General features: G+C 48.6%; 46 protein-coding genes and 1 tRNA gene (1 of these 47 running past the window's edge). 19 read left to right on the top strand and 28 right to left on the bottom strand.

Annotated features, from left to right (window positions below; all coding sequences use genetic code 11):
• Nucleotides 1–91: 91 nt before the first annotated feature.
• The 5 genes from plsX to ACFPK9_RS05115 form a co-directional block, all read right to left on the bottom strand.
• Complete coding sequence (plsX, locus tag ACFPK9_RS05135; RefSeq protein WP_377093713.1) at nt 92–1,117, bottom strand: phosphate acyltransferase PlsX; 1,026 nt, start codon at nt 1,115–1,117, stop codon at nt 92–94.
• A 115-nt stretch (nt 1,118–1,232) separates the two neighbouring features.
• Nucleotides 1,233–1,415, bottom strand: a complete 183-nt coding sequence (gene rpmF, locus ACFPK9_RS05130) for a 50S ribosomal protein L32 (RefSeq protein WP_377093710.1) — start codon at nt 1,413–1,415, stop codon at nt 1,233–1,235.
• Between the two features lie 29 nt (nt 1,416–1,444).
• Entirely contained in the window at nt 1,445–1,939 is a 495-nt protein-coding gene (locus ACFPK9_RS05125) for a YceD family protein (protein ID WP_377093708.1), read from the bottom strand.
• 60 nt (nt 1,940–1,999) lie between these two features.
• Nucleotides 2,000–3,874: a SulP family inorganic anion transporter gene (locus ACFPK9_RS05120; protein WP_377093707.1), complete on the bottom strand. Its 1,875-nt coding sequence runs from the start codon at nt 3,872–3,874 to the stop codon at nt 2,000–2,002.
• Between the two features lie 4 nt (nt 3,875–3,878).
• Nucleotides 3,879–4,979, bottom strand: coding sequence for an LptF/LptG family permease (locus ACFPK9_RS05115; protein ID WP_377093705.1), 1,101 nt, complete (start codon nt 4,977–4,979; stop codon nt 3,879–3,881).
• A 125-nt stretch (nt 4,980–5,104) separates the two neighbouring features.
• Here ACFPK9_RS05115 and aat point away from each other — a divergent pair, with 125 nt between their 5' ends.
• The gene (gene aat, locus ACFPK9_RS05110) at nt 5,105–5,680 is read left to right on the top strand and encodes a leucyl/phenylalanyl-tRNA--protein transferase (protein WP_377093703.1); all 576 of its coding nucleotides are present in this window, start codon (nt 5,105–5,107) and stop codon (nt 5,678–5,680) included.
• 105 nt (nt 5,681–5,785) lie between these two features.
• Nucleotides 5,786–5,950 (top strand): type B 50S ribosomal protein L36, encoded by a 165-nt coding sequence (gene ykgO, locus ACFPK9_RS05105; RefSeq protein WP_105041962.1) that lies wholly within the window; start codon nt 5,786–5,788, stop codon nt 5,948–5,950.
• A gap of 90 nt (nt 5,951–6,040) precedes the next feature.
• Here ykgO and ACFPK9_RS05100 read toward each other — a convergent pair whose 3' ends face one another.
• From ACFPK9_RS05100 to hprK, 4 genes are all read right to left on the bottom strand, one after another.
• On the bottom strand, nt 6,041–7,516 hold the full coding sequence (locus tag ACFPK9_RS05100; RefSeq protein ID WP_377093702.1) for a carboxypeptidase M32: 1,476 nt from the start codon (nt 7,514–7,516) through the stop codon (nt 6,041–6,043).
• 48 nt (nt 7,517–7,564) lie between these two features.
• Nucleotides 7,565–9,340, bottom strand: coding sequence for a phosphoenolpyruvate--protein phosphotransferase (ptsP, locus tag ACFPK9_RS05095; RefSeq protein ID WP_377093701.1), 1,776 nt, complete (start codon nt 9,338–9,340; stop codon nt 7,565–7,567).
• A gap of 82 nt (nt 9,341–9,422) precedes the next feature.
• Nucleotides 9,423–9,686, bottom strand: coding sequence for an HPr family phosphocarrier protein (locus tag ACFPK9_RS05090; protein ID WP_377093700.1), 264 nt, complete (start codon nt 9,684–9,686; stop codon nt 9,423–9,425).
• 98 nt (nt 9,687–9,784) lie between these two features.
• Nucleotides 9,785–10,765, bottom strand: a complete 981-nt coding sequence (gene hprK / locus ACFPK9_RS05085) for an HPr(Ser) kinase/phosphatase (protein WP_377093699.1) — start codon at nt 10,763–10,765, stop codon at nt 9,785–9,787.
• Between the two features lie 176 nt (nt 10,766–10,941).
• Between hprK and trkA the strand changes: the two genes are divergently transcribed.
• Nucleotides 10,942–12,288: a Trk system potassium transporter TrkA gene (gene trkA, locus ACFPK9_RS05080; RefSeq protein ID WP_377093698.1), complete on the top strand. Its 1,347-nt coding sequence runs from the start codon at nt 10,942–10,944 to the stop codon at nt 12,286–12,288.
• A gap of 11 nt (nt 12,289–12,299) precedes the next feature.
• The gene (locus ACFPK9_RS05075) at nt 12,300–13,784 is read left to right on the top strand and encodes a TrkH family potassium uptake protein (protein ID WP_377093697.1); all 1,485 of its coding nucleotides are present in this window, start codon (nt 12,300–12,302) and stop codon (nt 13,782–13,784) included.
• A 43-nt stretch (nt 13,785–13,827) separates the two neighbouring features.
• Here the strand turns inward: ACFPK9_RS05075 and ACFPK9_RS05070 are convergent, their stop codons facing one another.
• Both ACFPK9_RS05070 and ACFPK9_RS05065 read right to left on the bottom strand, forming a co-directional pair.
• Nucleotides 13,828–14,775, bottom strand: a complete 948-nt coding sequence (locus ACFPK9_RS05070) for a methionyl-tRNA formyltransferase (RefSeq protein WP_377093696.1) — start codon at nt 14,773–14,775, stop codon at nt 13,828–13,830.
• 23 nt (nt 14,776–14,798) lie between these two features.
• Entirely contained in the window at nt 14,799–15,101 is a 303-nt protein-coding gene (locus ACFPK9_RS05065; RefSeq protein ID WP_377096549.1) for a DUF6916 family protein, read from the bottom strand.
• A 234-nt stretch (nt 15,102–15,335) separates the two neighbouring features.
• Here ACFPK9_RS05065 and ACFPK9_RS05060 point away from each other — a divergent pair, with 234 nt between their 5' ends.
• Both ACFPK9_RS05060 and ACFPK9_RS05055 read left to right on the top strand, forming a co-directional pair.
• Entirely contained in the window at nt 15,336–15,968 is a 633-nt protein-coding gene (locus ACFPK9_RS05060; protein ID WP_377093695.1) for a phage tail protein, read from the top strand.
• A gap of 123 nt (nt 15,969–16,091) precedes the next feature.
• A complete protein-coding gene (locus tag ACFPK9_RS05055) occupies nt 16,092–16,943 on the top strand; it encodes a PEP-CTERM sorting domain-containing protein (RefSeq protein WP_377093694.1) in 852 nt (283 codons plus the stop codon).
• An 889-nt stretch (nt 16,944–17,832) separates the two neighbouring features.
• Here the strand turns inward: ACFPK9_RS05055 and aspS are convergent.
• Nucleotides 17,833–19,659, bottom strand: coding sequence for an aspartate--tRNA ligase (gene aspS / locus ACFPK9_RS05050; RefSeq protein WP_377093693.1), 1,827 nt, complete (start codon nt 19,657–19,659; stop codon nt 17,833–17,835).
• Between the two features lie 84 nt (nt 19,660–19,743).
• Complete coding sequence (gene hisS / locus ACFPK9_RS05045; RefSeq protein ID WP_377093692.1) at nt 19,744–20,994, bottom strand: histidine--tRNA ligase; 1,251 nt, start codon at nt 20,992–20,994, stop codon at nt 19,744–19,746.
• Nucleotides 20,995–21,113: 119 nt separating this feature from the next.
• Between hisS and ACFPK9_RS05040 the strand changes: the two genes are divergently transcribed.
• The 3 genes from ACFPK9_RS05040 to ACFPK9_RS05030 all read left to right on the top strand — a co-directional run bounded on the left by ACFPK9_RS05040 (nt 21,114) and on the right by ACFPK9_RS05030 (nt 24,311).
• Nucleotides 21,114–22,961, top strand: coding sequence for a DNA topoisomerase IV subunit B (locus ACFPK9_RS05040; protein ID WP_377093691.1), 1,848 nt, complete (start codon nt 21,114–21,116; stop codon nt 22,959–22,961).
• A 115-nt stretch (nt 22,962–23,076) separates the two neighbouring features.
• Nucleotides 23,077–23,661, top strand: a complete 585-nt coding sequence (locus ACFPK9_RS05035) for a hypothetical protein (RefSeq protein WP_377093689.1) — start codon at nt 23,077–23,079, stop codon at nt 23,659–23,661.
• 68 nt (nt 23,662–23,729) lie between these two features.
• Nucleotides 23,730–24,311, top strand: coding sequence for a thioredoxin family protein (locus ACFPK9_RS05030; RefSeq protein ID WP_377093688.1), 582 nt, complete (start codon nt 23,730–23,732; stop codon nt 24,309–24,311).
• A 95-nt stretch (nt 24,312–24,406) separates the two neighbouring features.
• Here the strand turns inward: ACFPK9_RS05030 and ACFPK9_RS05025 are convergent, their stop codons facing one another.
• From ACFPK9_RS05025 to ACFPK9_RS05005, 5 genes are all read right to left on the bottom strand, one after another.
• On the bottom strand, nt 24,407–25,966 hold the full coding sequence (locus ACFPK9_RS05025) for a PepSY-associated TM helix domain-containing protein (protein ID WP_377093686.1): 1,560 nt from the start codon (nt 25,964–25,966) through the stop codon (nt 24,407–24,409).
• 285 nt (nt 25,967–26,251) lie between these two features.
• Complete coding sequence (locus tag ACFPK9_RS05020) at nt 26,252–28,447, bottom strand: TonB-dependent siderophore receptor (RefSeq protein WP_377093684.1); 2,196 nt, start codon at nt 28,445–28,447, stop codon at nt 26,252–26,254.
• Between the two features lie 184 nt (nt 28,448–28,631).
• The gene (locus tag ACFPK9_RS05015; protein ID WP_377093682.1) at nt 28,632–31,973 is read right to left on the bottom strand and encodes an SbcC/MukB-like Walker B domain-containing protein; all 3,342 of its coding nucleotides are present in this window, start codon (nt 31,971–31,973) and stop codon (nt 28,632–28,634) included.
• A gap of 37 nt (nt 31,974–32,010) precedes the next feature.
• Complete coding sequence (locus tag ACFPK9_RS05010; RefSeq protein ID WP_377093680.1) at nt 32,011–32,811, bottom strand: DUF4194 domain-containing protein; 801 nt, start codon at nt 32,809–32,811, stop codon at nt 32,011–32,013.
• Nucleotides 32,812–32,844: 33 nt separating this feature from the next.
• Entirely contained in the window at nt 32,845–34,281 is a 1,437-nt protein-coding gene (locus tag ACFPK9_RS05005) for a Wadjet anti-phage system protein JetA family protein (protein WP_377093679.1), read from the bottom strand.
• Nucleotides 34,282–34,724: 443 nt separating this feature from the next.
• Between ACFPK9_RS05005 and ACFPK9_RS05000 the strand changes: the two genes are divergently transcribed.
• Nucleotides 34,725–35,747: a hypothetical protein gene (locus tag ACFPK9_RS05000; RefSeq protein WP_377093677.1), complete on the top strand. Its 1,023-nt coding sequence runs from the start codon at nt 34,725–34,727 to the stop codon at nt 35,745–35,747.
• A 90-nt stretch (nt 35,748–35,837) separates the two neighbouring features.
• On the opposite strand, the gene miaB is transcribed toward ACFPK9_RS05000, so the two are convergent.
• Nucleotides 35,838–37,214 carry a tRNA (N6-isopentenyl adenosine(37)-C2)-methylthiotransferase MiaB gene (gene miaB / locus ACFPK9_RS04995; protein WP_377093674.1) on the bottom strand — a complete coding sequence of 459 codons (1,377 nt, stop codon included), beginning with the start codon at nt 37,212–37,214 and terminating at the stop codon, nt 35,838–35,840.
• 164 nt (nt 37,215–37,378) lie between these two features.
• On the opposite strand from miaB, the gene ACFPK9_RS04990 reads away from it, so the two are divergent.
• The 3 genes from ACFPK9_RS04990 to ACFPK9_RS04980 all read left to right on the top strand — a co-directional run bounded on the left by ACFPK9_RS04990 (nt 37,379) and on the right by ACFPK9_RS04980 (nt 39,693).
• Nucleotides 37,379–37,450 (top strand) — tRNA-Arg (locus ACFPK9_RS04990).
• Between the two features lie 149 nt (nt 37,451–37,599).
• On the top strand, nt 37,600–38,805 hold the full coding sequence (locus tag ACFPK9_RS04985; protein WP_377093672.1) for a hypothetical protein: 1,206 nt from the start codon (nt 37,600–37,602) through the stop codon (nt 38,803–38,805).
• Nucleotides 38,806–38,823: 18 nt separating this feature from the next.
• Nucleotides 38,824–39,693, top strand: coding sequence for a hypothetical protein (locus tag ACFPK9_RS04980; protein ID WP_377093669.1), 870 nt, complete (start codon nt 38,824–38,826; stop codon nt 39,691–39,693).
• A gap of 62 nt (nt 39,694–39,755) precedes the next feature.
• Here ACFPK9_RS04980 and ACFPK9_RS04975 read toward each other — a convergent pair whose 3' ends face one another.
• The 4 genes from ACFPK9_RS04975 to ACFPK9_RS04960 form a co-directional block, all read right to left on the bottom strand.
• Complete coding sequence (locus ACFPK9_RS04975; protein WP_377093667.1) at nt 39,756–40,328, bottom strand: hypothetical protein; 573 nt, start codon at nt 40,326–40,328, stop codon at nt 39,756–39,758.
• Between the two features lie 235 nt (nt 40,329–40,563).
• Nucleotides 40,564–42,021 carry a GTPase/DUF3482 domain-containing protein gene (locus tag ACFPK9_RS04970; RefSeq protein WP_377093665.1) on the bottom strand — a complete coding sequence of 486 codons (1,458 nt, stop codon included), beginning with the start codon at nt 42,019–42,021 and terminating at the stop codon, nt 40,564–40,566.
• Nucleotides 42,018–43,613: a DUF2868 domain-containing protein gene (locus tag ACFPK9_RS04965; protein WP_377093662.1), complete on the bottom strand. Its 1,596-nt coding sequence runs from the start codon at nt 43,611–43,613 to the stop codon at nt 42,018–42,020. Before ACFPK9_RS04965 ends, ACFPK9_RS04970 begins: the two co-directional genes overlap by 4 nt.
• 65 nt (nt 43,614–43,678) lie before the next feature.
• Nucleotides 43,679–45,148: a hypothetical protein gene (locus tag ACFPK9_RS04960; RefSeq protein ID WP_377093660.1), complete on the bottom strand. Its 1,470-nt coding sequence runs from the start codon at nt 45,146–45,148 to the stop codon at nt 43,679–43,681.
• A gap of 322 nt (nt 45,149–45,470) precedes the next feature.
• Here ACFPK9_RS04960 and ACFPK9_RS04955 point away from each other — a divergent pair, with 322 nt between their 5' ends.
• From ACFPK9_RS04955 to ACFPK9_RS04945, 3 genes are all read left to right on the top strand, one after another.
• A complete protein-coding gene (locus ACFPK9_RS04955; protein WP_377093658.1) occupies nt 45,471–45,965 on the top strand; it encodes a hypothetical protein in 495 nt (164 codons plus the stop codon).
• A gap of 166 nt (nt 45,966–46,131) precedes the next feature.
• A complete protein-coding gene (dgt, locus tag ACFPK9_RS04950) occupies nt 46,132–47,412 on the top strand; it encodes a dGTP triphosphohydrolase (protein WP_377093656.1) in 1,281 nt (426 codons plus the stop codon).
• The gene (locus ACFPK9_RS04945) at nt 47,413–49,524 is read left to right on the top strand and encodes a RecQ family ATP-dependent DNA helicase (RefSeq protein WP_377093654.1); all 2,112 of its coding nucleotides are present in this window, start codon (nt 47,413–47,415) and stop codon (nt 49,522–49,524) included.
• Nucleotides 49,525–49,549: 25 nt separating this feature from the next.
• Here the strand turns inward: ACFPK9_RS04945 and ACFPK9_RS04940 are convergent, their stop codons facing one another.
• A complete protein-coding gene (locus ACFPK9_RS04940) occupies nt 49,550–51,181 on the bottom strand; it encodes a SpoIIE family protein phosphatase (protein ID WP_377093652.1) in 1,632 nt (543 codons plus the stop codon).
• A 125-nt stretch (nt 51,182–51,306) separates the two neighbouring features.
• Nucleotides 51,307–52,467 carry an acyltransferase family protein gene (locus ACFPK9_RS04935; protein WP_377093650.1) on the bottom strand — a complete coding sequence of 387 codons (1,161 nt, stop codon included), beginning with the start codon at nt 52,465–52,467 and terminating at the stop codon, nt 51,307–51,309.
• Nucleotides 52,468–52,578: 111 nt separating this feature from the next.
• Between ACFPK9_RS04935 and menD the strand changes: the two genes are divergently transcribed.
• The 3 genes from menD to ACFPK9_RS04920 all read left to right on the top strand — a co-directional run bounded on the left by menD (nt 52,579) and on the right by ACFPK9_RS04920 (nt 55,229).
• Nucleotides 52,579–54,141, top strand: a complete 1,563-nt coding sequence (gene menD / locus ACFPK9_RS04930) for a 2-succinyl-5-enolpyruvyl-6-hydroxy-3-cyclohexene-1-carboxylic-acid synthase (protein WP_377093649.1) — start codon at nt 52,579–52,581, stop codon at nt 54,139–54,141.
• Nucleotides 54,141–54,383, top strand: a complete 243-nt coding sequence (locus ACFPK9_RS04925; protein WP_377093647.1) for a hypothetical protein — start codon at nt 54,141–54,143, stop codon at nt 54,381–54,383. The genes menD and ACFPK9_RS04925 overlap by 1 nt, the downstream gene beginning before the upstream one ends.
• A gap of 216 nt (nt 54,384–54,599) precedes the next feature.
• Nucleotides 54,600–55,229, top strand: a complete 630-nt coding sequence (locus tag ACFPK9_RS04920; protein WP_377093646.1) for a YcbK family protein — start codon at nt 54,600–54,602, stop codon at nt 55,227–55,229.
• A 56-nt stretch (nt 55,230–55,285) separates the two neighbouring features.
• Here the strand turns inward: ACFPK9_RS04920 and ACFPK9_RS04915 are convergent, their stop codons facing one another.
• The 3 genes from ACFPK9_RS04915 to ACFPK9_RS04905 all read right to left on the bottom strand — a co-directional run.
• Nucleotides 55,286–57,055, bottom strand: coding sequence for a protein kinase domain-containing protein (locus ACFPK9_RS04915; protein WP_377093644.1), 1,770 nt, complete (start codon nt 57,053–57,055; stop codon nt 55,286–55,288).
• A 94-nt stretch (nt 57,056–57,149) separates the two neighbouring features.
• On the bottom strand, nt 57,150–57,578 hold the full coding sequence (locus ACFPK9_RS04910) for a hypothetical protein (RefSeq protein ID WP_377093643.1): 429 nt from the start codon (nt 57,576–57,578) through the stop codon (nt 57,150–57,152).
• Between the two features lie 2 nt (nt 57,579–57,580).
• On the bottom strand, nt 57,581–57,671 hold the final stretch of the coding sequence (locus ACFPK9_RS04905; RefSeq protein ID WP_377093641.1) for a hypothetical protein. It continues 593 nt past the right edge of the window; the window shows 91 of its 684 coding nt (coding positions 594–684); its start codon lies beyond the right edge, outside the window; it ends in the stop codon at nt 57,581–57,583.

The raw sequence follows: 57,671 nt of genomic DNA, 5'->3' as shown, positions 1-57,671 counted from the left end.
GTAGTTCTGGATGGCGAAGGAATCTATTCTTTTTTGCGTCACATTATTGTTAAAATGACGCCAAAAGTTTTGGGATGGTGAGACAAACTGTTTAGGCGAGTGCTTCGAGTGCTTCGAGTGCTTGTTCGATGTGTGGGTTGACACTTTGCTCAACGGTTTCCATGCCGACGCGGATAGCGTTTTGCATGGCGAGAGCTGAAGATCCACCGTGAGCGATGATGCAGACGCCGTTCACCCCGAGCAGCGGGCTGCCGCCGTAGGATTCGTAGGACGAGCGTTGCTTAACCGCTTTGAAGACTCCACGTGACATCGCGGCGCCGAGGACACGGAATGGATTACGTTTAAATTCGAGTTTTAGCCATTTAGACATGGCTTTTGCTGTTGCCTCGCAGGATTTTAAAATGATGTTGCCCGTGAAGCCATCGCAGAGAGCGACGTCAATTTTGGTTTCAAAGAGGTCGTGGCCTTCGATATTTCCTTTAAAGGTGAAGGGGCAATTGTTGTTTTTTTGAAGTTCTTTGAGGATGGCGAATGTTTCTTTGGTGAGCGTATTACCTTTTTCGTCTTCTTCGCCGTTGGACATGAGGCCGACCACTGGATTCTTTACGCCCATGACGTGGTTGGAATAAATAGCACCCATCACGGCGTAGGTGACGAGGTGTTTCGCGGTTGCTTCTGGATTGGCTCCGGCGTCGAGCAGGTTGCAAACTCCGTGTTCATTCGGGATCGGGCTGGCGATTCCGGCGCGTTCGACTCCCTTTAGTGTGCGCAGTTTGAGTGTGGCGGTGGCGACGGCAGCTCCTGTGTTGCCGGCGCTGACGACAGCATCTGCGGTGCCTGCTTTTACCAGCTCTGTGGCGACGGCGATGGAAGATTTTTTCTTAGAGCGCAATGTTTTGGCGCCAGACTCGTGCATTTCTACGACTTCTGGGGCGTGGACAATTTCTACGCGAGGGTCGGTGAGTTGGTGCTTTTTACATTCTTGCTTGAGCGTTTCTTCGTCTCCGACGAGGTAGATTTTCTCTATTTTGGAATAGAGGGCCAGAGCGTCTTTAGCGCCGACGATGTTAACGAGAGGGGCTTTATCACCGCCCATTGCGTCGAGTGCGATTTTCATGGGTGAAATCTATGGTCTGTCTAAGGTGTGTAAACACGAAAAAACGCGCGACAAACTTGTTGCCGCAGCGTTTTCAAAAGGCTTCGTAGCTCCGCGAGTGTTTCGCGGGAGCATTTTAGAGAGCGTCAACTTCGAGAACCTGACGGCCAGCGTAGCTGCCGCATGATGGGCAAGCGATGTGACCAGGAACGCGGCTGCCGCACTCGGAGCAGGTCTGGAGTTTAGGTGCACGCCAACGGTTAGCGCCGCGACGCATTTTCTGCTTCATTTTGGATGTTCTACGCTTTGGTACTGCCATAATCTTGGTGTCTTGAAGACGGTTAGTAGTTAGTCTTTAAATTGGTCAAGCTGATCGAGTGCATCCCATCGGTTGTCACTCTTGCTTTGGGGCGCTTCGTCTACACCATCTTCTGGGTCTTTGTCTACTGCTAAATAGCGATCGTCGATTTTACATTCGTGTGGTTCGTCGGCTTCGTCGCATCTCGGGTAGCTTGGGAAGGCCATCAAAACCTCTTCACGTAAGGCTTCGGTGAGGTTTACCGAGCTGTCATCGATTTCGTAGGACTGGCCAAATTCTTCTATAGAAATTGTTTGCACAAATTGCTGATTATCTCGAACGCAGGTGAATTTGAATGGTGAAGAGAGGAAGCCACGGACTAAAAGTTCGTCTTCAAAGCGCTGTACGGTGAGGTCGTAGTAGAGTGGTCCGACTGGTTGTGCGTCTCGCTCGGGGAGGTCATAAAGCAAGGGGTCGAGCTCACCTTGGAAGTTTTTACCTTCCTCTGGGAGGTTGACGAGTTCGATGACTAAAGATTTGTTCATGTCCCACTAGTGGCGCTGAATGGGGAGAATTTCAATGAAAAATCAACGGTTGTGGGTGCGCTATTTCTTAGAGTGCGCAGGATCGTAGAAAATCTTGATGTCGGCTTGTTTGGTGCCGAGTAGGTCTTGAGCGCGAAGCAATGCGTCTCTGGTGGAGAGGTTCGGGTTGCTTGGGGAGTAGATGAAGACGTTGGTTTCGCCTTGGGTGCGGTCACAGCCTTGCTGGATGCACTCGAGGGCTCCTGAGAGTTTGAGAACCTTGTATACCTCACGAGAGGCACCAGAGATGAGTACGTGTCTGCCTTCGCTGCGCATGTGGCGGACGAGACTTTCCATGGCCATCACGCTGGTGGCATCGAGGTGGCGGGCATTTTTAAGGCGCAGAATGATGACCTTGAGGTTGGGATCGGAGGCGGTGCGCTGGACTTGGGTGCGGAAGAGGTCAGCAGCGCCGAAGAATAGGTCGCCTTCGACGTGTACAATGGAGATTGCAGGGTTGGGGCGTTCTTTTTTTGTATCGAGTTCGCGCAGTGTCCCTTCGTCATTTATCTCGTATTCGACGAGGTGGGGTTTAGAGGCTTTACGAAGGAAAAGGGTGATGGAGAGGGCTACGCCGGCAAAGATGGCGTAGTCGAGACGGGTGAGGAGGGTGGCGGTGAAGGTGGTGAGAATGACCAGAGCGTCGTCGTGGGTGGTGCGTAGACAGATGCGGATGTTGTGACGATTGATGAGTGAGATGGCGATGCCGATGACAAGGCCTGCGAGAGCGGCCTTAGGGATGTTTTCGACGATGGGGAGTTTGATGAGAGCGTAGAAGCCGAGCAGACAGAGCAGTGAACAATAAATGGATGCGAAGCGGGATTTAGCGCCAGATTCGTAATTGAGAGCTGATCTGGTTAAGGAGGCTGATGCTGGCATTGGGGCGAGGAGGGAGGCTCCTAGATTTGCCATGCCGACGGAGAACATGTCTTGGTTGACGTCTGGTCTCTCGCCGACGCGTGAGCCGAGAGATTTGCCCATAACGGTGTTTTCCAGAGAGGCCAGAAAGGCGATGGCAAAGGCGACAGCGAAGAGGGAGGAGATGGCGTCAAAAAGTACTGAGAAGCTAGGAAAGCCGAGGATGGGGATGCTTGGGCTGAGGGAGAAGTTTGCAAAGGACTGGAAGGTGCTGATATCGGAGAAGGGAGGAGCCCAGGCCTTGAGTGCGGCAGAAATGAGGGTGGCGATGGTGAGGCAGATCGCGAAATTCGGCAGGGTTTTGAATTTCTTTTGAAGAATGAGGTAGAGGGTGAGTGTGCTGAGTCCGATGAGTAGGGGTTGCCATTGGTAGTGTTGCCAGAGGTTTATGGTGGCATCGAGGATAGAGAAGAAGGTTTTAGCTCCTCTTTCAGCCATCGGTTCGGCGATGCCGAGGAGGTGCTTCATCTGGTTGGTCATGATGAGCAGAGCTGCGCCAGTGATATAGCCGACGAGGACGCTACGGCTTACGTATTGGAGTAGATCGGCAACTTTGAAGAAGGCTCCAGCGACTGAGAGTGCTCCCACCATAAAGACGAGGAGGGGCATCATAGCCATTTTGCTGGCGAGGTCGATCTCTGGGTGGGAGACGAAGTAGGAGAACACCATGAATGCTGTGGCGTTGGTCGGACCGAGCATGGTGAAGCGTGAGCTGGAGAAGAGTGGGGCGAGAATGCCAGCAATGATGGAGCAGATGATGCCGTAGTAGATTGGCAATTCTGCGATGGCAGCGTAGGCCATGCCCTGCGGTAGCGTTAACAGGGCGACATTGAGGGCCGCTTTAGCATCTGACTGCATCGATTTGGGATGCAGGTCGCTGAGGCAATGGCGGATGGGGAGTAGATCTACGGAATTTTCTTTAAAAAACGTAGTAACATTGCGCCAGAGGTTGCGGACTGGATGCTTGTGTTTAGCCATGTGGTTATCTTCTGCGTGCGCGACGGAAGAGGTAGATGCCTATGATGAGGGCAAGAAAGTTAGGAAGCCAGTATAAAAGGGTCGAGATTTGGGTGGATTCCGAGTCGCTCTGGTTAGCGAAAATGTGGAAGAGAAAGTAGCCCATGCCGATAGCGAGTGAGAGGGCGAAGCCACTGGAGGATTCTTTTCTCCGAGTCGTCATCCCGAGCGGGACGCCAACGAGTGCGAAGGCGATACAGGCGAGTGAGTAGGAACGACGGTGGGTGATTTGATTTTTAAACTCAGCTCGTTTTTCAGGGTCAAGATCAGGAGTAGATTCGAGATAGTTGTGAATCTCTGTGTTGGTCATATAGGATGCGCGGATGCGCTTTTTTTTCTCTAGATTGAAATCAAAAATGACTGGATTGACGGCGGCGACAGAGATGGGGGTGTGGATGCCATTTTTATCGATAGTTTCGATGGTGGCGTCTTCGAGGCGCAGTTGGAGCTGGCCGAGTTCGATATCGATGGCGAGGTGTGCTTTTTCGGCATAAGTATAGAGGGTTTCTCTAAATTGGTTCTCTTGATTACCGATGTCGTGGATGTGGACGCCGTAGAGCATGTCGCCGTCGCGTTCGGTAACGTAGATGCGTTTGTCATCGAGCTGGGTTTGGACGACGCCAGGGTCGAGAAATTTGTTGGGGTCCTCTTGGACGGCTTGGATGAGGAGGTCTTTGACGTTTTGTTTGGCTTGGGGGGCGATTTGGACGTTAAGCCAGAAGCAGAAGGCAGAGAGGGTGATGGCGACGGTGAAGACCGGGATGGCAATTCTGGGTAAGCTGCGGCCGGCCATGCGCATGGCGACGAGTTCATTGTCAGCAGAGAGTCTGCCAAAGACGAGCATCACAGCAGCAAGAAAGCTGAAAGGAATGGTAAACATCAGGGAGAAGGGGAGGACACTGATGATAAATTCTAAAAAGAGATAGGGGGAGGGGTGTTGGCCAACGAAGAGGGGGCGAGCTTCTTTAAATACATTTCCTAGGAGGAATACTCCACTGAGGATCATCACCGCAAAGAGTGTGGTGGCGATGATTTGTTTTCCGATGTAACGATCAGCTGTTAGCATAGAAGTGATGAATGTTCGCAGAAGCGTGGGTTCTGTCGAGTGTAGGTTTAGGCTTTTTAACTGTGTAATTATTGTGACGTTTCGAGAACTTGCATTTTTTTCTGAAGTTCATAGAGTTCTGCCTCATGCAGCTAATTCCGCCGCAAATTTTATTAGGAGCGTACAGCGAGGGGGTTTTTCCTATGGCTGAGGGTGGGGAATTGCAGTGGTATTCACCGGTGATGCGTGGGGTGATACCAGTAGATGAAAAATTTCATATTCCGCGGGGTTTAAAGAAGGCGCTAAAGAAGCGGCCATATGTGATTCGCCGTGATACGGCATTTCGAGAGGTAATGGAAGGTTGTGCGGATCGCGATGAGACGTGGATCGATGAGAGTATCATTGAAAGCTACGTTGAGTTACACAAGTTGGGGTTTGCTCATTCAATTGAATGCTGGGACGAGGATGGTTTGCAAGGCGGCTTGTACGGGGTCCGCTATAGGGGAGCGTTTTTTGGTGAGAGTATGTTTAGTCGGAAGACTGATGCGAGTAAGATCGCATTAGTGTATTTGGTAACTTGGTTAAGGGAGTTGGGGGTGGGATTATTGGACACACAGTGGATGACTGAGCACTTGAGCCAGTTTGGTGGAGTCGAAGTGCCGCGTGATGAGTATCTGCAAATGCTAACCGCTGCAATGACTGAGCCTGCAAGAAAGGTGTAACAGGCGTAGTGCTGAAAAAGGATTTCTCAGAAAAAAGGTAGAAATTGCTTTACAAGGAAGGGTGGATCAGTACTTTGCGCCTCCCAAACAGCTAGTTTTAAAGACATGAAAGTTTTATCATCACTCGCCTCAATGAAGCGCCGCCACGAAGATTGCCAAGTGGTAAAGCGTAAGGGCACACTCTACGTAATCTGCAAGACTAACCCTAAATTTAAAGCTCGTCAGGGCACCACACGTGCGACAAAGCTTTCTAAGAAGGGCGTTAAGTAAAAAAGTTTGCTAGTTTTTCAACTAGCTACTAACAAATTTTAGAGCTTTCTCTCTTCGTTGAGAGAAAGCTTTTTTTGTTGTTTGTGATTTCTAGAGGTAGCGTTGTTTCAGATGGGCGAGGTGGTAGGCGGAGGTTGTTGCTTCGCCAGTTGCTTGCAGCATGAGATCTTGCGGGAGGTATACGCTGCCGAGGCTATGGATGTGGGTTTTCATCCAATCGAGCAGTGGGCTAAAATTGGCTTCATTGAACGCCTTCTGTATTTCAGGTTTCTGAGTTGCAGCGTGGAAGAGTTGAGAGGCGTTAAGATTACCTAAGGTGTAGGTTGGAAAATAGCCTAGACCGCCCATCGCCCAGTGAATGTCTTGGAGGCAGCCTTGTGCGTCTGATTCTGGTTGCATGCCAAAGAGTTTTTCAAAGCGTTCATTCCACGCAGCGGGGACATCATCGACTTTGAGTTCATTGTTGAGTAGGCGGCGTTCGATGTCGAAACGCAGCATGATGTGGAGATCGTAGGTGGCTTCGTCAGCGTCGACGCGGATATAGGAGTAACGAGCTTGATTGATGGTGTTTAGAAACTCTTCTAAGCTCCAGTCTTGGAGTTGGGGGAAGAGTTCTTGAGCGCATGGGAGCCAGTGCTTCCAAAAGCTAGGAGAGCGGCCGACGTGAGCTTCCCAGAGCAGCGACTGAGATTCGTGAATCCCGAGTGAGACTGCAGTTCCACTGGGGAGGCCGAAGTCGGATGAGCGCAGTCCTTGTTCGTAGAGACCGTGGCCCATTTCGTGCATCACTCCGAAAAGGGAGGAGGTGAAGTCGGTTTCGTCGTAGCGGGTGGTAAGGCGAATGTCTTGTGGCCCTAATGTGGTGCAAAATGGGTGGGTTGTCGTGTCGATTCTACCGGCGTCAAAATCGAAACCTATGGATTCAGCGATCTGCTGATTGAGTTTTATCTGGGAAGCTATAGGGAAAGAGCCTTTGAGGGAACGCGCGGCAGAGTGTTGTGATTTTGCTACAGCAGCACTCGCGAGTTGCTCGAGTTCGGGTTCGTATTGACTGAAGATTCTAACAATATCTTTGGTCTTAGCGCCTCGTTCGTAGTTATCTAACAGTGCGTCGTAGGCTTCGTCTTGATAGCCCCAGCGTTGTGCCTTTTCTTTTGATAGTTCGAGGAGTTTGCTTAAATGAGGAGCGAAGAGGGAAAAGTCAGCTTGTTTACGGGCTTCGATCCAAGCTGATTTTGCGAGTGTACAGGTCTTGGAGTCTCGTTCGACGAGGTTTTGGCTGAGTTTTTGGGAGCGATCAAATTGGTGGCGCCACTCGCGGAGATTGGCTTTTTGCAGGGTGTCTGCCGCGCCGGCGTTTTCTGCTGTTTCGAGTGACTTTTGGTAGTCGGCGCTGGTGCTGAGTTGGTGGATTTTCCCTGAGAGGTAGGAAAGTTGTTCTGCGCGATAATTGAGAGCTTTTCGCGGGAGGTTTGTTTCTTGATCCCAGTCGAGGATGGAAGAAGTGCTTTGGATGAGCGCGATTTCGCGGTGTTTTTCTGCGAGTGAGTGATAAGCTGCTGACATGCTGCTCAAGCTCTAGCAGGAATCAGTGATACTACAAGCTGAGAGCGCTTAGCTCAGCAGTTGAGGATAGTGTGCCATGGCGAAGTCGCGGGAGAGCTTCAGAATGTCTGCTGAATAGCGCATTTTTAATGCTTCGTCAGCAAGTGCAGCACATTGGGCATGAGAGATAGATCGGATTGCCTTTTTAATGCGCGGAAGTTGATGGGTGCCGACAGACATTTCATCGACCCCTAGACCGATGAGTAGAGGTGTCAGTGAGAGGTCGCTAGCCATCTCCCCACATACACCAGTCCAGATATTGTTGTCGTTCGCTGCATCAATTGTGCGTTTGATGAGGCGAATGACGGCGGGGCTGGTTGGCTTATACAGATCAGAAACGTGTTTGTTTACTCGGTCTACGGCGAGTGTGTATTGAATGAGATCGTTGGTGCCGATAGAGAAAAAGTCGACTTCTTTGGCGAGTTCATCGGCCATGATGGCGGCGGATGGCACCTCGATCATGACGCCGACTTCAATGCCGGGGTCGTAAGCTACGCCTTCTCTATCGAGTTCTTCCATACACTCTTGAAGAATGCTCTTAGCTACAATGAGTTCCCCAATGGCAGATACGAGAGGAAACATTACGCCAAGTCGCCCGTGAGCACTCGCGCGCAGGATGGCGCGGAGTTGTTCTTTGAACATCCCTATGCGAGAGAGTGATACTCTAATGCCACGCCAGCCGAGGAAAGGGTTTGGCTCGGTTTCTGGAAGCGGTTCGGCGGGAAGCTTGTCACCACCTGCATCGAGTGTGCGGATGATGGCTTGATGAGGGTAGGTGCACTTCGCCGCTTCAGAATATACTTGGTATTGAATTTCCTCAGAAGGGATTTCACCTTGGCCGAGGAGGTAGAATTCGGTGCGGAAGAGTCCGATGCCTGCAGCGCCGCTAGATTCAACTAATGGGAACTCGTGATTGAATTCAACATTAGCGGAGAGAGTGATGTCACGGCCATCAACTGTCGAGGTGTTGCGCGTGCGAATTTTTTCTAATTCACGCTCTTCAGCTTTCTTCTGGCGCTGAATCTCCTTGTAATGAGCGACTGTAGAAGGCTTCGGGTTGATAATGAGTTTACCGGCGTAGCCATCGAGAATGGTGTAGCTCAGTGCTCGGATTTCAATAATGAGTCCCTGTAGACCGACGACGGCTGGAATGCCAAGTGAGCGCGCGAGAATGGCGGTATGAGAGTTGACGCTGCCTTGTTCTGTAGCAAAACCTAAAGACCGTTTGCGGTCCATCGATACTGTGTCCGATGGAGAAAGGTCGTGGGCAATGATGATGTGGCTGTGCTCTGGGCTTTCTTCTGTAGGTGAAGAGTTTTTGTCTGAAGCGCTAAAATTTCTCAGGACACGTTGAGCGATATCGTCGATGTCGGCAGCGCGTTCGGCGAGGTAGGGGTCGTTGACTCGTCGGATCGCTTCTGCGTAGTTCTGGATGATCGCGTAGAAGCTGAATTCCGCGTTTTGTAATCTTTCACGGATCGCATGTTCTACTTTTTTTATGAGGCTGCTATCGGAGAGCAGCATGATGTGAGCTTCGAAGATCTGAGCGTCTGTTTCATCAGAAATTTCTTCGATATGCTTTTGGAGATTCGCAATTTGCTCTTTTGTTTTTTTGAGAGCGTCGCGAACACGTTGAATCTCAGTTTCGATGCGTTGTTCGCTAATTTCATATATTTCAGGTGCTTGGAGGCCTCTTGCTATGATGTGTGCCGGTGCGAAAGCTAACCCAGGAGATACGGCTGTACCTTCGAGGACTATTTCTTCATTTGTCGGAAATGCTGGCATGAAATGGAATTAGCAAAACACATTGAGCCTCATTACTTGGCTCGTGCTAGGAGGAGAAAAAATGATGTGTCTATTAGTCGTTTTACTCCTCAAAATTACGTGCGATGAGATCGCCGATAGCCTTGAGTGAAGCTTCTGCATCAGGACCTTCAGTGGTGATAGAGAGTGTTGATCCGTGGCCTGCAGCGAGCATCATCAGTCCCATAATGCTTTTACCATCAATTTCTTCTCCATCTTTCTCGACAGTGATATCTGCGTCAAACTGGTTCGCAGTCTTGACGAATTGCGCTGCAGGGCGAGCGTGAATTCCGAGCTTGTTAGTGATGGTGAATTCCTGAGTAGGCATTGGCTTTGATAGGTATGTAATGGGCGGGATTTACGGAAGAGTAGAGACTGATAAAGCGAAGTGGAAGTGATTTTTTTTAATAATTTGGAAGTTTTTGATTAGTAGTTAGTTGTGTTTCCGAAGTGTGTGCTGTTGCCGGCGAGTTTTTCAGTGAGCCGGTTGTTGAACTCTGCGGCCATATCGTAGCCCATTCTACGGAGTTGGAGTTCTAGAGCTGTGACTGCGACGAGTCGTGCGGTATCGCGGCCGGGGGCGACAGGGATATCTACACAAGGGACTTCTTTGCCTAGAACATCTTCGGTTTCTCGGGTGATTCCGAGTCTATCCACTTGGTTAAGATCGGTGTAGGGACGGAGGTTTACGATGAGGTCGAGTGAGGCATCTGGACGGATGGAGCCGAGTCCGTAGATGTTCGTGACATTAATAATGCCGATTCCGCGCATTTCGATGAAGCCCCGTGAGAAGTCATCAGTATAGGCTGTTAGTTCGCCATTGACGTTGCGAATTTTGACATGGTCGTCGGCGATGAGGGCCCCACCGCGTTCGACGAGGCCAATGGCTGTTTCAGATTTTCCTGAGCCACTTTTCCCTTTGATGAGCACACCAACTCCACGGAATTCTAGCATGCAACCATGGGCAGTGGTGGTGGGGGCGAAGTCGCGCTCGAGGTGGAATGTGGCGGAGTTGATAAAGCGCATGGTGCTGAGTGGGGTGCGAAAGATGCAGACTCCGTGTTCATCGGCGACGTCGATGACGTCTTGGTGGACTGTGGCTTCACGGGAGACGACTAAGCATGGGAGGTTTTCTAGAAAAAGGTTGTGCATGCGCTCGCGGCGGGTGGCTTCGTCGAGTTCGTTGAGGTAGTCGACTTCTGAATTCCCTAAAACTTGGATGCGAAGGTAGGCAAAATGCATCAGGAAACCAGCTAGAGCGAGTCCGGGGCGGTTGACTGAAGGCTCGATGATTTTCCTTACAAAGCCGTCGGTTGAATTGATGGGCGAGAGCTTGAGGCTTTCTCCGTGACGTTCAAAAAATTCTCCGACAGTAATGTGAGAAACGGTTTTTACTTTGCGAGCCATGGAGGGAGCATAGTTGGGAATGAAGGTTGGGAAAATACTAAATTCTGCTAGATTGTGTTAGCGCATAGTGAACTAGAGATAGTGAGTGGATCTGGAGGTTGAGCATATGATGACTTTTTGCTGGATTGACGCTAATAAACTGTGAACATCACATTGCGCTAAGCATTGCGTTAATTATGAATATTATCATTATCGGAGCAGGTGAAGTTGGTCGGCATTTAGCGACCTATTTATCACGTGAGGCGCATAGTATTACTGTGATTGAGAGTAATGCGCAGCTCGCTAGTGATTTAGAACAATCGCTAGATGCTCGGGTGATCTGTGAGAATGGGACTTCGGTTTCCACTCTGCTGGAAGCTGGAATAAGTGAATGTGACCTATTGTTAGCACTGACGAGTGATAATACAATTAATGTGATGGCGGCCTCTGTGGCGAAGAAGCTACAGGCAAAAAAGGTGATCGCTCGCGTGCATCCGGAGGTGCAGCGGGAGGAATGGCTGTTTGATTATCGCAGCCATTTCGGAATTGATCATATTTTTAGTTCTGAACGCTTGAGTGCGATCGAGCTTGCTAAGTTTATACGCAACCCTGAATCACTTGTAGTTGAGGAGATAGCACGAGGCAGGATCGAGCTCCAACAGGTTCGCGTGAGTGAGAAGAGTGATGCGATTGGGAAGAATCTTGTAGAACTGAAGGCGCCTGAACGCACGCGGATCGGGTCGGTGACGCGTGGTGGTGAGAGTTTCATTCCTACGGCGACTGATACGATCGAGGTGGGGGATGTGGTGACTATTTTCGGTGAGCCAAGGAAATTGCGTTCACTCGCAGCTCGCTTGCAGAGGGGATTTGTGAAAGATGAAGAATTGCGGGTGGTGATTTTTGGCGGTGGCGAGTACGGATTTACATTGGCTCAGATGTTAGAGAGCTGGAATTGTCGAGTTAGAATTTTTGAGAAGGACCCGAATCGGGCGCAAGAGCTGACGGATCGCTTATCGAATACGACGGTGATTAATACGGATGGAACGGTGCTGGCGGAGTTAGAGGAAGAGCAAGTGGGTGAGGCTGATTTCTTTGTCGCGACTTCTGGGAGTGACGAGGATAATGTAATGACCTGTCTGCAAGCGAATAACTTGGGGACGAAAAATTGTTTAACTTTGATTCACCGGGCGGATTATGCTCAGGCGATTTCAGGATCTGGACGTCATTTTGGGATGTTGGCGGCGGTGAGTCCAAGGGAGGCGACGCGACGCGATCTCGAAAAGTTTATTACATCGGACAAGTTCCACACGGTCAAGAAGCTGGGAGCTGGTGAGGTGATCGAAACTGAAGTGCAAAGTGGCTGCATCGTGGCTGAGAAAATGGTTGGTGAGGTGGAGTGGCCAGTTGGTTGTGTGTTGGTCGCGCGCATCCATGGCATGCATGCTTCAGTTCCAGGGCCAGATGATATCTTGGAGCCTGGGGATGTGGTGTATGCGATGGTGACTCCAAAGGTACGTAAGAAGTTTCTTAAGTTAGTCCGCTAACTATCGGTTCTATGAATTTACGTATTTTAGCAAAAATTTTAGGTGCTCTGCTGTTGTTGGAGAGCATTGCGATGTTTTTGTGTGCTGTTTTTACTTGGCTCGATCCACGCTGTGCATGTGATTGGTCGATGATGGCGCTGATGAAGTCGGCAGGGATCACCGCAGCATTTGGCGGCGGCTTAGTGCTGCTGGGCTGGGGAAAGATTAATAAGATCCCGCGTCGTGAAGGGGTGGTGATAGTTGGACTTGGGTGGATACTTTCCGGGATTTTTGGCGGTTTGCCGTATTTATTTGGGCAACCAGCGATGACGCCAGCGGATGCCTTATTTGAATCGGTATCAGGATTTACCACGACTGGTTCGACGGTGATGACGGATATTGAGGCTTGGCCAAGGGGGATCTTGATGTGGCGTTCAGTGACGCAATGGTTAGGTGGTTTAGGAATTCTTGTATTGTTCGTGGCATTGCTTTCGTATTTAGGTGTCGGTACAAAATCGCTATTTAGGAACGAGTCGTCATTCCAGACTGGTGAGGCCAGTACTGCGCGGATTCGTGATACTGCGATTAGTTTGTGGAGGGTTTATTTGGCAATAACTTCACTGTGTATTTTGGGGCTGAAGGCGATGGGTTTGACTTGGTATAACGCCGTGAGTCATGGCTTTACAGCTGTTTCGACTGGTGGATTCAGTCCGCACAATGCGAGTATTGGTTATTATGCTGATTGGGGGAATGGTTGGTTGATTGAGCTGTGGCTGAGTTTATTCATGCTGATTTGCTCTGTGAGTTTCTTGATATGGGTTGTCATTGTAAGAAAGCGTTGGAAGCGTTTGCGTTCAGAAGAAGAGGGGAAGTGGTTTTTCCTTTTGTGTTTTTCTGCTGCATTGATGATTGCAATAGGTATTGCGGCGAAGGATATGGAAGGCTTTTGGCCAGCTTTGCGTCATGCGTGGTTTATCGTGGTTTCTATTGCTTCTACGACAGGTTTTGGGACGGTGGACTATGAGCAATGGCCGGGGTTTGCTCTGGTGCTTATAGCTATGTTGATGCTTTTAGGTGGCTGTTCTGGTTCCACTGCTGGCGGATTAAAAGTTTCGCGTTTACTAGTGATGATTCGGACTGCACGCTTTGAAGTAGTGAAGGCGTTTCGCCCGCACAAAGTGTTTAAGATGCAGGTGAATGGAAACTCTATCGATCCTGAAGCTCGCTCTCAGACGGTCATTTTTATCTGTCTTTATTGCTTTCTAGTCGTTTTTGCATCGCTGATTATGGGTATCTTAGAGTTCGTTAATGACATTGATTTGGTGACTTCGGTCGGAGCAGTGTTTGCTACGCTTCCCAATATTGGACCAGGCTTTGGAGAAGTAGGTCCGACTAAAAATTTCGCGCATTTCCTGCCTGCGACCAAAGTGTTCTTGAGTCTTTTGATGATTCTAGGTCGTCTTGAACTCTACGCAGTACTAGTGCTCTTCATTCCTTCACTTTGGCGGAAGTATTAACCAAGACGCCTTCATTAGCTCTGTGGCTGCAGGGTAAGGGGAGTTATGTGTTCACTTCCATAGAGCTTGTAAATTTTTCACCCGATTTCACATCAAGCATTTTCTTGAAGTGATCTCCTGAGCAGACCGCTTCAGAAAATCCGAGCACATTCATACGTAGTAATGCGGAGTCTCGACATAGAACATAAAGATTGGGGTCGCCTGTAATAGTTGCGATTGTACCTGGCGGTTCATCGGGTGGATCATTTAATGGAAGGCAGACAACTTCATATATTCTGAATTCCATGGATTTATAATAGGAAATCGCACCTCCTGCGATGAGATTGCAGGCGCGTACGAGGTTCCTAATAGCTTTGGAATCCATGCGCTCCCAGTTAATGGTGAAATCTTTTTGATTAGGCTTTGTTTGATAGTTAGCGAGGCTCTCATCTTGGGGGGTGAGTGTGACAGTGTCTGTAGCTAAAGAGTTAAACAGCTTTTCTATGAGTTCGGGAGCACGTTGATTCGCCCGGTTAAGGGCAACATCGTGGGTGTCGGCTTCACATAGTTCTATTTTCAGTTGATCAAAAACAGGACCCGAGTCCAGCTTAGCTGTCATCTGATGTAGCGAGAGGGTGAGTTGGGTTTCTCCATTGCGGAGTTGCCAAAAAACGGGGACAGGGCCGCGGTATTCAGGGAGGGCTCCAGAGTGGATGTTCCACGCGCCACATGGGACAGAGTCGAGAACTGTTGATGGTATTTTATGCGAGAAAGTATTTACAATGATTACTTTAGCTTCGGTCTTGATGATCCAATCGGCCAGCCCATCCAAGGTCTTATCAGATTCGATCAATTTGAAAGCGATTTTGTGGAGTCGGCTGAAGACTTCGATCTCTTTTACGAATTCTGGAGAGTTTCCAGCAGCGACGACACCCGATAAATGTCCGTTTTTTAATAAATAGAGAGCCGTAAATAGACTCGATTTGTGAGAACAAAATAAAACACATTTCATGGGATTGAGTCTAACTTGCTGGGTTAGTTGAAAATAGCAGTGTAGACGATGGTGTTTTCGAGAGCTTTCTCGGCATATAGTCCAAGCATCATCGGTTCATTCGTGCCCCATTTGGCCATAACACAACCTGAGTGATGGCGAGGTTCAGAGGGTCCGTGAAAGACTAAGATGAAGGGGTTTAGCCGGTGTGGTGCGGATGGGTCTGAGTCGGGCGCAGGCGGTAAATCTAAAACTTCTATCAGCTTCATTTTGATGAGTTCACCGGTTTGTAAGCTCATAGAAATTTCCTCTCCTAAAAAATGTTCATAGTCCTCTTTTTTTATCATCATAATACATCAAATTCTGACAAGGGTCTTTGTGACTTGATTTTAGTGATCAACTGCACGCGCTTGTTAGATAGCAGACAACACAAGATGGGAGACTCCTTCAACTTCATTTTCTGCTATTGTGTGGATATGTTAGATTATAACATTATTCATGTTAGAATTTGGTTTGACGTCTAACAAATATGAAGTTAGTAGGTTGTTCCGAAACATCTAACAAAAATAGACTAATAAAAAATGGATCCATTTCTTGCTGAAATTAAAATGTTTGCTGGTAACTTTGCACCTCGTGGCTGGGCTTTTTGCGATGGTCAATTATTGCCAATATCACAGTACTCTGCAGTGTTTTCGCTGGTAGGCACTATCTACGGGGGAGATGGTAGAACTACCTTTGCTCTTCCAGATTTGAGAAGTAGGGTTCCGGTTCACCCAGGATCTGGTCCGGGCTTGTCTACATATCGTTTAGGGCAGAAAGGTGGAGCTGAGACAGTCACTCTTAACCAAACTCAAATCCCATCACACTCACACCTTATTCATGATCTACCTGGTACTTCTGCTGTCACACTCTCTGCTCAGGCAGAGTTTAACGTAAGTACAGCAGCTGCGGATGAAGCTGAGCCTACAGATTCTAGCTACTTAGCTGCTGCATCGTTAGCTTCAGGTGGTGTGGTGAATATGTTTACGGAAACTGCGCCAGATGAAAAACTCGCGTCAAATGCTGTAGTTGTCACAGCTGTAGGTAATGGTGTCACAAGTTCTGATGGAGCGACCAGTAATGCGGGGGGAGGTTTACCCCATACGAATATCCAGCCATTCCTTTGTGTGAACTTTATCTTTGCTCTTCAAGGGGTGTTTCCATCTAGATCCTAATCTTTGGTGGTTTCAATAATCTAGGGTAATGAGAGGCCTATTCTGGTTACGTTCTCATTGCCCGATTCTTTTGTTAGATTTGTTGTTTACATCTAACGAATAACAATGTAGTTAATTTTCTTGATGTCAAAGCTTTCAATGTCTTGTTGTGCCGTATCTTCGAGCCTGCTTGTCAGTAGTTCTTTTGGAGCTACAGCAGTTGCGTTATTTGAAGATTTTGAGGATAGTACCGTGGGTTATACAGTCCATGGCTTTGTCCCGGATGTAGAGGAATCTGGATCCACGGCTGGGACCGTGGGCGCGGAAGTAGGAGAGTTTTCTGAGCTTTCTGAGTCTCCAGTTAGTAGGGATTATATTTCTCGAATTGCTTATAGCAATACGGATGTAACTGATAATGTCTCGGGTAACTACCTTATCGCAGACCCTCTAGATAATCTTGGGAGTTCTTATTTTGGTGGTCAAGATATCGACTCGGTAACTAATCTAGAAGGTGCAGGATTCGATCACGTTGCGCTACAATGGACAGGTATTGATGTCTCTTCGTTTGGCTCAGATTATTCAGTGAGCGCTTTCTTTGGTGAGTTAGGTGATGGCGGAAATACTGATTGGGATGTAACTGATCGTCTTGGTATTTGGGCTAGCCTGGATAGTGGTGCGTACGTACAGGTGTTCAATATTGTTGGCATAGCTAATAATAGTACTCCATTCGTAGATTTTAACTTGGATGGCGTTAAAAACGGTTTAGACACTGATATCACAACCACAATGACTGAGTATTCAGCTGATATTGGCAGCGTTCTGGGAGCAGGGAACGACTTAGATCTTCAAATCCGCATTGGTAACCTCAATTCTCCAGATGAAGATATCGCTATCGATAATTTCATGATCTCTGGAACCACAATTCCCGAGCCGTCTTCATCTAGCTTACTTTTAATCTCCGCGTGCGCTTTGTTGACTAGAAGGTCGAGAAGGTAAAAATTGAGTCACTGCAGTGGCTCATACAATGGTATAAGATCAGAGCTTGGTGTGTATAGTGCCGAGCTTTTTTCTTTTTAGGGCGAAAGGAAGGTGATCAATGCCACCATAGGGGGGAGCAGAGGTCTAATACCAAATCGCACTCCAAAAGAGACGAATGATTTTTTGTGTGGCTTGAAGAGTTGCGCTACGCGAAAGAAAAGTAGTGTCGGGCACTTTGTTGATAAATCAGCGTTTCTCTTCAGTCACGATGCTCGCATCGCTTCTTCATCTGGCCTTGATTTCTTAACAAATTGCACCGGCATTCGTCTCTTTTGAATCGCGAAGTGGTCTAATACCATTCTCCCGGCTATATTGTCGGAATGGATGATTTTGATATGAACGCCAGTCAGCGGAGCTGATTACAATAAAGAGCGGTATTACTTCGGCTTCATTTCTGCGTTTTTCCTCAGTCATGTAGCCTGCTACAATCCTTCGTTATGCCTTGAGATGAAGGCCAAATTAACACCGCCATTCCGACAATCTATCTACTCAAATGGTATAAGGTGGGAGCATGATTTTTTACGTGGTGTCTCTATTGGCACAATTTTTGCTATTGATCTTATAGCGTTTCTCCTTCACAAGAGCTGCGCTGTCGTAATCTCAATCAAATATGATGAGATGATGCATGTGTACTATAATCCCCCAATATAATTAAATATGATCGTACTTGCAGTCCTTTGCGTTTTAGTGGTCTTACTACTATTCCAAGCATGGGGTGAACTCACCTAGGAGAGTCTACCCATTATTCGATACATTAGAGTGCCATTACTTGTGGACATGACTCTAAATAAAAAGCGTTTCCGACTGTTCGGAAACGCTTTTTTTTGATCTTAGAAAAGTGAGTAATTTACTTCGCTGGAGCTGGCTGCTGGGGCTGGCCTTTTTTGTCCTTTTTAGCAGTGCTCTGAACGTAGAGTTCGCGGAGCTGCTTGAAGTCGACTTCCGCTGGGGAGTCTGACATGAGGTCGGTGCCTTTGTTGTTTTTCGGGAAGGCGATAACTTCACGGATGGAGTCTGTGCCACAGACGAGCATTGCTACGCGATCGAGACCGAGTGCGAGTCCACCGTGTGGTGGGGCACCGAATGAGAAGGCGTCGAGGATGTGGCCAAACATCGTTTTCTTCTCTTCTTCGCTGACTCCCAGGGCTGTGAACATGGCGTCTTGGAGGTCAGCTTCGTGGATTCTGATAGAACCACCACCGAGCTCGTAACCATTGAGAACGACATCGTATGCTTGCGCGCGGAGGCCTGCGTATTCACCGGCTTTGAGTTTGGCTTCGTCTTCTGGGACTGGGCGTGTGAAGGGGTGGTGGACTGCGTGCCAGCGACCTTCTTCTTTGTCGAAGTGAAGGAGAGGAAATTCGGTTACCCAGAGGAAGTTAAGATCCGTGTTGCCTTCAAGGAGATTGAGGTAGTCAGCGCACATGAGGCGGACTCGGCCGAGGACTTCACAGACTGTGTCCCAGTCTCCAGCGCCAAAGAGAACGAGATCGCCTTCTTCGATGTTGAGCTTTTCTTTGAGACCTTGGAGTTCTTCTTCGCTGAGGAATTTGGTGATTGGTGAACGCCAGTCAGCTGGCTCAGGGCCACGAGCTTGGATGTAGGCGAGCCCTTTTGCTCCAGCTTCGATGGCCGCCTTAGTCATCTTGTCGATCTGGCCGACGGAGGCAGAGTTGAGACCTTTGGCGTTGATTGCTTTGATGCAGCCGCCTGCTTTGAGGGCTCCTGAGAATACCTTGAACTGTGAGTTTGTGAAAATGTCACCGATGTCAGTAAGGTGAAGGCCGAAGCGTGTGTCTGGCTTGTCAGAACCATAGGTGTCCATGGCGTCTTGGTAAGTAATGCGTTCGAAGGAGGCTGGCGCTTCAGCTCCGATGGACTCTTTAAAGACGCGGCCGAGAAGTTTCTCGGTGAGACCGATGATGTCGTCTTGGGTGACGAAGGATGCTTCGATATCGATCTGGGTGAATTCCGGCTGACGGTCAGCGCGGAGATCTTCATCGCGGAAGCAACGTGCGATCTGAAAGTATTTTTCAATGCCACCACACATGAGCAGCTGCTTGTATTGCTGTGGTGCCTGTGGAAGTGCGTAGAAGCTACCAGGTGTGAGACGTGATGGAACAAGGAAGTCGCGTGCTCCTTCTGGAGTGGATTTGGAAAGGATCGGGGTCTCGATTTCGAGGAAGCCGTCTTCATCGAGTACGTCACGTGTGGTTTTAGTGATGCGGTGACGAAGCTGCATGTTGCGAGCCATTGCTGGGCGGCGTAGATCGAGGAAGCGGTACTTGAGACGGAGGTCTTCGTTGTTGACTGGCTTATCGAGTGGGAAAGGCAGGACTTCTGCACGGTTGATGACTTTGACCTCTGAAACGATGAGTTCCACCTCGCCAGTTGCAATTTCGGTGTTGAAGGTGGATTGGCCGTCGATTTCTGGGCGCTCTTCGACAGTACCTGTGACCTGGATGACGTCTTCAGAGCGGAAAGATTCTGCGAGCTCGGAGTTCTCTTTATTGATCTCTGGTTTGAACACTACCTGAGTGACGCCTTCACGGTCGCGAAGGTCGATGAAGATGAGGCCTGCGCCTTGGTCGCGCTTGGATTTCACCCAACCGATGAGGGTGACAGTGTTTCCGATGTCTGAGCGGCTGATGCCGTTACAAGTATGTGTTCTCATGAGAAAAAATGATGTAGATGGGTGGGTGTAGCGATGTGGCTCAAATTGTCGAGTCAAAGCTATAAGCATTTTAGCGTGGTGAAATTAAGCGAGAGCTGCGATGACTTGCTCTAATTCAAGGGTTTCTTCTGTTCTGTTGTCCAGGTCTTTAAGCTGGAGCTGCGGGAATTCAGACCCGACGATCACTGCCTTGGTAGCGCCGAGTTTTTCGGCGGTCTTGAATTGTTTGTTGAACTTGGCTTCGACCATTGAATAGTCGACTTTGTGCCCAGCATTTCGTAGAGCGCTAATCACGCCTAGGGCGTTGAGTCGCTGGGTTTCATCCGCGATGACTACGTAGATATCACATGGAGCTTGTGTTTTAAGCCATGCGTCCATTTTCGCTTTGGCGTGCGGAGTTTCTTCAACGAAGTTGCGGATCACGACGTCGCCCATGGCGAATCCTGTGCAGGGAAGGTCAACGATGCCGTCGGAAAGGACCTTGAGTAAGTCATCATAGCGGCCGCCTCCAGCGATGGCGCGCATGCTGTGTGAGGTGTCAAAGATTTCAAAGACGGTGCCGGTATAGTAGGCGAGACCGCGGACGATGGTGAGGTCGAGCTTGAGGTATTTGCCGAGTCCACGCGCTTCGAGGTTTTGCTGGATCTGCTGGAATGACTCGGAGGCGTTAGCTGGATCTTCGATGAATCCGCGTACTTCTGCTTCGGTGAGATTATATTTAGCGAGATTCTCACTGAGGATCTCTGGCTTCATGCGTTCGATCTTGTCGATGATGCCGAGGAAACCTGTGATGTCTTCAATGCCTTTGGACTCGCAATAGCTGAGCCAGGATTGACGGTCAGAGGCGCGGATGATGAAATCATTTTCGGTGAAGCCGAGTTCGAGCATGGTGTCGATGGCTACAGCAATGAGTTCGGCGTCGGCAGCTGGGTTACTTTCGCCGATGATGTCGGCATTGAACTGAATGAACTCGCGGGTGCGGCCTTTCTGCTGGCGCTCGTAGCGGAAGCAGGGGCCAATCTCGAACCACTTCATTGGTTTCGGGTAGTTGCGCTGATTACCAGAGACGATGCGAGCGAGTGAGGCGGTGAGCTCTGGGCGCATGGTGACATCGCGTTTGCCTTGGTCTTCGAAGCGGAAAAGCTGGGTGTTCAGTTCGTCGCCAGTTTTTTTCTGGTAGAGCTCGGTGGCTTCTAGGATGGGAGCTTCGTACTCAACGAATCCATAGCGATGTGCGACCTTGCGCCAAGTGTAGAAAAGGTAATTACGAATCGCACAGTCATTCGGAGCAAAGTCTCGGAATCCAGGAAGTGAGTTGAAGCGCTTGTCGGCCATGAGCGAGAACTTGCGAGGAAGACTCGAAACTTTCAAGGATAGATTAGATTCTAATAGATGTTGCGCTGATAAATTATTTTGGGCAGGTTAAGCATTAGAGCGAATCAGAAGATCTACCCATGGCAAGTTATACAGAAGACGACATTAAGAGCTTAGACTGGAAAGAGCACATTAGGCTCCGTCCAGGGATGTACATCGGTAAATTAGCTGACGGATCCAGTCCTGAGGACGGCATTTACATTCTGTTAAAAGAGGTGATGGACAACTCGATTGATGAGTTTGTGATGGGGCACGGTGCTGAGATTCATGTGAATATTGATGAAGAAGGGCGCGTGGAAGTACGTGACTTTGGTCGCGGTATTCCGCTGGGCAAGTTGATGGATTGTGCTGCTAAGATTAATACTGGCGCGAAGTACGATTCTGAGGCATTTAAAAAGTCTGTCGGTCTTAATGGTGTTGGTATCAAGGCGGTGAATGCTCTCTCTGATTTTTTTGAGATTCAAGCGTGGCGCGAAGGCGAAACTAAAGCGATTGAGTTTAGTAAAGGCGAGGTCGTCGAGGAGATGAAAACGCCAGCCAAAGATGATGCTCCAAACGGGACACGTATTGCATTTGATATCGATCGTACCATTTTTCCTCAGAAGACACGCTTTCGCGAGCAATACGTGGAGAAGATGTGTCGCTATTATTCTTACCTGAATCCAGGGCTTTGCGTAGTCTACAATGGAAAGAAGTTTAAATCGAAGTATGGGGTGTTAGACCTGCTGCGCGAGGAGATGGATGAGGAGCCATTGTATGAGCCAATCATGCTTAGCGGCAAGGATCTGGATATCTGTTTTTCCCACGCTGCTAGCAGCTCTGAGGATTACTATACTTTCGTCAACGGCCAGCATACGACTCAGGGCGGTACACATTTGGCGGCTTTCCGTGAAGCGGTGGTGAAGGTGCTTCGTGATTTCTTTAAGAAACAATACGACCCTTCAGATATTCGAGCGGGGATCGAGGCTGCGGTTTCAATTCGCGTGGAAGAACCGGTTTTTGAATCTCAAACAAAAACGAAGTTAGGCTCGACTACGGTTTCACCCGACGGCGAGACCGTGCGCACTTTTGTGCTGAATTTCCTCAAGGAGCATTTGGATAACCATTTGCACAAGCATCCAGCTGTGGCCGAGGCGCTGCAGAAGCGTATTCTTCTATCTGAGAGAGAGCGCAAAGAGCTTTCAGGTGTGAAAAAATTGGCACGTGAGCGTGCGCGTAAGGCGAAGGTGCATAATAAAAAGTTGCGTGATTGCCGAGCTCATCTCGATTCTAAGCACAAGCGCCGTGAGGAGACGACGGTTTTCATAACCGAAGGTGATTCCGCGAGTGGCTCGATTACCAAGAGTCGAGATGTAGAAACGCAGGCCGTATTTTCACTACGTGGTAAGCCACTTAATTCTTTTGGGCTTACCAAGAAGATTGTTTATGAAAATGAGGAGTTCAATTTGCTTCAACATGCTTTGAACATTGAGGATGGTTTGGAAGGTTTACGTTACAATAAAGTGGTGATAGCAACGGATGCCGATGTGGATGGAATGCACATTCGCTTGTTGCTGCTTACGTTCTTCCTACAGTTCTTTCCTGAAATGATTCGTGAAGGGCATGTATATATTCTTCAGACTCCATTATTCCGTGTGCGCAACAAGAAGAAGACTTTCTATTGCTACGATGACGAGGAGCGTGAAAACGCGATTAAAGAATGCGGCAAGGCAGCAGAGATTACACGATTTAAAGGGCTTGGTGAGATTTCACCAGACGAGTTTGCCTTCATGATCGGTGATGATATGCGTCTCGACCCAGTGACGATGGAGGAAGGGAAGAGTCTTAAAGAAATGCTGACCTTTTATATGGGCAAGAATACTCCAGATCGCCAGCTCTATATCATCGACAATCTCCGCGAAGAGGTGTTACGAGAGGACGCTGTCTAACTGAGCATGTTGCTGTCTTTGCCAGATTGTAGGTGATACATGGTATGGGGTATAAAAAAATGGCAGATTTCACTCAGCAGGTAAGTAATAGTGATGTGCTTATGCACATGTAGTTATGTTTTTGCAGGTTTGGGGTGGTTCCTGTTATTTAGCCAATAAGGTTCTATTTTCACTGGGAGCAAAGTCGCGAGTAAATTCAACTAAGCTACAAATTACAGCTTGGTTGGTTTATTTGTTAGGTGTTCCGGCATGGGTTATTATTTTGGCTGGGCATCAGAATTGGATAGCTGCGTCAGTAGAAGCTGGCGGAATTCCATCAATGTTACTTGGCTTATACAATAGTATCAGTGAAGAGCGACAGGCTAAACAGATCGCAAATGTGCTTGTTTCTGTGTGTACTTACGCGGCATTAGTTTTAGGGGTGAGTTATAGCGTATCGACACATGGTGGGATTGGCTCTATTGCTCAAGTATTAGAATTTGGGGTGATGTTAGGGTTCTTATTTGGTAGTTATTATATGGCAAAGAGAAGCAATTGGGGGTGGGGCTTTTTTATGCTGATGAATGTGAGTATGGCTAGTTTGATGTTTTTACAGGGGAAACCGATACTTATGGGACAGCAATTATTGTCACTGGCTTTCGTGGTCTATGGTTTTATTAGTGTCCGAAAAAAATCGGCGAACTTGGTGATTACTGAGTAAATTTAATGAATGCCGCAAGGGGTATTGGTTAGTTCTTGACCCTGTCGTGATGCTGCTAGACTTGCTGCATGGCTGAAGTACCATCGACATTTACATTGCAGGCAGGAGAGAAGGCTCCTGATTTCACTTTAACCGACGGTTGTGGAAGGGAGTATGCTCTGGCTGATGTTCTCGGGGAGAAAGGCACATTAGTTATCTTCGCCTGTAACCATTGTCCTTTCGTAATTCATCTGGCAAAAGAAGTGGGAGAGATGGCCGCTGAAATGAAAGCTTGGGGTGTGAACACGGTGGCTATCAGTTCTAATGATGTGGAAAATTATCCACAGGATGCGCCTGAAATGATGGCTGAGTTTGCTAAAGAGTATGGATGGGACTTCCCTTACCTTTACGATGAAAGCCAACAAGTGGCGCATGATTACCATGCTGCGTGTACCCCTGATTTCTTTTTGCTAGATAAAGAAGGGTGTTTATTCTATGCTGGTCAGTTTGATGACTCTCGACCGAAGAATAATTTACCGGTAGATGGTCGTGATTTGAAGCTAGCGATCCGCCAATTGATCGAGGGTGGAACGCCTATTCTCGACACTAAGCCAGCGACTGGTTGCAACATCAAGTGGAAGCCTGGCAATGAGCCGAGCTACTACGGTTAGATTCCTAGTCTAATACTGACTAAAATTTGCAGCCCTGAATTGCACACGCGGTTCAGGGCTTTTTATTATTCTAGTAAAAGAGAACAGCTCTCTGTTTAGGACTTTTCTGGAAGTTGAGGAGTTTTCCTTGTGTTGATGTAATATGCGATAGCGAACATCAGGAATCCGTAACCAAGAATACAAAGGCTAAAAATAGTCACGAATTCTTGATGGGGGGAACCTAGAGGGAATGCAGATGTGTAATTTTTTATGGCAAAAGAGACGAGTGCTCCCCAGCTAACAAGTCCAGTGAGAATATAATAGCGATGGAGCTGAGGAGTTTTCCTTCGAATTAATAAGATGAGAAATACTACTCCGAGTGTTAACCAAAATGAGATTACGGAATATTCAATAGCGATTGTGGCTGTGGTGAGTCCTACCATTATAGCTAAGGGGAATCCAGCGATCACCCAGTAAGTAAGAGCTTCGAGAATAGTCAGCCACCTAGCACGTTTTCCTGACTGATGGCGTTGTAGTAAGATGAGTATACCAGCAGCGGTCGAGAACGCGACAACAAGTCCTAGAGCTCCGAGGGCGATCTTGATCCAAAATGCTCCGAAAATACCAAAGTGAAGGTTAACTATACCTTCAATTAAAGCTGCACCGAGCATTTCACCTGGTCCTGCGGATTGGATGACAGAGGCATCAGCTGTAAAGGCTATTTGGTGTTGTCTTAAAAACCGGAATCCTTTCTCCCTTCCTTCCACGATGATAGTCGGAGCCTTTCCTTCATGTGAGATCACTTGCACAAGGGATGTTTCAACTTGGTATCCCCATATTTTTTCAGATTTACGTCGGGCGAGATCAAGTTGTATATGGTGACTAGATTGGTCTGAGGTCACGTGCTCGATTGGTGAAATCGCTACTTCCAATTTCTCTTGAGATCCGTCGAAAAAAAGAACAATGGCTGGTGCCGAGGCTAACAGACCTATCGTTAACACTGCGCCAGTGGCTGAGTAAATAGCCTGAAACGGCATAGTTACAGCTGATAATGTTCGATGCCAATTTTTCCAAAAACCTCGGCCAGTTTTTTTTAGACGTGACCATTTAAAATCATTTTTTAGTCCTCTCCATTGATAGATGACACCAGTAAGGATAATGGAAAAGAATAGTGTGGCAATTATTCCAGTCATCATCCGCCCGTAAGGGAGGAAATCAAAATAGTGTAAATCTACAAGAAAGTGAAGATAGTCAGCATCGTGGTCTGTAGCTTCGATCGTCTGATTACTGGTTGGTAAATTCCAATAGTGGCTCCATTCATCACCTTGATTTTTCCAATAAATATCAGTAACTGGACGTTCTGGTCGAGCAACGCGGAATGTGACCTGTTTTAATTCACCAGCTTTGAGAGACATTTCATGGACTATCGAGTCTAATGAAGGAGTTGTTTCTGGAATTGGCTCAATCATCTCAGCATGTGTCCAATGAATTGCTTCGTTTTGGTAAAAGGCAAAGGAACCAGCTAAGAAGATGATGAAAAGAGGTAGACCTAGGATAATGCCCAGTAAGGAATGTAATTTCCAAACCTTCTGGCGTGTATGAGAGTTCATCGTAGGATAAAAAAGTAGAGCGAAAAAATGAGGATCACTGCCCACATGAACAATGACAGTCTCCATGGTCTAGAAGAGCAGTAGATAGCTGTTATCAAAGCTCCCCATAAAGGAAGTACTACGAGTGCTGAAACTACGACCCATCCACTACTGTGATCTACAACCAGAGATAGAAAACTCATTGCGATAGCCTCCGCTGTCAGGAGGGTTACCAAAGCAATGTAGAGGGCGGTTCCTAATTTTTTTGAAATAGCGAGCACTGAGAAAACGAATAGAAGCTTCAATAAAGGCTAAAACCGCTGACGGAGAGAGCCGTCAGCGGTTTACTATAACTTCGAACAGGGGTAGCTGCTAGAAGTGATAAGTGGCAGAGAGGTTTACAAAGCGACGGGAACCCCAGAATTGTCCCTGACCTGTAGCGCCTTCAGAATAGCCTGCGACATATTCTTTATCAAAAAGGTTGGTTGCGTTTAGTTGTAGATCAATGTCACCAATGCGGTAACCGATCATTGCGTCGACTAAAGTTTGATCATCCGTGTTTAGGGAGTTTGAAGGGCTGTAGGTTTCTCCAATATATCGAATACCAAGACCTGAACGGAAGTTTTCTAATTTGCCAGCTTCAGGAGCGTAGGTAACCCATGCGCTGGCTTGTTGATCAGGGATATTAGGTAGCTTATCTCCGATCGTTGGATCACTTGACCACTCATCACCAGTTTCTGTTTGCATAAGAGTTAAGGCTCCTTGGAAGTAGAAGTCGTGCCATCTGTGCTGAATTTCTAGTTCGGCACCTTGGTAGCTGGCATCTACAGGGGTGTTAGAGACTCCATTGGCAGAAACCAGACGATTGGATTCCTCTATATCAAACATAGCAAATGTGAGTAATGTATTGCTATTGCTAGGTCGGTATTTGAGACCAATTTCATGTTGTCTTCCAGTTCTTGGATCAAATGATTTTCCTGTAGTGAAGTCTACGTCTTGAGCTTCAAATGCTTCTGAGTAGCTGTAGTAAGGTGTAATACCATTGCTAAATTGATACATGACGCCTCCGTCAAAGCTGAATGCTGAGTCAGAACTTGATTTATCTAATGGCAAGCCAGCTATGTCATAATTTCTGTCGTGTTTTTGATCCACAGTATCGTAGCGAGCTCCGAGAGAGAATATCCAGTTCTTATGCTTAATCACATCGCTAAGTCTTAAGCCTACCTGGGTGATTCTTTGTGAAATCCTCTGATCATATGGCAGATCTGAAATGCTCAGATCATAGGCGGGATCAGCAAAGTTGATTGTCTGCGGTAGGCTGAAGAATGGTGTTCCGCCCCAGAGTACATTATAGCCTCGTAGGTCGGTGCCGAGTTCACTGGTTGGTCTGTTGCTGTCGGTGACAGCTTCGACGTAATCGATACCAAATACAGCTTTGTGCTCTAAGTTGCCAGTAGTAAAATCGGCAACGATGGATGAGTTTACTGACCAGATGTCGGAGCTAGATTCATCTCTGTACGTGGCTCCATAGAGTGAGCCGGCTTGTGGGTTAGGTAAGCCGAAGCTCCCAGTTAGCGAAGATGGTAGAGCTTGAACATAACGGTAGTCGACACTTCCTTGTGAATAACGGGCATTTGTATTGAATGAGAAAATATCGTTTATCTTGTGATCAAAGAATAATGAAAAAGCAGATTGCTTAGAATCGTACTTGTCCCAACCAGGTTGACCGAAAAAGTCATCTGAATCTATATTTACACTCGCGATTTGTGGGTCAGCCGCATCATAGAACTGAATAGATGAACCACCGTTATTGTCTTGGAAAGAAGCAAGCAAGGTAAGGCTCGTGTCATCACTTGGTTTCCAAGTTATAGAAGGCATCAACATAAGTGCATCATCATTGACCCAGTCTACTTGAGTGCCGCTCTCTCTGACTAATCCAACCAAACGGTAGAAAAAATTACCGCTTTCTCCAATAGGTCCAGTAAAGTCGAAGGCTGCCTGACGCCTGTCATGACTACCGTATTGGAGGTTAATCTCTCTTTGAGCCGTCTCTTGTGGGAGCTTTGAAATCGTGTTGACAATCCCACCCAGTGCACCTTGTCCGTATAAGATTGAAGAGGCTCCTTTGATGACTTCTACACTCTCTGTCCCATAGATCTCAGGGCGTGTAGTATTGTAAAAACGGAAATGCGACTGAAAGCCGTCTTGGAAATTTAATGGGTTAATCCCTCGGATTTTTGAATCATCCAGTCGAGTGTCGAAGCCGAAGGGGCCAGCGAAAACGCCTGCAGTATAGCCCAAACTGTCTTGGACATTTAATGCCCCACGTTCTTCAAACTGTTTGCGTGTGATAATGTCAATTGAACGAGGAATTTCGGTGATGGGACTTAAAATTTTTCCATAAGGGCTGGTAGTGGTTTCAATATCCGGAGATTCGGCAATGATGGTAGTTGGAGCTAAACTATCATCAGGTGAATTGGATTCAGAAGGGGCTTCTTGCGCTTCTGTGGAGGAAATGGTACTTGCGATGCAAGTAGTGAATAGTAGTGCGTGTCTCATGCTAGGCATGCAGATATCATGCGATTTGCAAACCTAGCTAGCGGTTCCTTGCTATCTATTAGCTGCCAAATGTCCAGTAACAAAGAAGCGAAGCCTAGGGGAGACTGCTTTTGCGTTTTGTGTAAAAAAGAAGAGAGCCGGGTTGGGCTCTCTTCTTAAAAAACCTCAAGTTGAGGAGTGTGTTATGAGTATATTATTTTACGAGCTTCTCGGTGGCTTCTTTGCGAGTGAGTGAGACAGCGATATTGCGAATGTGATTCACACGACCTTTCTTAGTTTCCTTTTTGGAGACGACCATGGTTTGATCACAGAGATCGATGGCATAGGGAATGTTTCCTGAGGACATTGAGAAGGCTCCTTGGAGACCGAGCTGAGTGAGAGCGTCGATACAGTCACGGATACGCTCACCTGATAGCTTAGAGAAGGCTTCATCGATGGGTACGAGGCCGATACTGGGTTCTTTGCCTCGGCGCTCGTAGCGGTGGTAGGCACGTAGGTAACAGGCAAGGATGGCGATGAAGTAGGGGGACTGGTTTTCTCCTCCTGAGAATTTTCCTGACTGTTTGTCGACGGAAGTTTCGCGCCCATCGGGATCACGCGTGTCGAGGACAGACATGTCGTAGTCGTAGTAGTTTCGGTAGTCGAGGAAGTTGAGAGCTTCAGCGTTGTTAGGATCTTCGACTAAGGTGTCGAAAATGCGTTCTACTTCTTCTTTGGTTTCAGCGTCGATGGAGTCGAAGAAGAGTGAGCCTTCGTCTGCTAGAGCGCTGTTGTCGACGAGCTTTTGATAGACCGCATAATCAGGATTTCGTTTTTTGCGGATCTGATAGAGGTGTACTCCAATTGGTTTCTTAAGCTCTTTATTGAGAAGCTTGAGAGTCATGTCCACGCGCATGAGAGCGGAGCGGAGCTTGACGAGGACTTGCTTGCGGAAGATTTCTTGCCAATTGCGTTCCTCGCGCTCGGCCTTACTCTCGTAGGCGGGGATGTCGCTGTTGGCGATACGTTCGAGGCGTTCATCCCAAGCTTTATTTTCTTCGTCCTCTGGTGAAAATTCATTGTAGATTGGGAACTCGCGGGCGAGCTCTTTGCGAGTTTCGACGACTGATGCCCATGAAAGGTGACTGCGGTCGATACAAGCTCGTTCTAGGCGAATTGCTTGGCCGACGGCGAGGTCAAGTGCTGGGAACTCAGTAGTTAGATTCTGATAGAGTAGCTCACGGCGATCAGAGTGATCTCCGAGGCCCTCTGTTTCAGCTCGGTAGCGGGTGAGTTCGGAGTCTGCTTTTTCGAGTTGCTCTTGATAGTCCTCGAGTGAGCCTTGGCGACGGCCGAGCTCGAGTTTGAGCTCAGATTTACGCAGGCTTTTGAGTTCGCGCTCGTAGCCAGAGAGGGTGTAATCGAGGTTTGCGAGTTCCGCTTCTTTTTCTTCGAAGCCACCATCTTCGATGGTTTTGAGTCGGTTGATATTTTCTTGCAGTCTGTCTTCGCAGCTCTTGAGCTGTTGGAGGTCAGAGAGCTGGGCTCCTAAGCTTGGGCTGTCTAGCTTTTGGCGGCGGTAGTTTTGTTCGCACTCGGCTAACAGTTCAGCGAGTGGCTGAAGGCGTTCTAGTTCCTTGCGGACTTTGTTGCGTTCATTTTCGAGAGTGACTTTTTGTTGTTCTAGACCTTTGCTGCCGATGTAGGGAATGTTGTCGTAATGCGCACGACGCTCAGCGAATGGGCGGCGATAAGTGAAGCCATCTGGGAGGATAGATGCATTATACTTGGTGAGGTCTTTCGCGTCTTCCACGCAGATGAGCCTACCGAAGAGGTGATTGACAATGGCTTGTGCGACCGGGTCGTGACACTCAATAAGGTCAGCGAGGCAGTTTGGCTCGCAGCGAGAGTTTAGGTCTAGTGCTTGGTCAGGATTGATGAGTGATTCGCCAGGGGCGCCACCTTTCATCTCGCGGTAGATTGTTTCCGCGTAGCGGTAGTTTTCGGGCTCGACGACGACGGCGAATTTACGCGTGAATGCGATCTCGATAGCCGGGCGCCAGCGTTCGTCTTTGACCTCACAGAGTTCGCGGAGGGCGAATGCTGCTGGGTCTCCATTTCTGCGGCGTGGGAGTGAGGAATTAATGGAGTCTAACAAGGCTGAGCGCTGAGAGACTTTTCCTCGGTCTAGGGTTTCGAGTCTGGCGGAGAGGGCGCGGAGCTTATTGACCTTTTTCTCCACTTCTTCGCGCAGTGGTTTTTCGGCATCTTTAGATGCGTAGTGGAGGTTTCTTACGGAGTCGGCGAGCTCTTCGAGGTTTTCGGTAAGCTGGTGGAGCTCGCATTCCTCGGTGGCCTTGAGGGATTTTTCCACAGCCTTAACCATGGTGTGCGGGAGCTTGATGCCAGTTTTTTGCAGTGCTTCAACCCAATTGCGGATCATGCGGCAACGGAGGACGCGAGCTTCGCCGATGGTTTGGCCAGCTTCGCGCAGCTGGTTGATTTGAGAAACAAGTTTACGGTTGTCTTCTCGAATGTGCAGGAATAGGCGGCCGTCTTCGGTTTCATTGAGAGCATCTCGGAGAATGTCGCGTCGCTCGCGGCCTTGTTTGAGCTGGCCTTCGAGCTCGTTCTCACGGGTGTTCTCGGATTTCGCTTGTTCTTCGAGCTCTTTGATTTCCTCTTCGAGCTCTTCGACCATTTCGCGAAGTTCCTCGCATTTGAGGTCACGAGAAATGTCTGCATAGAGCTTTTTGTCGATCAACGATTGTTTGTTCGTCTTAAAATCTTTTCCAATAGATTCTAACAAGTCGAGTTGACGTCGAAGGGCGCTGAGTTCACGGCGAAGTGAGAGGAAGGCGTGGTAGGAGTCGCGTACTTCTTGGATGCGTACTTCGTCTGGTGGGAGGACGTAGTTGCGGCAGAATTTGTTAAAGTTGTCCAAGAAGGTGAAGGACATGGCTGCTGGAAGGAGGTAGTCGAGGGTGTCGCGGTCGTAGTTGAGGTGGCTAGGGAGAGCCATTTCACGACGATAGGATTCCATGGTGTCGAAGACTCGACCTTCGGATTCACCTACAAAGTCACGGAAGCCTGGCCAATCGAGTGGGAAGTCGAACTGGTCAATCCAGTCGGCTTTGTCGAGGCGACGGGGGATCATGAATCCGTGGCGGCGCGATGCTTGGTTTTGCGCGGCGCTGTCGAACTCGATGCGAAGACCCCACGTTTCTACCTTTTCAGAATTTGGCCACGTGAATTCGAGAGCAACGTAGGTAGTAGCTCCATCATTGCGCATATACTGCGGGAGTCCATCGATCTCGTCTTTGGTGTCGCCGAGACAGTAGGACTTAAGTGTGCGTGAGGACGCTTTACCAGTCGCGGATTGGTTATACTTGGATTTCTGATCGCCAATAAGTACCAGCTGGATCAAATCCATCAGAATGGATTTTCCTGAACCAGTGACACCTGCGATGAGGAGGTTTCCGTGGATGTCAAAGATGTCTTGGTAACCAAACCAGTTAATGGCGTGGATGCGAGTGAGTTCGATTTTTCGGCTCATGCGAAAGAGTGTTGAATGTTAAATTTTGAATGTTGAATTACTCTTTTTCGTCGTCTAGGAGGCCGACTTCTTCTTCCTCTTCGTCATCGAGGAGAGGTTTTTCAGATGTGGGGTGATTGCTAGGAGTAGCTTTCTCTTGGTTTATTTCAGCCGTAGCGATGGGTGTTTCGTCAGATTCTGTGTCGTCGTCTAGGACATTAGCTTCTTCTTCGAGAATGGCGTCGGCGTCATCGGTGTCGGCATCGAAGGCGCTGGCAGCTTTGACCCATTGTTCGATTCCTGGAAATGGGATGGCAAAGCGGAGGGTTGGTAAAATCTGGATGGTGGAGTCGGTGAAGTCGTCTTCCCAATCCATTTCGATGAGATTGAAGCGAGCGAAGCGACGGAGGATTTCTTTCATACGCGACTGGGAGAGCGGGTGCATACTAGGGAATTTGCTTTGGAATTGCTCGTTGAAGTCGCGGACGTTGAAGTAAACATCGTGGGCGCCATTTTCTCGGACTTCGACATCGAAATCGTACCAGAGTGCGAGTGCGACGAGTGTTTCATCGCGCTTAAGTTTGCGAGTAAGCGAAGGGACTTCAGGGATCGCCATAATTAGGCGATCGTCACGCTGGATGATAATTTTTAGACCTAATAGTGTTGCCCATTCTTCGAGCCACGGTTGGTGCTCGATCGCCCAGTCGTAGAGTGGTCGTTCTGCTGGGCGTGCGCGTAGAAGTGAGCCGTGTGCGAGTAGGCGATGCGCCACGTCTTGGAGCATTGCGCGGTCGCGGTCGCGTAAGTCTGAGTTGAACAGCGATTGTTCGTTTTCTGGTTCCGTAGTGATGTTGTTCATCGGATGAAAAATGGGATGTGTTAGCTTTGTCTACTAACGCGCTTTAGGGTGAATGGTGAATGGGTCGAGGTAGGTTTCTTCGACTAGGTCAGGAGCGGGGAGTTTGTCGTGGGTGATTTCATCACGCGGGGTAGTGATGTCGTATTCGCTTTCGAGGGTGTCGCCGTGGAGGAGGAGGCCTACGGTGTTGAGAATCCAGTCTTCGATGTCAGTTGGCAGGTCTTTCGATTCGAGGCCATTGGTGTCGACATTAAGGTCGCGGAAGAATCGATTAGCTCGGCGGGTGGTGAGTGAAGAGTTGATGTTGTCACTCATTTCTTCGAGGGCGTAGAGCGAGTCGTCATCGTCATAGATGTCATCGAGTGGCGATTGCTCGCCTTTTACTCTAAGGCTACGTGGCGAGAAGAGTGAGTCGATACCTGCTAGGAGGCTGACGGCTGGGATCTTTAGGCTCGGTAGCTCTAATTGCTCTGGCAATGCATTGAGCTTACATTCGGCGTATTGTTCATTGATGCGTTCGAAAAGGTCGCGAACTTCTGAGCGGCGGCCACTGGAGACTTCTTGCAGGTAGCGGAAGCGAGCGAAGGAACGGCGAGCGAAATCGGCGGCGCGGCGGTCGACGGCTTCAGCTTGAGGTTCCACGCTGTCGAGCATGTTGGCGGTGTGCTGAAGGGCATCGTGCACTTTGATGGTGACCTCGTCAGCGCTGAGTTCAGGTCTGCGCTTTTGCCAAGCGAGTTCCATTTTAGCGATGATGGCTGGGTTGGCTTGAATTTTTGCCAGTTGTTCTCGCGCCAGAGGCAGGCGAATGGGGATGTCGAGATCGATGAGTGACTTGTATGCACGTTGGCCGATGTTTTCTGAGAAGTCGTCGTAGAGGACCTGAAGGTTTTCTTTGAGTGAATCTGAACGGAGTTGGCGCTGGGTGAGTCGCGCCATGCTTTGCTGCATTGAGCGCAATTCTTGGAGCCCGTAGCGCAAGTTGTCGGTGCAGGATTCGAGGTCGGCAAGTGGGTGCTTCTCGAAGGCATCTTTGTCCATGATACGAGAGCAAACGAGGTGGAGCTTGTCGGTAAAGGTGACTTGCTCTGGGTAAGCCATGCGGCGAAGGCATTCTAACAAGAGCTCGGCACGGCTATCGAGATAGTATACACGTTGGTAATCTGAGCGCTTTGGCTCTTCTATCCACTCGGACTGCAGCATGACTCGGATCATCTCAGGAGCAGTGATCTTGGTGTGTTCATCTTCGTCGTCCGCCTCTTCAGGAACTTGGATGTGTTCGATTCCTGCTTCGATGATGTTTTCGCAGGTTTGAAGGAGTTCCACACGGGTGAGGCCGACGCCGTGTCGGAGGCGTTGGATTTCCTCGATCTTATCAAGCGCGTCGATGTAGAGCCTGCCATAACGCCATGTTAGAACGGCGAAGAAGCGGCTCGGGGTGTCTCGAAATATTTGTTGGCTGAGGCTCACAATCCACAGAGACTAGGGAGCAATGAGTTCTGAGGAAGTGGGAAAAAGATTTTTATTTTAACAAGGAAGCGCGAGTTGAAATTTTTAGAATGTATTCTTTAAAATGTTTAACTTTTCCTAAGTGAGTAAGTTGTGAATAAGTCTTCTAAGTGCAAGCAGGACATTTATTTGAGCTCACTGAGTGGGAATTGATTTGCTCAAAATTTTATGAGACCTCAGTTAATAGTTAAGTAATCTTGATTACTTTAATTCCCTAAATGGCTTGCGATAAGGAGGTGTAGAGAGGTGTTGAGTAGAGAGAGGGGTGGAGTTATGCATGCGTATTAGGAGAAAAAGATTAAGGCATTTTTGTATGGTTTAAACATTGCCGGAAAGGCTGTGTGAATACTCTGTGAGATGGGGTTGACGCGAAGGGGGGAGAGTGGCAGATTGCGCACTAGATTATGGAAAAACCAATCAAACTTAGAGCGGACATTGAGATCGGCGTTTGTCCAACGCATGTAAAATTTGTTGGAGGTCTCGTACCTGGTGAAGATGGCAAGCTGCCTCGCGATACGAATGGTGAGCTTTTTGCGATTGCTGAGATGCGCACATTGATTGAGCGCTCACCTGTACAGATTGATTCCGTACAAATTTCTCAATTTAACGGAACGGACGAAGCTGATTTGACTGAAATGTACAGTGGCCTGAAAGACCTAGGTCTGGCGATTCACATCATCATTATGGTGGGTGGCGCAGATCCGATGAATCCAGCAGACGAAGATGCTGTGGTAGCTCAGCTTGTCGAAGGTGTAGAGACTGCGAAGCGCTTTGGCGCGACTCAGGTGGGTTCTACTTCGTTTGAAGAATGGCTTTCAGGTGCACCACGCAAAGAAGGTGCTGAGTTTGAATCTGCAGTTGAGCAAGTGATTAAGGTGCACAAGCGCGTGTACGACGAGGCTGAGATTGCGAATTCTTCACTTGAAATGTGGCACCTTGAGTTCCTACGTGGTACAGAATTTGCGACATTTACAGACTGCGGTCGTGCTTGGAAAGTGGCGAAGGGGTTAAATGACCTTATTGGTAAGAAGTTTTTCCGCCTCTTGTTCGACGCGGCACACTGTGGTGATGGCCCATTGAGTCTAGATGAGAATGTAGAGCTTCTCGGGAAGATTGCGGAGTCTGGTGAGTTTGGAATGTTCCATGCGTCTGCGAAGACTACCCGCGGTTGCCTCTCAACTGACGATGGTTGGATCGCGGCTTTGATGGCAGCATCTGCGAAAACTGGCAAGTTGACTCAGGTGATCGTGGAACTCTTTAACCACGAAGACGACGCGCTAGCTGCAATGCGTGAGGCTATTGAAGGCCATGGAGTGAATACACTTGATGGACGTAGCTACACTGATTGTGTAGTGGATGGTCTTGGGGATGTAGCTCGCCGCATTAACAATCTCGTGGCTCGTGGAGAACTTCCTGAAAAGAAGTAAACTCTAGTAACTGAGAATTTTAACAAAAAGAGCGAAGCTCCTCATTGGGGCTTCGCTCTTTTTTTCGTGTGTGGCTGTGTGTCTAATTGCTTAGTCAATAAGCGGAGTGCCGTAGAGTGTGAATCCTGTGCACTCGGTGATTTTTGCTTTGAAGACCTTACCGACGAGGCGGTCTGGGTTGCCCTCGAGAATCACGATCTTATTTTGAGGGGTGCGTGAATTGAGGGTGTTAGGGTTGTTCTTGGAAGGGCCAGTACAGAGAACTTCTTGAACGGTGCCGATGAGAGCGTGGTTCTTGCGCTGGGCAATTTCGTTAACAACGGCGAGGAGTCGCTGGTTGCGGTCTTCCTTGGTTTTCTCAGTGTGCTGCTCTAGCATTTCAGCTGCTGGTGTGTTGCGGCGCTGTGAGTAGCGGAAAACGAAGCAGTTATCGAATTCGAGTTCTTTCACAGTGTTGAGTGTGTCCATGAAGTCTTCTTCGGTTTCTCCAGGGAAGCCGACGATGATGTCGGTAGTGATCGCCATGTCTGGGCGAGCAGCCTTCATTTTCTTAATGATTTCAACGAATTTCTCGTTCTTGTAGGGGCGGCGCATCGCTTTAAGAATTTTGTCGCTGCCGCTCTGCATTGGGAAGTGGATGTGAGAGCAGAGTTTCGGAAGATAAGTAAAAGCTTCGACTAAGTCATCGCGGTAGCCAATAGGGTGTGGCGAGGTGAAGCGAATGCGGTCGATGCCTTCGATCTCGTGAACGGCTTCAAGTAGCTGGACGAATGGCGATTTGCCATCGACTTTGGGAAATTCAGTGCGGCCGTAGAGGTTGACAATTTGACCAAGGAGAGTGACTTCTTTGACTCCTCGGCTGGCGAGTGTTTTACATTCTTCAACAATTTCTGCGATCGGGCGACCACGTTCGCGGCCGCGTGTGTCGGGCACGATGCAGTAGGAACACTTCATGTTGCAGCCCTGCATGATCGAAACGAAAGCAGTAGGGTCTGTCGTATTATTGACGTGGTCTTTAATAGTGTTTTGAGAGTCTTTCTCCTCTTCGACATCGCAAATATGGTCACCTTTGTAGGTGAGCTTGAGGTCGTCCATCCGACGCTCGAGTCGGTTCTGGAGGATGCCATCGACGTATTCAAAAACCTTGTGGTACTTTTGAGTACCGACAACGACGTCGAGGTGGGGGACATTTTGGAAAAGTTCTTGGCCACGTGATTGAGCCATGCAGCCCATGAATCCGTAGACAACGTGTGGACGTTTTTGGCGGTGACGCACCATGCTACCCATTTTTCCGAGTGCTTTTTGTTCCGCTTGGTCACGAACCGAGCAGGTATTCACTAGGATGGCATCGGCTTCGAATTCGTCGTTGGTGACGGTGTAGCCACCTTCCGTGAACATGCGAGCGACTTGCTCAGAATCACGTTGGTTCATTTGGCATCCGTAAGTCTTGATGAATACGTTTGGCATCGTTTTGTTGTCCTTTTAGAGTGAATACTTTAGCGTTGGCGCTTAGCCGATTCCGCCAGTCGGGCTTGGTGATATAGCGTGGAATGGGCAGATTGCAAGAGGATTGCAGACTTGCCAGCGCTAACAAGTCGGATTAGCGTGGCGCGGTTCTTAAGACGATCAATGCCCCGGTAGTTCAATGGATAGAACGAGGCTCTCCTAAAGCTTAGATAGCGGTTCGACTCCGCTCCGGGGTATTTGTTTATTTTATAATGGTTTGGCGGTGTTTTTGGGTGAATGTGGTGATCTGAGAAAGATGCTAAAAGCATACTAAACTAGGCAAAAACAGTCCTTCTTTTGCTGTTTTTCGCTGTCAATTCTAACTGTCAGTTGCTGTCATCTGTGTATGGCAGCTAATGAGTCGTTCGCGGTTAAGTATGGAGAGACTGAGGTAAAAGTCTATGCTCGAGGTGACGAGAGGTGGTCTCTGAACTGGAGACAGCTTGGGAAACGTAAGTCTTCGACCTTCCGAGGGAGTAAGAAGGAAGCTGATAAGCGGGCTCGTGCGATTGCTATGGAGGCGTCTCGCATCAATCTTGGTCTGCAGCCGGCTCGGTTGGCATCTAAGGTGGAGGTGGATGTATTGGAGAGATTGACAGCACTTATTGGAGAGAGGGAGCTGTCTCTTGCTGTCAGCGATCTAGAGTCTGGCGTGGCTAAGGCTGGGAGCTGGAAGCTAGCTATACAACACTTGCATACGTATCGACCAGATGTGGCAGATGTTCCTATTGATGGGTTGTATCACCGATTTATGGTTCGCTATGATAAGCTGGAGACGACGAGCGCGCACAATCCACGAAAGGAGCTCTCCGCGGTGATAGCTGCGCATCCAGACTTATTGCTCTCAGGTGTGACGCAGGAGTTTCTTGAGGTCTGGCTAGATAGGGGAGATCCTGCACCACTTTATTACAATACGCGACTCATCGTGTGGAGAAACTTTCTTTCTCGCTGTCGAGACTGGGGGTACATCTCGGAGGGGGTAAAGCATGTAGCTGATAAGATTCCTAAACGTCGAAAGGATTTCGCGAGTCCTCCAATCATATCGATCGATCAAATGGAGAGGGGCCTTGATCTCCTCAAAGGTGCGCACCTGGCTGGCTTTGCGGTTGCGTGTTTCTCTGGGCTGCGGCCTTCTGAGATTGGTAGGCTGAAGTGGGCAGATGTGAAAAAGGATTACATTTATGTCAGGGCTGAGACTTCTAAGAAGGTGAAGGCTGAACGCTATGTGCCAATGCAGCCTAAGTTGTGGGCCATCCTCAAAGGGGTACGCAAAGAGCTGGAGAAGAAGTCTAAAACTGGTCTGGTGTGCAGTAAGTTTCAGTGGATCAAGATTAGCCGACACTTGAGAGCGGGGAAGAAGCCAGTGCTTGAGAGTTGGCCAATGGACTTGCTGCGGCATTCGTACATTTCTTACAGACTTGCTCAGACAGCGAGCATTTCACAGGTGGCCGATGAGGCGGGGAATAGTCCCGATGTGATTAGAGACCACTATAGGAGACCGCTCAAGAGAGAGACAGGAGAGAAGTGGTTTGCCTTGGCCGAAGGAAAATAACGTGTTAGAAATAGATTTATGAAATTCCCTATATTGTGTTGTTTAGGTTTATTTAGCCATGTTCGGGGTGAAACTTATCCTACAGATAGTAAGGCTAAAGTGTATAGCTCTGAAGAGGCTCGTCGACACCTACTTCCTCAGGTTCTAAAACCTTTTCAGTTTGGGTGCACTTTAGCTGAATTTGAAAGGCTTAATCCCGATTTCTCATACCAAGAAAAGGATGGTCAATTATATGGACTAACCTTAGTAGGTAAGAATTTTATTACAGCAGCAGGCGCTAATTTCGAAAAAGAACCTCCTCACCGAATGAGCCAGCTTATTGTGTCTTTTGAATCGCAAACAGCGAGAGACGTAGTTGCTGAAATCACTTTTGGAGATGAATATATCAAAGACACATGGGTGCTAAAATTTCGTGACGGTAATAATTTAGTAGCTTTGAGAGAAGGAGAGCTAAACCTTGTTTATTGTTTCGTGGAGGGGGAACAGGCTGCAGACCCACAAGATCCTAAAAAAGTAAGATATTCAAAGAAGGATAGACTTCAAGCTATCAACGGAACAGCATCAAAGATAGCAAAGACCTCAACCAGCAAAAACACCATTTTATCTAACGGCTCATACAGTGTGAGCAATATTGGGGTGAAGGTTATCTCTAAGGGGGATAGCTATGTTAAAATCACTTTTAAGTATGATGTTGAGAACATAAAGGAATACAGTTTAGAGCCGGATTTAGAATTTGTTCTACTCGACAAAGACGGATACCAGTTAGAAACATTCGCCGAATATGATATAAAGTTAGCACCATACGGATCAGCTACAGTCACGAAAGATAAGATGGTTAGACGTGATGTTTGGGACGAAGTGAAAAGCTACAACGTGCAGAAATATTAAAGTATTAAGTCCACTAAAATAGATACTTAGAACCGATAGTAGGTGATTCATGAGAACTTGGTTTAGTGCTTGGCGTTAGGATAGATTAAATATTCTTTCCCCACGTCACCAATGAAGGCGTCTAGTTTTGAAGTGCTTCCAAGGTCCCCATGCGTACTACTCTGCCTAATTACTTTAGTTCCATCGTTTGCTACTCTCAGAGATGTCTCAGGCAACAACGCAGTCATAGAGGAAGAGGAAAGCTCATCGTTGGAGGCTGTTTCTAAATTGTTACAAGTGTTGAAGCTTCCTGATGCCGTATACGACTTTCCGGCACTATGACTTGCTCCTCTAATCCAAAAAGGAGAAAATGCCACATTAAGCTGGTGGTCTATGAGTGCTGTGACGCTTTCATACTTCTTAATGTTGCCGCCAGATGCCCAAGGGGCTAAGGCTTCAAGTGCTTCTATATCTTTTGAGTATTTAATATGTAGGCTACTTTCTGAGTCTTCATTAATAATGAGGCTGCACCCCCATTCTACAGGATATGCAGTTTCATCTAAATGAAGATCAGTTAAGAGTAGAGCCGCGTTTCCAGAACGAAAGCAGGCGACTAATTCCTCGAAGTTTTTGATGTTAAATTTTAAGGGGGTCATCGATGTTTACGGTTTTCTGTGTGGGCGAGAGGTCGGAGAAAAGTGAATGAGGCCCTCATGGGGGGCAGTGGCGAAATTGTTAGATACGACTATTTCCGTGACGATTCTGTTGTTGGATGCATTACTCTTTTCTCTACTCAATAAAGATGCAATTCGCTGTTTTGGGGTGTTAGTGGGGTGTTAGTGGGGTGTTAGTGGGGTGTTAGTGGGGTGTTAGTGGGGTGTTAGTGGGGTGTTAGTGGGGTGTTAGTGGGGGGCTGTGGGGGGCTGTGGGGGAGGTGATTTTTTTGGATGTTTCGATGAGGAAGTTGGAGACTTCTTGGCGGGTGGCGTGTTCTTTTTTGTCGCCGTTGCGGAGGTAGGTGAGCCAGTGGGTGATGCGTTTTCTGTCTGCGTCTTTCCATTGGCTGCTGATGCCTATGGGGTGGTCTGAGGTGAGGTCGTTTATGGATTCTGATTGTTTGCCGTGTGACCATGTGGAGCAGGCTTGAATGTAGATGAGGGCGCGATCGAGGAGGATCCAGATGAGGTTGGATGTGGAGGAGACTTGAGCTTCACTTTTGGTGTCTGGCTGGATTTTTAGTTTGGCAAATGTTCCAGGTATTTTGATCTGGATGGCGTTTTCGATGCCAGTGGCGGCGAGGCCACCGGCGAGGCCGAGACCGGCACCGATGGCGGCAGCCATGCCGAAGGAGGCTCCGCCGACGAGGACGTCGATCCCGCCACCAGCGACGGCACCTGCGATGGTGGAGGCGGTGATGAGTTGTTGTTTGTTTAGGCCCAGCATTCTCCAGACTTCTTCGGAGAAGAGGTCTTGATTGAGCATGTGGTGTTCCGCTAGGTTCCAGTGGCTGTTGTTGTGCTTGAAGATTTGCTGGATGTTTTTGCGGAAGTGGGATTCGGCCTTGCGGACGGCTTTTTCTACTTTTGCTTTTACTTCGTTTTCGGCGGTTTTTCTGCCTTTCGACTGAGTGGTCGAGACTTTGATGCTCATGACGTTTTCAATCAGCGTGCAGATGTTTTCGGCGACTTCTTCGAGTCTGCGGTCCCAGTCGTCGCGGTATGCTTTGATCACGGCATTCATGTCGTTTTCCCATTCCGGCATGATGTGTGAGATGGCGGTGAGCAACTTCATGCGACCGACGAAGTTGGCGTCAAATGGGTTAAAGTGTTTTACCGTGAAATGCTTGCTGAGCATGCGGTTCCAGTCCTCGAGTATGACTTGGTCTTCGTGGGAGTCGGATTCTTGTTGCTTGAGGTTGATGATGGCGAGGCGGCTTTCTGAGAACTGTCGGAGGATGCTTGCTTGATCGCGGTCTTTTTGTTGCACGGGACGTGAGGCATCGACGACGAGAATGACGGCGGCTCCTTTAAGCGACTGGAGGATTTCGCACTCAGGTTTGTAGTGAGGGCTGGCTTGGTGGGTTTGGAGGAATACTTCAGTGAGCTCAGCATTGGTGTTTTCATGGTCTTGCAGCCATTTGCTGAGGTAGGCGGTGTTTTCGAAGCCTGGAAGATCGATGAAGTCTAAGACGGTGCGGCCATCGAGTTCGGAGGTGTAGTGGGTGGCATTGCGGGTGGTGCCGGCACGGTTACTGATAGCGACATCATCTCTTTCAGCGAGGGTGGCGACGATGGTTGACTTTCCTACGTTCGGATCGCCAGCAATCGCAAAGGTGGGGATTCTGTTCATGGTGCGGTTTGCGTTAGGTCGGTGATGTCGGTGTTAGGGTATTTGAGCTTGAGGGAGTTGACAAAGTCAGTCCAAGCCTCGAGGTCACTTGGCTGGATGGGTGGGGTGGTGGAGTTTCGTCGGCTGACTAGGCAGAATATGAGTTGGGCATCATTTTCTAGGATTTTGGCGGATGCGTGAATGAGCTCGCGGAGGTTGGCAACGATGGGGTCGCAGGCTCGGTAGAGAAAGATGAGGCGCGGGACACCGTCTTGCCATTCGAGTGCTTTGAGCCGTGTTAGAGCGGATGTGCGTTCTTGTTCGGAGTAGACTCGAGTGCACTGGTGGGTACCGAGGTTGCGCATTTCGCGGAAGCGATTTTTGAGGACGGTGAGTTGCTGGGTGTCGAGTTCGAGTTCTGTGAGAATTTCACAATGGCCTGGCGGGACGGATTCTACGGTTGAAGGGGCAGTGGAGATGGGTGGGTGGGAAATGGGTTCTTCTGCGACGAGGGAGTCTTCGGTCCGGGAGACTGCTGTAACCAACTGTGGTTTGACTAGTCGCCGAAAGAGTTGGTCGCTTTTCGCGTCTACGAAGTTTTCCCGGTGGAGGGCGAGGCGGCTTTGGCGTTTAGAGTAGGCCAAGAGGAGGATGCGTGGAAGTACGGTGTAGGTAATGAGGCAGAGGCAGAGGAACTGCCACCACGAGGAGAGGTGAGGGAAGTCTGGCGGAAGGTCTCTCCCGATGAAGGTTTGGCTGCGTTTGACTTCATCGAGGGTGGGTGAGCCGATGCCCTCGGGGATGAGCTTCGACCAAGGGGCGGAGAGAGCTTTGGTGGTGGAGTAGACGAGTGGGGGATCGATCCACTTCGCGCTCGATCCCCAACCGAAATTGCGAGGAGCGCTGAGGCTGACGAGGGTGATGCCGATGACGACGCTGATGGCGAAGGTGGTTCCTGCTTTTTGAAGAACGACGAGGAGTGGCCAGCCGAGAGCGTCTCTACGGAGTTTTCCTCGACCCATGAGTAGCCCCGCCGCGGCTTGCATTTTCTGGATTTTAATCTCGGAGGGTTGTGAGAGGTCGTGCTTCGAGGTGATGCGTTTTAAGAGCCAGCCGAGGAGTGATCTGAGGGCGAGTGGTAGAGTGAGCGACCAATTAAAGCGTTGGCTCAGTGAGGCGCAGACAGCGAGAGTGAGGAAGAGCAGCTGAGGAAGAATGTAAATGGCAAGGGCGACACTGACAAAGATGACCTTGTCTGTGGCTAGGAGACCGAGGGCGGAGGTGAATCCTAGCACAGCGGTGATGACGGTGGCGGATCCGCTGAGGGTGGCGATGGAAGATTGGCTGATTTCGCCGACGGATGCGTCACTGTCCTTTTGCTGTTGTTGGCGAACACTGAGCCATTGGTGGAGCCACCAGCGTCTATTGCGAGGGGTGTCTTCTTGGGAGGCTTGGTCCGTGGTGTGCGCGAGGATGTGGGTGCGAATCTCGCTGTCACGCTGGACGAGTGCATTATGCTCTAGGTGTTTATCCGCATCGAGATAGAGTTCATAGTCGATCAGTTGTGCAAGTGTCCATTGCTCGGATGGGGTGGGATGCGGTGGGTGCGACATGGTAGGATGTAGGAAAATGGTGAGCGAGTGTGAGGGTTTGGCAAGGTGGTTGCAGGAGGTGCGTGCTAGATTCCAAAGCCTTTTAGAATGCCATCGAGTAAGCCTTCGAGTCCACGCCCGAAGAAGCCAGTTTTGTTTCCTTTGTGCGGGATTTCTTCGGTGAGGTAGATGCCATCGGCGCCTGAGAACTTGTCGTTAAAAAGTTCATCACGGCTTAGCAGGTAGTCAAGGAAGGTTTCACACCGTTCCCCGCTATAGTTGAGGTTAGCGGAGAAGCCGATGGTGGCGGTTTGATCCTGCATTTTGGCTATTTGTGGTTGAATGGCTTCTGCGCGCACGCCTCGGCAGCCCCGGATGAGGATGGAGGTTTCGCCGTGAATGACGAGATAGCGGAACTGGAAGGTGACCCAGCTATGGAGATTGAAGAGGTTCCAGTGGCGGGTGATTTTTATGGAATCGTTGTTTTTCGCGAGCACGCCGATGAGGGAGCGTGGGTAGATGACCGCAGCTGAGCCGAGGGGGATGTGCAAGTGTGCCATTTTATCGAAGAGGTCTTTTTTAGGCGAAATGGTGACCTTGGCGGAGGCTGTGTTTTTATTTTTGACGGAGACCATCATGAACAAGCCGGCGGCCATGCTGGTGAATGGCATTTTCCACGAGAAAAGTAGTTTGGTTTTTTTACCGGGTCCAGTACCAGCGACTTGGAGGTAATTTGAATGGACGATGAGTTCGTCGCCAGGTTCGAGCTCGATGGGGACGGAGACGTTGCAGTTTTTGAGTTCGAGATTGCCGTTGCACTCAGGCAGGAGCTGGACTGGTTTTGTTTTTGAAATCAGGGGGGCGATCAGAAAGTAGATGACGGCTTTGATCGCTATCGGGGTTAAGATGGCGCCGAGGAGGATGTAAAAGGCTGGGAGTGCGACACTGCCGACAGCTTGTTTTAGCTTTTCTATAGGCTTGGACGCGATGTCAGCCCTGAGCAGGGTGATGCTTTCGTCGAGGTCACGGACGAAGCTTTGTTTTTCAAGGAGGTTGTCACTGAGGCTGATGAGCTCCTTGCCAGCAGGGGATTCGGCCAAAAGAGCTTTGGTACTTTTTAGGTTAGTGGAAGCAAGTCGCGTGGCTGTTTTCGCTGCGTTATACTTGAGGAGCTCTTGGTTCAGAGAAAGGTAGTATGCGCGGTGGGTGAGTTTGGTGTAGTACCAGCCTTCTTCAGCCTTTTTGCTGTCATAGCTTTGTTTGGCTATCGCCTCCTTTTTCTTGGCGATATTGAGGAAGTGTTCTTTTGTCGCGTAGTCTTTTTTGAGCTCACCAAGTTTCTGTTCGAGGGCTGCTTTTTGCTCTTCTAAAGTGTGAACTTCACTGATGAGGGTTGCGTGGAGGCGCTCTTTTTTTTCAATTTCTTGAGCTACCATGGTGATGTAATTCCATTGGTTTTTCGCCCACAGAATGCTGAGCAAGACCACGATGATCATGGCAAAGAGGGCGAGCTTGTTACAAAGCCATTTGATCGCGATGGTAAAAATTTGGTTCATGGATAGGTTTGACCGCAGTCTCTGTTGTCGGTCTCTACGGCTCTTTTACTGTGGTATACCAAATCGCATTCCAAAAGAGACAAATGATTTTTTTGGGTGGCTCAAAGAATTGCGCTACGCGAGAGAAAAGTGGTGTCGGGCGCGTTGTTGATAAATCTACGATTCTCTTCAGTCACGATGCTCGCATCGCTTCTTCATCGAGCCTTGATTTCTTAATAAATTGCACTGTCATTGGTCTCTTTTAAATCGCGAAGTAGTGTAAGTAGTTTGAATTGAATGTGTTTGCAGTTGCCCTGCTAATAAGTTGGGTTAAGTATATGGCATGCACCTCACACGAAATACGCAAACAAAGGTCGTGATGGCGCGCATAATGAGGGATGCCACGCTTCATCAAGAGAATTTTAGTTTGAAACGCTATGGGACTTGGGAAGCTGCGGAAATGGCTGCTGAAAAGTGGGTTTCTGAGCGTAAGAGCAGTTTGCCGGAGTCTCGTAAAAATGAAGTGGGGAGGATGACCTCTCGGAATGCTTCGGGTGTGGTGGGTGTGTGGTTGGCTAAAAATGTGTATCGTCCTAAGAAAGGGAAGAGAAAGATCTACTGGGCATGGAAGTCCAAGTGGCCAGGTTGTGAACTTAAAGGTGGCTTGTCGTGGCGGATTACAGATGATTTGATAGATGATGACGCTTTTGTGTTGGCGGTGTTAGCGAGAAAGCATCGGACGGTGGATCGGGAGTTTTTACGGTGGGAGCTTTTGAAAGAGTACGGATCTAACTGGCACTATGAGGTGCTAGAATTAAAGAATGCGAAGCCGAAGTAGAGGAGCTGCTTCTGAAGCAACGCTTTCAGCACTGTGATTTGTTTTTGAGGATGCCACCCAATGTGTTGCATTCGGTTCTAGGGTGGGCTTGAAAAGGTGGGTTCTGTTGCCTTGTAGGAAAAGTGTTGTCGCTGAGTGATGGCTGATTAAGCTGTCGCAGCGTCATATGGAAAATCGATTTTATACTGCGTTTGATACGGAGAGACTGATTGTGGAGTCGGAGCGGGATGACTTTCGCACACCGTTTCAGATTGATAGAGACCGGGTGCTTCACACTCCTTCGTTTCGTAGGCTGCAGAGTAAGACTCAGGTTTTCTGGAGTGGAGAATACGACTTTTATCGTACGCGTTTGACTCACTCGTTAGAGGTGGCGCAGATTGGAAGATCGATTTGTCAGTACTTAAATAAGACATCTGAATTGTTATCTGAGGATTATTCTATCGACTCCGATTTGGTGGAAGCTGCTTGTTTATCCCATGATCTCGGGCATCCGCCATTTGGTCATGCTGGGGAGACGGCATTGAATGGTTTAATGGCTGATGCGGGCGGTTTCGAGGGGAATGCTCAGACATTGCGATTGTTGACTGAGCGGATTTTTACGGCGCGTAAGTCGGGGATGAATCCGACGCGAGCATTTTTAGACAGCGTGTTGAAATATAAAACGCTTTGGTCTGAGCTGAAGTCGGTGAATGGTGGGAAGGCGCCGAAGAACCATTTTATTTACGATGAGCAAATGGGTTATTTGGATTGGGTGTTTGATGGTCGCGATTTTGCGATTGAGCAGACGCCCGGGAAACCGCGTGATGCTTTTAAGTCGATAGAATGCCAGATCATGGATTGGGCAGATGATGTGGCGTATTGTCTGAATGATTTAGCTGATAGTGTCCGCGCTGGATTTTTGACGATTCAGAAGATTGAACAATGGGCCGAGCAGAATGAGTGCAGCATTGATGAAGGATCGGCTCTAGGTGACTTATTAAAGGCAATTCGGTTAGACAGAGTGGAGCCGATGATGGGCAGGCGCATTGGTAAATATCTCCAGGCGGTGAGTTTGGAGGAAGATCACAACTGGATGAGTGGTGTATCTAATAGGTATCATTATAAGCTGGTGATTGATACTGAGATACGTGCTGAATCTGAGGTGTTTAAGAGGTTAGCTTTCGATGTGGTGTTTCTTTCGACTGAATTGAATCAGTTAGAATTTAAAGGAAACTACATGTTAGAGAAATTGTGGAAGTTGTTATGTGATCGTTATTTGAGAAATGAGGGTAAAATGTACCATTTGTTGCCAGATGAAATTGCAGAGGAGATTGCTGCGGCGGTGTTGTCTGAGCAGAAGCAACGCTTGTTGTGTGATTTTTTAGCGAGTCTAACAGATAGTTCGACGGCTCGTTTGTACAAGAGGCTTTTTGTGGCAGACTTTGGATCGATTGGAGATTTGGTATAGATGGATCGTGTGATTAAACAGCCTTTGGAGGCATTGAAGGAGTATTTTGGGTTTGATGGATTTCTGGATGCTCAGGAAGAAGTCGTTGGGAAAATTCTGACGGGAAAAGATGGTTTGGTCGTGATGCCAACAGGGGGGGGGAAGTCGCTGTGTTATCAGCTGCCGGCGCTATGTCTCCGCGGTGTGACGCTGGTAGTGAGTCCGTTGATTGCGCTGATGAAGGATCAGGTGGATGCACTGGTAGCCAAGGGGATTCCTGCGACGATGATTAATTCGACACTGAGTTTGTCGGAACAGCGGGAGCGCATTTCGCGGATGCGAGCAGGAGACTATAAATTAGTGTACGTGGCGCCTGAGCGATTTAAAGCAGAGAGTTTTGTGCGTGCCTTAGAGGATGTGGATGTAGCTCTTTTTGCGGTGGATGAAGCGCATTGTTTGAGTCAATGGGGGCATGATTTCCGTCCGGATTATATGCGATTGGGGAAGGCGTTGGAGCGTGTCGGGAGACCACAATGTGTGGCGCTGACAGCGACGGCAACACCTGTAGTTAGGGAAGATATTTTGAAAGTGTTAGATCTGCGCGATCCCTTTGAGGTAGTGAGTGGTTTTGCTCGTCCAAATCTTTCTTTAATGATCACAGCGGTTTCTAAGCACGACCAGAAGTACAAGCGGATTCGCGAGGTGGTGAAACGTTGGAAGACTGGCATTGTGTATTGTGCAACGCGCAAACGGGTGGATGAGGTTTCTGAAATGCTCCATGATTGGGGAGTGAGCTGCATTGCTTACCACGGTGGGATGAGTGACGATATGCGGGAGAAGACACAAAATGTGTTTATCAACAAGGAAGCAGATGTGGCGGTTGCTACGAATGCTTTTGGGATGGGTATTGACCGTTCGGATGTTCGATTTGTGATTCATTTTGAAGTTCCCGGTAGTGTTGAGGCGTATTATCAGGAAGCTGGCCGTGCGGGACGTGATGGCGAGGCTGCGTACTGTGAGTTGCTGTTTAACTATGCAGACACGCGGACGCAGGAATTTTTTATTGAAGGAGTAAATCCGAGTTATGCGACTATTTGTGGCGTGTATCAGTATTTACTGAATCAAGCGGATTCAGATTTTGAGGTGCATCAAACGATGGAGCAGATCAAGGATGGGGCTGATGTGAAAAATGGTATGGCGGTGGGAAGTGCACTGGTGGCTCTTATTCGGCACGGTTTAATTGAGCGCTTTGATGTGGCAGGTTCGCGGGTGAAGGGGACACGCCTTTTGAAGCCAGATGTTCTAACGAGTCGGATAGGAATTGATAGAGAAGCGCTGGAAGAGAAAGAACGTAGGGATAGCTCAAAGTTAGGTGCGATGGTGGAGCTGTGCTATGCACGAATGTGCAGGCAGCAATGGATCATGGAGTATTTCGGCGAAGCGGATGCTGCTGCTTGTGGCAGCTGCGATGTCTGTCGTAGCAAGTTTGGCGATGATGCGAGTGAGGGTAGTGATGCTCAGGTGCTGGTGTTACGCAAAGCTCTGAGTGGTGTGGCGAGGATGAGCCGAAAGGTGCGTGGCAAGTGGGAGGGGCGTTTTGGACGAGGACGTATCGTGCAGATGCTGGTGGGTAGTAAATCTCAAGAGGTGAAGAAGAATCAGTTAGACACGCTGAGTACATACGGAATTTTAAAGTCTGAGGGAACGGCTTATTTGAATGAGTTATTCCATGCGATGCATGACGCTGGCTTGATCTACACTCAGAAAGGTGAATACCCTCTGGTGAGTCTTACGCCGCGTGGGGAGTCAGTGATGTTAGGGAAAGCGAATTGCACTCTTGTTTGGCCAAATGCGAACAAAGAAGAGTCCGCGACCACAGCTGATGAAGGTGTCGAGCTGAGTGAAGTAGGCTTTGACCCAGAGCTTTTTGAGCGTTTGAAACAATTGCGTTTCGATATTGCGAAAGCTGAGAATGTTCCAGCGTATGCAGTGTTTCCTAACAAGACGTTGGAGTATTTTACTCGTTTGAGACCAAAGTCGATTGAAGCTGGTCGACAGATTCGAGGCGTGGGAGAGGCGAAAGCTGATCGTTACTTGGCGCAGTTTTTAGCCGTGATAAAGACCTATGGATAGAGGGTTTATCGTTGCTCAAATGGTATTATGATCGTCTGAGAATGAGCATGCTAATGTCGTCTAAAATTTCTTTATTGCCAGCATGGCTGAGGACTTTGCGGTAGACTGAATCGACGATTTGCTGTGGCGGTTTGTGGATTTCCGCTTTTACCCATTTTATGATTTCTCTGCGCTCGATCACCTTTCCTTTGTGGTTTTCGACTTCCACAATGCCGTCTGAGTATACAAAAACAGAGTCATCTTGAGCGAGTGCTAAAGATTGTAGTTTGAATGATTTTTCACTTAGCAATTCAGAGGGTAGCAGGCCGATTGCTGGGCCTCCGCCATCGATGATTTTAGCGCTTCCTGTTTTGCTGAAGAGAATGGCGGGCTCAGGAGATGCTTTGATGTACTCAAGGGTGTGGAGGTTGGAATCAAGTTTGGCATGGAAAGTAGCGGCAAATCGCCCTTCCGGAAAAAGGTCGTGTAGCCGGCAATTGATTTCAAAAAATGCTTTATCGAGTGGAAGTGCGCGATCGGAGAGAAGCGCTTCTGACTGGGTGTGGAATATGGAAGCGAGGAGTGCTGAGGAGACACCGTGGCCAGACATTTCAGCGAAGGTAAAGCTGAGCATGTGTGGGGATTCTTCAAAATGCAGGTAATCACCCCCGATGTGCTGTGATGGCTTGCAGAGAAAGCCAATCTCATAACCCGAGAGCGTTGGAGTTTTTTCGGGTAAGAGTGATTGGTGAGTACGCTGGGCGAGTTGATGTTCATTTAGGCGTGTGTGTTTGTCCTCTTGCAGGGAGTTGACTGCTTGGAGAGCTGCTGTGACGTCGGTTGCTACTCCAATGACGCCAGTAATGTGGTCGTCTTCACGCATGGGGGTGTACCAAGTTTCAAAGGTGCGACCTGAAGATTCACGGATGGTACTAAAGCTTTCACCGCGTAGAGCTTGGTGGAAGTCGTCAACAGTAGCTGGGAGCGAGTGGTTAACTTGTTCGATGGATTTTCCAATGATATCTGGTGGGCTGTCGTGAAGTTTCGACATGCCCATTCCTTCACAGACGGTGAAGAGGCCACGTCGGTCTAGAGAAAAGGTAATGAGGGGGGAGGCAGAGACTACGCTGTGTAGGCGTTCGCGGTTCTCACAGAGGTCGTGTTCGATTCGTTTTTGATGAGCTCGGTTAATTTTGGCGATTTTAATTAAGGCGATGAGAATAAGTGTGAGCAAGAGGAGGAGAGCTAGGTAAAAATAAGTATAGATGCTGCGGTTACTTTTTTCGGTATAGATGGAGCCAATTTTTTCAGATTGGTGATAGATCGGTTGTTCGGAATGGATGGTTCGGATTAAGCCAAGATCGGTTAGGTATTGGGCTATTTCTCCGGGTGTTGTCGAGTTGGTATAACTGACAAAGGGATCTCCGTTTGCGTGGGTGACTTTGAGCGAGTTGAATTCGTTTTCTTGAGCAATAAATTTTACATATTCTTGCGCCGATTTGTCATCGATATTCCAGAGGCAGGGGGAGAGGAGTTCGCTGTAGTGTTTCGTGTCTAATTGTGCTTCTCGCTGCACATGGCGTTCGTGAGCGATGATGAAGAGGGCAAATGCCACGACAAATACGAGACCTATATAACTGATGTATCTCAGGTTTTTTGCTGGAGTCAGGAGTTGCATGGAGGTGCTAGATTAAGGGAGAGGGGAATTCTGGGAAAACTACTATAGGAAGTAGTTGCCACAAAATACAGGAATAATTGCAACTAAGTGGGTTGCCAGACATTTCGTGGAAGCAGACGCTGGTTTTACTTTTTCTTGCCACGCCAGAGCATAGTCGGTCTTTCGATAAAGTAATAGGGGAGCAAGCAGCCGATAATAGTCAGAGCTGTTAGGACTGCTAATGGTAGTAAATTATAGGGCCAGCTTCCTTTGCTGTTGCCAAAAATGGGCGTGATGAGGTGATAGAAGAGCGAGTAGAGGATGGCTCCATGGAAGAGGTAAATGGAGTAGCACATACCACCGATGGTGGAGACTAAGGATAGTGAAAGAAGCTTGCGCAGTAGATTTCCTCGGAGCACGCAGGTGAATGCTAGGAGGAGGAGAAGTGCGAGCCAAGATTGGAGTGTTGGTAGTTTTAAGGCGAGGGGGATAGCGAGCCAGGAGAGGGCACCTATCGAATCCCAAAGCCAAGTGAGCTTTCTTGTTTTGTCTTTCCAGAGCGAGATATAGAAGTCCCCTAGCATGAGGCCGGCTAAGAAAAATTGGAGTTGGCCAATAATGGAATGCGACCAGAGTGGGCTGGAGTGGTGGTGGTTAAGTTCACCAGAAATGCGCTGAACGAGGAAAATACCTGCGGTAAGAATTGCGGTTCGTGCGGCGAGGTTTTTGACTTTAAAAACGGTGCAGAGAAGGGGGGCCAAGAGATAGAACTGGATTTCAATTTCGAGGGTCCAAGAGACAAAGAGGATGGGGTTGAGTGCGCCGTCGTAGAAGATGCCGTGAGAGTAGAGTAGGCCAGCAGCGTAGCGTTGGAAGGCATCGGTAAGCGAGAGGTCTCCACCGAGGGCGAAGAGTAGCCCGAGTGTGAGGGCGATGCAGTATGGAAGGCCAATTCTAACAACTCGCCGCGAGTAGTAGGTTTTTAGGTCTACCGGTTTTTTGCCTTCTAGAAAATGTCCAGCAAAGGGAAGAGCGAGGACGAAACCACTGATGACGAAGAAGACTTGAACACCAAACCATCCTTGGCCTATGGCGAAGTTTAGCCAATCCCAGCTGACGGGGAAGTGAGGCCAGTTAGGGATGGGATTTGCAAAGAAAAAGAGATGGGCGTGGTAGAGCACGACGGCCATAATAGCGATAAAGCGGAGGCCATCGATTTCAGGAAGGTAGGAGCCAGAGCTTGTGACACGGCTGAAACGCGAGAGGAAGGCGTTCCATTTTGAGGCGTCATTGGTGGTCTGGTTCATAGCTTGGGAAAAGATTTGGCAGATGCTAGTCTGCTAGTGGAGAGCGTCCAGTGCGGAAACAAATATCTTTTCAGGCTTTGTCATTGAGGTTGGATTCGCTAGAGAAGGTGCGTGAAGAATGCGGGAACAGCCCTTATTGAGGCATGCTTACAGGCAGGTGTTAGAGAGTACGTAGTATGTGCTGGGGCGAGAAACCTAAGTTTAGTGGAAACGCTGATCAGCAGTGATGATGCAGTGATTTGGTCGCACTTTGAAGAGCGTTCGGCGGGGTTCTTTGCCTTAGGGCGGTCGATGGATTCGCGAGAACCTTGTGCTGTGGTAACGACGTCTGGCACTGCTGTAGCTGAGCTTTTACCAGCTGTGATTGAGGCGTATTACCAAGGGCGTCCACTGGTGCTGATTACAGCTGATCGTCCGGCGGAGTATCGGGGGAGTGGAGCACCGCAGGCGATTGAGCAGGTGGGGATTTTTAGTAATTACGTGGAGAGCTGTCTCGAGGTAGATGCGGAGGAAGAGGCAGATTTATCAACATGGTCTGGGCGCATGCCTATTCATTTGAATGTGTGTGTGGAAGAAGCCGAGGTCGCTCGACCAGTGAGTGTTGGCTTGGGGCAGTTCAAGCGCAAGAAGGACAATTTCGAGGTGAACAGTCTGGTCCATTTTTTCGAAAAATTCTGGTCGGGACTGGTGGTCTGTCTTGGTGGTATTGAGCCAGAAGATAGGGAAGAGGTTTTTGGGTTTTTGAAGGAAATCAAAGTGCCAGTGATCGCCGATCCTACTTCAGGTCTTCGCGAATTGCTCGGGCCGCTGGTGGTAGCGAGCCCTGAGAAATTGTTGGCGGAAAATAAGCCGGCATTGGTGTTACGGATTGGTGAGGTGCCGGTGGGTAGGTTTTGGCGCGACCTTGAGCAGTCTAAAGATATTGAGGTGTTCTCGATTTCACGCACTGGGTTTTCGGGATTGGCGCGTGAAAGTTCTGTGATTCATGGAGATGTGGCACGGGTGTTAGCCGGTTTGGGTGAAGTTGGTGAGCTAGGCGATGCTCTAGATTTGTTGAGAGAAAGTCGCCGCCGCTGGGGGCAGATTGATCAATTGTTAGAAAGCTATCCAGATAGTGAACCAGGGATGATTCGTACCTTATCGGTATATGCGAGTGTGGCGGAGAGCCTATATTTGGGAAATAGTTTACCGATTCGTGAATGGGGAGAGTTTGCTCAACGAGAGTATCCGATTGAACATGTGCGAGCGAATCGAGGAGCAAATGGAATCGATGGGCAATTGAGTACTTGGATCGGTCTAACTCACGGTCTCGATGATGCGTGGTGTGTGGTGGGAGATTTGACAGCGATGTATGATATGTCTGCGCCGATTTTGTTAGATGGCTGTGACGGTAAAGGACGGGTAATCGTCATAATAAACAATGGCGGTGGTCGTATTTTTGAACGCTTACCGCGGGTCAAGAAGATGTCTGAATCAACTCAGGAGATCGTGGCAAATGCGCATCAGGTTAATTTCCAGAAATGGGCAGAAATGTGGGAGATGGATTATTTAAAAGCGACGAGTGCGGACCTAGTGGAGATAGAAGGTGGTGAGAAGCCCTTGGTGGTAGAGCTAGTGCCGGATAGAGGTCAAACTGAGGGCTTTTGGGCGGCCTATGATCGGTTGAGTGAGTAATGAGAGATTCGATTCAAATAGCCCGTGCCATTTTGCATGATAGGGGGACTCGTCGAAAGTGGCTGCTGGGGACGATGCTCTTCGCTGTTGCTTTGGTAGCTTTTGGAACGTGGATTGGAGATGGGTGGGTGAACTCTAGTGCGGAGGTGTTTGCGTGTTATTGGTTTGGGGTCTTTGGGACGGTTTGTTTCCTTCTGCTATTTGCGCTTTATGATTTATTGAAGGCAATGAAGGGGGAGTGATTATTTACTGCTAAATAGGTGCTCGTGATGGGTGGTTTTTTAGGCTTGCGAGTTCTGGGCAGAGGGCGAATTTTAATAAATTCTGGTCATCTGGGGGAGAGCAATTACAATAAACGTCACTGTTTCTGGGAATTGTTTAAAAAACTTCAGAGATTACCAGAAAAGTTAAATTAGTACGGAATCGGCTATTTTCTACTGGTAAGCTCGAAGCTGACTGTGCACAAAAGCAAAGGAATGAAGAAAGAAATCAGCAAAGAAGAAAGTCAGCGAGCGTGCGTGAGCCGTCGTCGTTTTCTTGGCTGGGCTTCAGCATTTGCTAGTTCATTATACATTGGATTTGAGAATGCCCGAGCTGGTTGGTTTTATTCTACCAAGCCAGTAGAAGGGATTCCACAGTCTTGGGTGGATCAGAAGGGCTTAGATGTTTTGCGTTACGCAAATTACATCAAAGGTCTCAAGCTGGTGAATGTGACACCACGGATGGTGCTGTCACCACATTTTAAAACACGTGGTAGGACTGGGAATAGTCTTCCTCCGCGTTATATGTGGAAGAACATCGCGCCGATTTTGAAGGTGATTGATTTAATGGCGAGTCGGATGAAACGTCCGGTTGATGATTTACTCTCGATTTATCGCAGCCCTGCTTATAATCGTGCTGTGCGCGGAAAGTCGCGCTCGTATCACATGCAGAATATCGCAGTGGACATGCGTTTTAAAGGCGTGAGCCCGCGGACGGTTTCGGCGATTGCGCGGCGATTGCGTTCCGAGGGTGTGTTCAATGGTGGGATCGGGACTTATTCCAGTTTTACCCATGTGGATACACGTGGTTCGAAAGCAGATTGGTAAATCAAGCAAGTTGCCTTTAATGGCCCAAACTTACAAGGTTGCTAGCTCAAGTTGAGCTAGAATGATGGCAACTTAATGTTTGAGAGATCGAGGTGTGGGATTTGTAGTTCAGGGACAGAGAGTTTCCAATGTTGCCAATTTCCAAGGAATTCAAGCTGCAGTACACTGACAGCATCTCCTTCATAACGATGACTGGTCGCGTAACCGATGAAGGCGATGGCGAGAATCATGAGAATGAAGCACTGCGCACCTTTACGTGGACGGACGATAGCAAAAATAAAATCGCTAATAAGGGGAAGCGCTATTCCAGCAATGAGCCATTTGGTGTTTTGCTGTTTCATACGCACGCGATTGAATATGAAGGCGAAAATGAGTAAAATCCCTGCGAGAGCAAGCAGCGCTAGTTGCCAGCTGTCTTGTTGCCAATAGATAAAACCGGCGGTGAGGAGAGAGCTGATAGTAAGTAGGGTAACTTCTACGGAAATGCTGGGGTCCTCATCTTCTTCAAAAAAAGCAGGTTGTTGGAGCTGTGGACTCTTGAGAGCCTGTTGCGCTTTGACTTTCGCGGTGTTGCGAAGACTTACAGGCTTTTGTTTTTTCGGGCGGGGAGGCATTTTTTTGCCTTCGGAGAATTCTTCTTTGAATTCTGGAATTTGGTTCGCTGGAGTCCATTGGCCGATGCGTGGGTGCCAGATTGTATCATGGGGCTGGACATATCCTTGGGCAATGAGTTCACAAATTTTTGTAAAATGGACAGGGCCTTTTCGCTCATTCTCAATAGAGAAATACCAGAGGGACTCTGGGCGAGCTTGTTGATAACGTTCGGCTATCGGGATGTTGGAGTGTGGCGCTGAAGTTTTCTTAGGTTTCTTTTTTGATATTTCAGCTTCGTATTTTTCAGAGAACCGCACTTGTTCTGTCTTCAGCCCTTGTTTGAGAGCGGATAGATTGTAGTACATTGTGCGGTTTTTACCTAGGCGCTCGGTGGCATCAGAAATCGTTTTGAGAATGTCGAGATCGGGCAGGTCTAATAGATCGCTGAGAGCTTCTTTAGCGCCTGCGGGACGTTCATCGAGCTTTACTTGCATGAAGCCATGTATCCACTGGCAGAGGCTCTCGGGTAAGTCTGAGCGCAGCTCGTTTATTGGAGTGAATTGGTTTTGCATGTGAGACGCCATGACTTGGACTGGCGAGTCACCTTGGAAGGGGAATTCTGAGGTTAGCAAATAGTAAAAGATGCAGCCGAGTGAGTAGAGGTCGGATTTTTCTGAGCACTCACCAGAGTCCATAGTTTCTGGCGACATGAAGTGGATAGAACCCAAGAGTTTCTTGGTCGATTTTTTATCCGAGTCATCACGGGAAGGGGAGAGGCCAAAGTCGAGCAGTTTGGTCTCGTAGTTGTCATCATCGAGCTTACGCATCATGATGTTGGTCGGCTTGATGTCGCAATGCAGGATGTCATTGGCATGCGCTGTTTGCAGAGCGCTCAGCAGCTGGGGGGCAATGAAGAGGAACTGAGGTAAGGTGAGTGGTCCGGCTTCGAGGTATTTATCGATGGTGAGACCAGAGACGAACTCCATGATGATTTCGCCGCCATTTTCGTTATTCACGACATCGTAAATGGTAACGATATTTGGGTGATTGAGGCCCGCGAGGATTTTCGCTTCAGCGAGAAGTTGCTCTTTGAGATCTTGGTTGTCTTCGAACTTTTCAGCTTTGAGACGTTTGATCGCGACATCGCGGTCGAGTTCGGTATCGTGTGCTTTATACACGCTACCAAAGCCTCCTGTGCCGAGTAGTTCGATAATTTGGTGTCTCTCGTTCATTTTCTAGGAATGTAAGCCGAAAGGTGGGGGCTTTCGGAATGTTGAGTATGGAATACGTTCAAATACGGAGCATTTGTTTTGTATCCAAGGGGAATTATCTGAGTGGCGGGAGGAGAGGGCTTATGCCTTGTGCTGGGCTGGGAGAAGTGGTTTGGGTGTCACGCTCTGCGCGCAATGGTCTAAAACTTTCACTATGTGTGTCGAGCCTGAATTGGATAGCATTGACTTCACGATTGAGCTCGGACTGGTGGATGAGCATTTGTTCGTATTGTGCACTTAACTGCTGGAGTTGTTCCTGCACTTGGCTCAAGGCAGTGGCATCAAAATTCGCTGATATTGCGAGATCGTTGTTGTCGTCATTATCCTGGGTAGAATGAGAACCGCTATCGGTCAGCGTGTTTTGGGTGGGATTTACACCTGCAGGAGCGAGGTGAGAATTGGGGTCTTCAAAGTTATGATGGATGCCTATGCCTATCGCGATGCCAGTGATGCATGCGCAGACAATCGCGAGTAGGTAGTTCATGGTTACTTTTTAGGTAGTGAATTCACTAAGAGTGTAAGTTTTTCAATGCTTGAGTCAAGGGAGCTAGAGGCGGAGGAAAGGGTTTCGGTAGCT

Source organism: Rubritalea spongiae (assembly GCF_042652385.1).
GTDB lineage: Bacteria > Verrucomicrobiota > Verrucomicrobiia > Verrucomicrobiales > Akkermansiaceae > Rubritalea > Rubritalea spongiae.
The sequence above is the reverse complement of the archived record's forward strand: the minus strand, read 5'-3'. Positions and strand labels throughout refer to the sequence as shown.

Bases quoted from the DNA above. Each gene is read 5' to 3' on its own strand.
- plsX (WP_377093713.1), bottom strand. From the start codon at position 1,117: ATGAAAATCGCACTCGACGCAATGGGCGGTGATAAAGCCCCTCTCGTT.
- rpmF (WP_377093710.1), bottom strand. From the start codon at position 1,415: ATGGCAGTACCAAAGCGTAGAACATCCAAAATGAAGCAGAAAATGCGT.
- ACFPK9_RS05125 (WP_377093708.1), bottom strand. From the start codon at position 1,939: ATGAACAAATCTTTAGTCATCGAACTCGTCAACCTCCCAGAGGAAGGT.
- ACFPK9_RS05120 (WP_377093707.1), bottom strand. From the start codon at position 3,874: ATGGCTAAACACAAGCATCCAGTCCGCAACCTCTGGCGCAATGTTACT.
- ACFPK9_RS05115 (WP_377093705.1), bottom strand. From the start codon at position 4,979: ATGCTAACAGCTGATCGTTACATCGGAAAACAAATCATCGCCACCACA.
- aat (WP_377093703.1), top strand. From the start codon at position 5,105: ATGCAGCTAATTCCGCCGCAAATTTTATTAGGAGCGTACAGCGAGGGG.
- ykgO (WP_105041962.1), top strand. From the start codon at position 5,786: ATGAAAGTTTTATCATCACTCGCCTCAATGAAGCGCCGCCACGAAGAT.
- ACFPK9_RS05100 (WP_377093702.1), bottom strand. From the start codon at position 7,516: ATGTCAGCAGCTTATCACTCACTCGCAGAAAAACACCGCGAAATCGCG.
- ptsP (WP_377093701.1), bottom strand. From the start codon at position 9,340: ATGCCAGCATTTCCGACAAATGAAGAAATAGTCCTCGAAGGTACAGCC.
- ACFPK9_RS05090 (WP_377093700.1), bottom strand. From the start codon at position 9,686: ATGCCTACTCAGGAATTCACCATCACTAACAAGCTCGGAATTCACGCT.
- hprK (WP_377093699.1), bottom strand. From the start codon at position 10,765: ATGGCTCGCAAAGTAAAAACCGTTTCTCACATTACTGTCGGAGAATTT.
- trkA (WP_377093698.1), top strand. From the start codon at position 10,942: ATGAATATTATCATTATCGGAGCAGGTGAAGTTGGTCGGCATTTAGCG.
- ACFPK9_RS05075 (WP_377093697.1), top strand. From the start codon at position 12,300: ATGAATTTACGTATTTTAGCAAAAATTTTAGGTGCTCTGCTGTTGTTG.
- ACFPK9_RS05070 (WP_377093696.1), bottom strand. From the start codon at position 14,775: ATGAAATGTGTTTTATTTTGTTCTCACAAATCGAGTCTATTTACGGCT.
- ACFPK9_RS05065 (WP_377096549.1), bottom strand. From the start codon at position 15,101: ATGATAAAAAAAGAGGACTATGAACATTTTTTAGGAGAGGAAATTTCT.
- ACFPK9_RS05060 (WP_377093695.1), top strand. From the start codon at position 15,336: ATGGATCCATTTCTTGCTGAAATTAAAATGTTTGCTGGTAACTTTGCA.
- ACFPK9_RS05055 (WP_377093694.1), top strand. From the start codon at position 16,092: ATGTCAAAGCTTTCAATGTCTTGTTGTGCCGTATCTTCGAGCCTGCTT.
- aspS (WP_377093693.1), bottom strand. From the start codon at position 19,659: ATGAGAACACATACTTGTAACGGCATCAGCCGCTCAGACATCGGAAAC.
- hisS (WP_377093692.1), bottom strand. From the start codon at position 20,994: ATGGCCGACAAGCGCTTCAACTCACTTCCTGGATTCCGAGACTTTGCT.
- ACFPK9_RS05040 (WP_377093691.1), top strand. From the start codon at position 21,114: ATGGCAAGTTATACAGAAGACGACATTAAGAGCTTAGACTGGAAAGAG.
- ACFPK9_RS05035 (WP_377093689.1), top strand. From the start codon at position 23,077: ATGTTTTTGCAGGTTTGGGGTGGTTCCTGTTATTTAGCCAATAAGGTT.
- ACFPK9_RS05030 (WP_377093688.1), top strand. From the start codon at position 23,730: ATGGCTGAAGTACCATCGACATTTACATTGCAGGCAGGAGAGAAGGCT.
- ACFPK9_RS05025 (WP_377093686.1), bottom strand. From the start codon at position 25,966: ATGGAGACTGTCATTGTTCATGTGGGCAGTGATCCTCATTTTTTCGCT.
- ACFPK9_RS05020 (WP_377093684.1), bottom strand. From the start codon at position 28,447: ATGCCTAGCATGAGACACGCACTACTATTCACTACTTGCATCGCAAGT.
- ACFPK9_RS05015 (WP_377093682.1), bottom strand. From the start codon at position 31,973: ATGAGCCGAAAAATCGAACTCACTCGCATCCACGCCATTAACTGGTTT.
- ACFPK9_RS05010 (WP_377093680.1), bottom strand. From the start codon at position 32,811: ATGAACAACATCACTACGGAACCAGAAAACGAACAATCGCTGTTCAAC.
- ACFPK9_RS05000 (WP_377093677.1), top strand. From the start codon at position 34,725: ATGGAAAAACCAATCAAACTTAGAGCGGACATTGAGATCGGCGTTTGT.
- miaB (WP_377093674.1), bottom strand. From the start codon at position 37,214: ATGCCAAACGTATTCATCAAGACTTACGGATGCCAAATGAACCAACGT.
- ACFPK9_RS04985 (WP_377093672.1), top strand. From the start codon at position 37,600: ATGGCAGCTAATGAGTCGTTCGCGGTTAAGTATGGAGAGACTGAGGTA.
- ACFPK9_RS04980 (WP_377093669.1), top strand. From the start codon at position 38,824: ATGAAATTCCCTATATTGTGTTGTTTAGGTTTATTTAGCCATGTTCGG.
- ACFPK9_RS04975 (WP_377093667.1), bottom strand. From the start codon at position 40,328: ATGACCCCCTTAAAATTTAACATCAAAAACTTCGAGGAATTAGTCGCC.
- ACFPK9_RS04970 (WP_377093665.1), bottom strand. From the start codon at position 42,021: ATGAACAGAATCCCCACCTTTGCGATTGCTGGCGATCCGAACGTAGGA.
- ACFPK9_RS04965 (WP_377093662.1), bottom strand. From the start codon at position 43,613: ATGTCGCACCCACCGCATCCCACCCCATCCGAGCAATGGACACTTGCA.
- ACFPK9_RS04960 (WP_377093660.1), bottom strand. From the start codon at position 45,148: ATGAACCAAATTTTTACCATCGCGATCAAATGGCTTTGTAACAAGCTC.
- ACFPK9_RS04955 (WP_377093658.1), top strand. From the start codon at position 45,471: ATGCACCTCACACGAAATACGCAAACAAAGGTCGTGATGGCGCGCATA.
- dgt (WP_377093656.1), top strand. From the start codon at position 46,132: ATGGAAAATCGATTTTATACTGCGTTTGATACGGAGAGACTGATTGTG.
- ACFPK9_RS04945 (WP_377093654.1), top strand. From the start codon at position 47,413: ATGGATCGTGTGATTAAACAGCCTTTGGAGGCATTGAAGGAGTATTTT.
- ACFPK9_RS04940 (WP_377093652.1), bottom strand. From the start codon at position 51,181: ATGCAACTCCTGACTCCAGCAAAAAACCTGAGATACATCAGTTATATA.
- ACFPK9_RS04935 (WP_377093650.1), bottom strand. From the start codon at position 52,467: ATGAACCAGACCACCAATGACGCCTCAAAATGGAACGCCTTCCTCTCG.
- ACFPK9_RS04925 (WP_377093647.1), top strand. From the start codon at position 54,141: ATGAGAGATTCGATTCAAATAGCCCGTGCCATTTTGCATGATAGGGGG.
- ACFPK9_RS04915 (WP_377093644.1), bottom strand. From the start codon at position 57,055: ATGAACGAGAGACACCAAATTATCGAACTACTCGGCACAGGAGGCTTT.
- ACFPK9_RS04910 (WP_377093643.1), bottom strand. From the start codon at position 57,578: ATGAACTACCTACTCGCGATTGTCTGCGCATGCATCACTGGCATCGCG.